This window comes from Flavobacterium branchiophilum FL-15 (genome assembly GCF_000253275.1).
In the GTDB taxonomy this organism is placed as follows: Bacteria; Bacteroidota; Bacteroidia; order Flavobacteriales; family Flavobacteriaceae; genus Flavobacterium; species Flavobacterium branchiophilum.
Genome location: NC_016001.1, coordinates 3,278,528 through 3,336,198 on the forward strand (window position 1 = coordinate 3,278,528; position 57,671 = coordinate 3,336,198).

Below are 57,671 nucleotides of genomic sequence, written 5' to 3' on the forward strand. Positions count from 1 at the left end.
GATGAAATAGGTAATAAGTATGCTGATAAAGGGGTGCAAAATATAGAAAGAGCAGGTGCGGAAAAACTCACAGGCAAAAAAATATTACAAATACCCAAACAAGAAACCTCTATTCCAAAAGATATTTTGGATTATGCAGATGAAGCAAAGGTTACAATACAAGAAATAAAAGACGTAACAATGGAAATGTTAAAAACGTGGTAAAATTAAATCAATATAATATGCAAAAATTAAAATTTATTTATCAAGACTGGAATAGAGCTTATTACAAGTTACAATCTGAAGAGGTAACTCTTCGATATTACAACAATTTTTACAAAAACAAAATGCCCAAAAAACTACTGCAAGAACACACCAAAACAGTAGAAGATTGGGCAAAATTTGCCTACACTGCCAATAAAGAATTTATGAAAAGAATGTGGGCAGGAGAGTTTTCTATTAGTGAAAAATCAGGATTGTTTAACGATAAAGTAGATGAAATAGCAAGATTATTTAATGTTACGGCACTTTTTGAAGACACCAATCAACCCTATGCTTATTTAGAATTCACAGGAATGTTTGCTACTTTATTTTTTATAGATGAAAAAAACAGGGTCTATATGCAATATTCTTTTCAAAATGACACTTCAAAAGTAGGAAACGAATACAAGGACAACTTTAAGAAAGGAGATTTGTTTTTAATAGAGCTAGAAATTTTCATCTTTCCAGAAGAAAAAATTAATGATGATTGGAAAAACAAAGACTATATTTCTTATGCTTTTAATCCTGATGGTTATTTGTTGGTTACAAAAATTTTTGATGTTCATGGAGAACATTTAATTGAGAAATATGAAGCTAAAGCTCCTGTTAATGTAACCAGCAATTGGGAGCCTTATCCAAAATTTGGAGAATGGGATAGTATTTTTAGAATGAAAAGATGGAAAGAAGGAGAATTAGCCAATTTGATAGATGAAAATGACAATTCAAACACAAAAAATGAGGATAATCCATCAAGTGAAGAACAACAAAAACGTCCACCAGGCACTTTTTCAGTTTTCGATTAATTAGTTTCAAAATAATAAAATAAAAAAGTTCATTGACATATTTACATAAAAGCAGGCGGAAAAGTAATAAAAAAATCCGCAATGAAAGCTTTAGGCAAAGTTGGATTAAAAAAATTAAGCAAAGAAGCCCTTAAAAACAGTATTGATGATGTAGCCAAAAAGCTCCTAAAAACCTGCGTTTTCGCTTGTTTCCCAGCAGGAACACTCATACAAACCCAGCACGGCACAAAACCTATTGAAGACATACAAATAGGCGACCTCGTGTGGGCGTATGATGAGGATACCAACACCACAGCCCTGCAACCCGTAGTGGACATTATGCAAAACGAAACCGACCACACCATAAGCCTCTACACCGAAACCGAAGTTATAGAAACCACCGCCCTACACCCTTTTTACACCCAAGACGGCTGGAAAGATGCCTCAGAATTGCAAACTGGCGACCAAATAAAAACCCAAAACCACGAAAATGTAGAGATAAAAAACACAATATTTAATTATGAACCCCAAAAAGTGTATAATTTTACCGTAGCTAATTTTCATACATATTTTGTGGGAGTGCTGGCGTGGTTGGTGCATAACTCGCAAAAATGCTTATCACAAATGATATTGGAATCTCAAAAATGGTTTCAAAACATAATGAGAGGCAAAAGTTTTAATATGGTTATGAATAATGCTTTACGTGGTAAATTTGGAGCAAGATATTTAGACGAAGTTTATGTGGCATTGAAAAACGGAAAAAACGGATATATTGATGGTTTGATAAAAGGTAAAGCAATCATTGAACGAAAAGCCACTGATTTAGCCAAAGTAACCGAGCAAACCGCAAAAAACTATATTAATGATGCCGCTAAATACAAAGATGCAGTAATGAAAAATGGCGACAAGCTTAAAGAAAAAGTTTACTTACAAGTAGAAAATATGAAAGGAGTTTCTCAAAATGTATTAGACCATGCCGCCGATAAAGGAGTAGAAATAATAGACGATATTTCAAAATTATTTTAATAAAATCAAACTATGTACACAATAAAATTTTTACAATATAACGACTTGAGAAAACAAGTATTGAATGAAAAAATTACTTTAGAAAATGTAATTGATATTTCACTAGAAGGGAAACCTTCTAAAGAAGACAAACTTCATTTAACCGATGTAGAAACATGGGCAAAATATGCATTTGAAAATGAAAAAGAATATTATACAACAATATATAAAAATGACAAACCTATTGCTTGTATTGATAATTATTTTTTAGGAGTAACCATTGATTTTTTAACTTATAACCAAGGAGAATTATTTATTTATTTATCTATGAGTTATCAAAAATATGATGTCATAAATCAAAATAAAGATGGGAGTTTTAATCGTTATTCAGATGATAAAATGTTCTTACGCCAAATTAATTTGTTTTCATCAGACGAAGATAAAGATGTAAATAATAGAATATTGTTTAAAGATAACGGCATAATGAATGTAGAAACTATCACAGAAATAAGAAGACCAGAACCCTTTATGGATTATGAAGAAAAAGAAACTTCAGTAAATATTACAAATAACTGGATTGATTGTCCAAAAGATTATAAAGATTACGAATATTTATTAGATTATAAAAACATCCTAAAACCCGAATATTTAAATTTATAAAAAACACCACCAATGGCAGTTGTAAAACCAGACAATTTCAATGCAGATTATATCTTGCACAACCAAAGCATTTTCAAAATGGGAGCAGAAAATTCCGACTTGAAAATGAAAGGTACAACGCATTTGTCGATGCGTCAAGAAGTTGTAAAAAACAAAATATATAACACAATAATCACACAATCGCAAAAACTAGAAACAGATAATGCCGATTTAAAACCCGCAATAGAGGAACTTAATTATATAGCCAACATCTCAAAAAAAATAAAACTAATCCGAAACAGTTCAGGAAAGATAACTAGTGTAAACAAAAAATCATTAAATGAAGATTGGAAATTTTGGAAAAAAAACAAAATCCAAAAACTTATTCCAGAAGAACACAAACAAAGAAAGTTTATTAAAAAATATGAAGCAGGGCTACACTATTTTGAACAAGGACTTCAAAACAGCCTATCGCACACCCTTTTATTGCCCCAAATTTACAACGCTTTATACCGATATAATAGTTACCAAAAGCCAATAACAGCAACTATAAAACAAGCATCAAAACTTATTGACGACTTAAATATTGAGTACTGTTTTTATCCCTTCTTCATCAAAGAAGAAGCCAACTTGCTCATTATGTGTTTTGAAACTAAAATCAGTAACCAAAACCAAATTCTAGATAAAATACTACCGCTATACAAACAAAATAAAAATTTTACTATCGAAAACTACGATTTTAAAATCATAACTAAATATTTCCTAGAGCCCACAAACTATAAAATTCTCTATGCCGAATTACAATTAATCGAAAAAATGCACGACAATTTATGTTATGAAGTAAATATAAATCTGTCCGAAAAAAATGTAGCTGTAGAACCCTTAAAAAAACGAGCTGCCAAAATACTTAAAGATAAGCCCCTTTCTAATGAAGTAGCGGGTAATCTAAATTTAAACATTCAAAAAGAAGTGCCAAAAAAACCACTATTTGAAGCTAAACTAGAACAAGAAAAAAAAGCAAAAGAAAATACTAACGAATCTATAGCAATAGCTATTATGCTTACAATAGTATTCTCAATAATAATTTTGTTTCTAATCTATGGCTAAAAAAATAAAAATTTATATATTTACACTTTAAAACTTTAAACTCAATCATTATGGCATCAGTATCAGAACTAGGGCACAACAAAAACGTTGCCAACTTAGCAGCGGGAATTTTAATTTTAGAAGAAATGGGATCACTTTATAATCCCTCAAACTCAGCTATTTTATTGTCTAATTTAAACCCTATTAAAACAGAGCTTAATGGAACAATAGCCGTTTTAAACGAAAAAAAACCAATCTATAAAAATGCGGTGGCACTTCGTGAAATGAGTATTGTATCCTTGAGCAAAAAAACCACTAAATCACTCAATTATTTCAAATCCCTAAGCGTTTCTTCAACCGATAAAGAAAACGTTACCAACCAAGTAAAAAAAATTAGAGGCGATAAAAACCCAAAAAAAATAAACCCAGAAACCACCGAAACCCATGCCATTTCCACCGCTCAAATGAGCTATGATAGTCGAATTGCAAACCTAGACACCTATATCAATCAACTGGCATCGCACCCAGAATATGTGCCAAACGAAACCGAAATTCAAATAGCCTCACTACAAGCTTATCATCAAGAATTAGTAACCGCAAGCAGTTTGGTCAACGCAGCTGGCAATGCACTAATTACCGCTCGTACAAGCCGAAACAATGTTTTGTATTACAACCAAAACAACGTTTTCAAACTCATGCAAGAAGTAAAAGCTTATCTAAAATCATTAGGCGAAGCAGGATTGCCCTACTATAAAGCATTCGTAAAATTAAAATTCAGAAACATAAATTAATAATAAGTAGTAAAAAGCAAACGTCAATTAGCGTTTGCTTTTTAGACTACCAAAAACAATTTTTGCAGGCGTACAAATAACAATTTAATACAGCATTTAATGTCGTTTAGTATTCGTAATATAGCAATAATGGCACTTTTTCTTTATCAAAGGTTTAAACTTTGATAAATATGATAGATTCGAATGAATGCTTAACTAAATGACATTGATATATCTTTTAACTTTGCATAATAAATGAAACACATTTTCAAATAATTAGATAACAATTACCTATCGGTAAACAACTTTTACGAATAGGAAATTAACTTTTACAAATAGGAAATTAACTTTTCCCTATCGGAAATTAACTTTTACGAATAGTAAAATAACTTTTTCCTATCGGAAATTAACTTTTACGAATAGGAAAACAACTTTTCCCAATCGGAAATTAACTTTTACGAATAGGAAATTAACTTTTCCCTATCGGAAAATAACTTTTACGAATATGTAATATACTCTTTAACATAATAAAATAATTTTCACAAATAAGAACATGACAAACCTCCCATACAAACCCCTATTCCTTATGCTGCTCCTTTCTGTTTCGGCTTTTTCACAAATAAAAAACGGAACGGGTATCTTAAAAGAAAAAGCCGTAAACACTTATAACGAGCAAAAGCCAAAAGAAAAACAAAAGAAAACTCCCAAAACCGTTTTTTCTGATAGAGAAAACAACGACACTTATCAAGAACCATATAGCTCAAAAACGATGCGTAAAATTGGCATTGGAAAAGCGATGTATGTTATCGATGAAAACGAAAATTTCTACGAAGTGGTGGTTGCCGACGAAAAATTATTGGGCAAACCCAAAGGCATTTTGTCGTATATAAAAAGTAAAAAATACCATTTTGCAAACACCAAAGAAGTGAAATACTTAGGCTGGATAAAAAAAGAGAACGTTCTTGAGTTCAATCAACCATTTGAAAATCAGGTGAATCTAAAATTTGTAAAATATCTTGTAGCATCAAATAAATTGGAAAAATTATTTGATAGTGATAAAACTGTTGCCAAAAATGAAGTCATTTTAAAATCAAATCCAAATCTTGAAACTGCTTCTAAAAGTAAAATAAAACTAAATGATTTTGTGTATGTTTATAAAATAAATACGACCCACAAATCGGCTTTTGTTTCTAATTTTGATAATCTAGTTGCAAAAGACACCCTCAATCAAAAACGAGGTTGGATTCCTTTGGATTATATTTTGCCGCTAGAAGACAATATTGTTTTGAAACTAGAAGCCAATGATTCTTTGAAAATCAGTTCAAAAAACGAAACATTTGTTGGAAATGATTTGTACAAAAACACCTTGTTTATCAACGAAAATCAAACCAGTACAACGATTGATTTTCAAAAAGAAAACAAAATTACACTTCCTATAACGGTTTGGAATCACGACAAAAATAAAATCACCAATCTCAAAGGCGATGATATTTTGATGAGTACCATTGCACGAATTGAAGAGCAAAGCAAAACCATCAATCTGTTTTATATTTTTGATAATGATGCGTCAAACAAACAAGAACTCAAAAAACTGTTAGCTTCTATTCAAAATCTTAAAATTTCTATTGAAAAAGAACCATTTGCAAACTATATTTTTACCTATTCTTTTTTAGCAAAAGACAGAACGAGTTATTATTTGTTAAAATCAAAATCGTTTTCAAAATGGTTTGATTTGATTGAAAAAAGCATCAAAAGTCCACACGAAATAAAACCCGAAAACCGATTGGAATCCCCCAATCTTATCCATCAATTTCTAACTGAAAAAGGCAGTTTTGAAAACAATTTTTTGATAGTGGTAGGTTCCAATAATTCCATAAATTCGGTTTTGCCAAACGATGTAAACCAATTGGCAACCAACTCTTCAAAATTGTTATTTGTAGTTTTAGAAAACAAAAATACAGATGAAAATCAGAATTTTATCTTACAAAACAAAGCCTATTTGAATGCAGCAAGCAGTCAAAACAAGAAGGTCATTCAAAATTATTATGTAGATCAAAAATTGTTGATAGACAATGACGAATTAGCTTTTTCTGACGAATTTGACAATTCCTATATATTTGATGCACCAACAAAAAGCAACTTCAACGGCGGCATTGTTTTTCCAAAATTGGATAACCAAATCAATCCAAAATCGGTTAATATTGCTATTGATTCTATATTGGTCAAAACCATAAAAACCAATAATTTGCACCTAAAATCATTACGAGAATATAGAATTGAATTTAGCTTTTTGAGAAGTGTGCCTACCTATAAATTGAATCAATTGATCAAAAATGCGAGCATAAATGATAGCATTTCCAAAGAGATTCCAAAAAATTATAAAAACGAAATTTATCTTTATAAAACAACAGATAGTATAAAACCTATTTTTGAAACCAAACTTTGTTTATTGATGAATAAAGAGGAAATAAAAGCATTAATAGAAAATTATCGGGAATTGGTTGTCAAAGATTATGCCCTTGAAACAACCAATAAAGAAATGATGGAAAGCTTTAAAGACAGGGTAAAAGTTTTTGTAAAAAACAGAAAAGCTACTACAAATGTAAAATATGCAAACACTTTGGCTGATTTGTTTTTTAATAAAACGGGGGTTTTTGTAAACAGCTTGAAGTTGCACGAAACAAAGATAAAAGAAGTAAAAAAAATGAAGGAAAACCCCGATAATTTTAAATCTTTATTTGTTGAATTGAATTCAAAATTAGAAATATTAGAAAAAATGCAACTAGAAGACGCTTTCGAATTGTTTAATGAAGATGCTGATGTAAAATATTACTATGTTCCAAAACACCTTTTATTATAATTTGCAAAACATGAAAAAAGAAATACAACCCAAGCCATTGCACGAAACTATACTCGAACTGTTTTATTTTGAAAGCAAAGAAAAGCCGTGCAAACTATCTAAAAACGAAGTGTTTTGGAAATTCAAAGACCCAAGCGTGTCTGAATTTCAAATAGAAGAAGTACTAAACTGGCTCGTGCATCATAAAAAATTGAATGAAAATTTAGGCTATTATACTTTAGATAAATATGAAGCCCTAGAACTAGAAGAACGCCTAAAAAATGAACGAGAAACGATAAGAAAAGAAGCCGATTCTATATTTTATACCAATAGTTATAGTTTGAAAAAAACTAAAATTGCCGAGATATTTGTGCATTATATAGCCCCTACATTGCTTATTTCATACACCTTTTTTATCTTATTTTTAATAAACAAGCTCAACACGAGTTTTGAATTATCGGTAGAAAAAACTGTAAACAACATGGAACTAACAGTTGCCAAACCAAAATCGGGTTTTATTGGAAAGAAAAAAGCATTATCAGACAAAGAAGTAAAATATTTGTTTAAAAACCAGCAGCAAAATATTGTTTATCTCAATAAAACCATAGATACCTTACAAAAACAGATTGTAAAAATTAATGAAAATCATTCAAAATCTACAAATGCTATCCATAATCAAATAAAAACCATCCACAATCAGGTGTATTTCATACTGCTTCAGCTGTCTATTTTATTGATTGGTTTACTTTTGTTATTTTTTATAAAAAATTTGGCAGTTGAAAAATAAATTATTAAATTTGATATAGAATTGATTGTGAATCTACTTCTTCAGAGAGGCTAATTAAAACCGTAAATTAGCAAATAAAACAAATAAAACAAATAAAACAAATAAATATGTCAGTAATCAATCCATTAGGAGCTTTAGAAGCACAAAAGAGCAGTGTTGCTCGAAGCGATATAGGTTATAAACTTCTTACAGGCGGGGAAAATATTTCAAGGTATAATTCTGGAATATGTCATGATGTGGTAGCATACACATTATATATGTTAGGTTCTCATATAAGTCCTAATGAGTTGGTACAAAATAAAGGGCAAGAGTGGCTGGATAAATTTAATTATCTAGGAGGAAAAAAATGGGATGGAACCCCTTTTTTAGACAGAGGGAAGGCAATAGGTTTTTATAGGTTAATTGACAGAAAATTTTTTCATTCAGCTATAAGCACAGGAAACGGAACCGAAATTAGATCTGTTAATGGGCATTCATTAGGGACAACATGGCTAGTACCATCTAATTTAAGTTGTTTAGGGGCAAGAGATGATGACGGAACATATAGATATGATGGTACGAAAATCGAAGTTTACATATCTTCATTGTAGTACATTGCTTGGTGGATTCAAGTTATAAGCAGAACCATCCACAATCAGGTGTATTTCATACTGCTTCAGCTGTCTATTTTATTGATTGGTTTACTTTTGTTATTTTTTATAAAAAATTTATGTTAATTTTTTTTTATATTTCAATTAATTAATTACATTTGTTGTGTAATTGATTTGTGAATCTTCATTTTCTTTTGAAACCAATCAAAAAAAAGTACATTAGTACAAGAAGAGGTATTCTAAATTCAATTAGGGTACCTCTTTTTTGCATATAACTAGTTAAAATCAAATAAGAGGTATTCTATGATCTAACATTTTATAAACAATTTTAATTAAATTATTATGGCATTCAAAGCATTATTAGAAATCGAAGGAAACGAGTACCAAGTGTTATTTTCAAAAGTGGATATGGCCCGTCATGTGGACGGAAAAGGTTGCGTTTCGTCTGAAGTAAAAGGCGGTAGAGTTAATGTAAGAGTAAAATCGACAGACAACACTACTATTATTGAACAAGCGGTAAACAGCCAGCACAAACCTGTTTCGGGAAAAATCAAATATTTCAAAGCCGATTCGGAGCAAGTAATGAAAGAACTTTCTTTTGAAAACGCTTTTATTGTATTTTTCAGCGAAGTGTTAGACGCTTTGGCAGAAACGCCAATGACAACCGAAATTACTTTCTCGGCAGAAAAAATCACTTTAGGCAACGCAACTTTAGACAACAACTGGGCTAAAGTATAATGTTTTTCATAAACAAAAAGCAGTTACTAGTGCTGCTTTTTGTTTTTTTTATTTGATACCAAATATACCTACAAAATAGTCCAAACTACTTGTTCTTTTTTGCTAAAATGAGTCAAAAAAATAGTTCCGTAGCCCAGCTATGCAACGATTTTTTTTGAAAATTTTTTCTAAAAAATAACTACGCATCTTTGGACTATTTTATAAATATATTTGGTATAACCAGATTTTTAAAATTTCAAAATTCATTAATTAAAATTTGTTACACTTAATGAAACTTAATTTCTTAATGGTTTAATTTTTTTACAGAAACATTTTTTTAAACGTTTATTTTTAACAACCATGATACAGGAAAAAATAATCTTCGGAATTGATAGAAAAGAGATAAGCCATTTTACTTCTATCGAATTGCATCAAACCATCAACCACCACCATCGTTTCAAAATTGCGGTTCCCCATTCGGTTGTTGAATCGCCACGAGCTTTTACCATGCAAAATGCCCAAAATTGGCTCGGAAAAGTAGTGCATATTCAGTTAGAAAAACACAACGATTTCCTGGGAATTATCACCAATATTCAATACACACAAGAGTTAGGTCATGTGGGAAACCAAATAGTACTAACAGGCTATTCCAAAACTATCTTGCTCGAATCGGGACAAAAACTGCACTCTTGGGAAGATACCACTTTGCAGGATATGATTAGAGAGGTCATCAAACAAGGTGCCGACGAACAACTCCAAAACGACATTCAACCCGAATTTACACACAAAATTGACTACCAAACCCAATATGCCGAAACCGATTTTCAGTACATCCAACGACTAGCCAAAACCTACAACGAATGGCTGTTTTATGATGGCGAAAAACTGTTTTTTGGCAAACCCAAAAAAGAAGGAAAGCGTGTTAAACTTACCTATAACAAAGATTTATACAACCTCAATATATCGGTTCAAGCCACTGCCAGCCAGTTTAGTGGATTTACTTATAATGAAACCTACAACAAACTTTACAAAGCCCAAACCCAAGATAAAGTTGAAGGACTGCCCATGCTAGGCAACCAAGCCTTTGATGCCAGCGAAAGACTCTACTCTACTCCATCTTTTGAATATGGGCGCATTCCTACAGGAGATGAAGCTTTTCTTGAAACCCTACTCAAAAAACGCCAAGAAGCCGCTATGGCAGATGCCAATTACATTACGGCAACCAGTAGTAACAACCATTTACGAATAGGTACAATTGTAGAAATAGAATCTACTCAAGCTCTATCACCAGCCGAGGCATTAGCCAAAGGACTCAACCAAAACCAAGTGCATTACAAAACCGAAGGTATTGGCACTTACATTATTACCGAAATTACCCACAAAGCCACTGATATTGGCGAATATGAAAACAGTTTTAAAGCCCTACCCGCTTTTATCAAAAAACTGCCCGAGCCACAAATAGCTTTTCCAAAAGCCGAAACCCAACAAGCCAAAGTTATTGACAATGCCGACCCAAAAAACCAAGGCAGAATCCGTGTGAAAATGCTATGGCAACAAACCAAAAACCTCCGCACGCCTTGGCTTCGGGTCATGACACCAGATGCCGGAACCAGTGGCGAGGTTTCTAAAAACCGAGGTATGGTTTTCATTCCCGAAGTAGGCGACCACGTCATGCTCGGCTTTCGTTACAACGACCCAAACCGTCCGTTTGTAATGGGGAGTTTGTTTAATGGCACAACGGGAGCTGGCGGACAAAGTCAAAATCATTTGAAAAGTATTTTTACCCGTGGCGGTAGCACCATAACTTTTAATGAACTCGATAATAGTATTTTAGTTAAAGACCCAAGCGGGAACACTTGGTTTATGGATGGGAAGGGGAATATTAGTGTGACTGCACCGAATGATATAACCATAACCGCAGGGGCAAACATAAGTATTACCGCAGGGCAAAACATAAATACCTCAGCAGGAATTAATATTTCTGAAAGTGCTGGTGTAAACAAAACAGAAAGCGTTGGAGTGCTTAAAACACTCACTGTAGGAACTATTATATAACCAATGTAATGGGGAAAATGGTGGAGTATATTATGGGGAATAAAGAAAGTAGAATTGAGAAGGATAGACAAAGGATTGTAAATGGAGCATCTACAATTCATAGTGAAAAAAGTAATAATTTTCATTCTCAAGAAGAAATTCAACATAACTCTGCTGAAAAATCTAAACAGTTTTAAATTATGAGTAAAGAATCTTATATTGGAGGTGATTACATAGAGTGGACAGGTGGAAAAAATGAAGAGTATGCAAAAGTCATTCGTATATCATCTAATGAAAAAAATAATTTTACTGCTGTAAAAGAACAAACTTATGGAGAGTCGAAAGATCCGTCAGAAGAAGATGATAAATTATGTACATGTAAAGTATCAAAAAAGGCAACAAATTTTAAAACATTAATAGAACTAGTTAAACAGGCAGAAGAAATGCTAATTCAAAATGAGTACAGTGATATGGGAGATAGAATTAGTATAATTAGAGGGGTATACTATGGAACAGAATGGAGTTTGGATTACAGTACAGAAAAGAGTAGTATAAGAAATAAATTTTTTAATATATACACAGGTAGTAGCGTAAAAGCAGATGCTAGAAAAGTATTGAAATGTTCAGAGAATTGTAAAGCAAAGTTATTTGAATCGCTCTTTGCAACCCCTGAAGTTTTTGAAAACTCATATAAAGCAGTAGATTTTGGGCATTTAATAATAGGTTTAGATTCTCGAAGAAGTAGTGTTGCAAAAAATATAACTCAACCAGGACAAGGAGGAACAGGGTTAGAATTAAATACTTGGATTGGAGATTTAGGAGGTGGTACAGCTAATTTATCTAGACAAAGAATTAAAAATTCTACAATTAGAGCTAAGACCATTTTTCCAGTTGGTGGTCATAGTTACGGTGCAATGGTTAATTTGGAAGGAGATGTAGCAGCTTATGTTGTAGGAATGAATGATAATAAACCTAATGATATAGTTGATGCTACTGATAATTTTAAAACTATACATGAGGCTTTAAAGGATTACTTTGATAAAAAGTGGAATAAACGAACTTTTTACTTTTTAGCTATGTTGGGAGCAAAAGTTTCAGGTAATAATATCATTTATACAAAAAGTGAATTAGAGAGCGAATGTGCTGAAAAGTTTGAAGATTTTGCAGAACCTTATATAACCTTACGAAATCCTACAGATTTAATTGAAGCAAGTAATTATTTTAAGCCTGTTTCTGAGGAGGTTGCGGCAATTTTTATTGATGCTTTACTTCATGTGGTTTCTAAGCCAGAGGATATGATTGCGGCAAGAATAGATCCAAATCCTAAACCGAAAGTAGAAACATTAAGATATAAAGCAGCAAAAAAAGCAAAAGAATTATATGAAAATGTAAAAAAAATAGATGTAAATCCCTTTGATTAAAATGAGTAAATTTTGGAAAATAAATTTGATTATAAATTTGACGTTAATTATGATATATGTAATCAATATTGTTATAATATATCATGGTAATTATGTAACTCCTTTTTTTGTTTCCTTACCAATACTTTTACCATATTTTACTTTTACCATATTAATTATCCAGATAAGCTCATTATTGATTAGATTTTTAATAAAAAAGAATAATAAATATGGTTGGATTTGTATATTTTGGAGTGTTATTATTTTATTTCTACAATTAATTATTTTAATTCTAGGAACAGGATCGTTAGGCTGATACTTAATGATAGGAATCTTTTTCAACGGGCAACATACAACTGGTGCAGGGAATATTAGTGTTACGGCGCCGAAGGATATAACCATAACCGCAGGAGCTAATATTAGCATTACCGCAGGGCAAAACATAACAAGTTCAGCGGCTTTAAATATTTCTGAAAGCGCAGGCGTGAACAAAGCTACAACAGTTGGTGCTTTAAACACGATGTTTGTTGGTGGTGATAGTATGATGAATGTCATGGGGAAATTGACAGAGATGATTGAGGGTGATGTAGAAACACATACTAAACAGGAAATGCTTGTTAATAGCCAGAAAGGAGTAACATACAAAAGTATAGAAGAAACAAAACAAGAACATCTAGAAGAAATGGGATATGGAAAATAAATTTTTAAAACTTATAATAACATTAATTATTATGACCAATTTAGCAAGTTGTCAAAACAAAGAAATTAATCAGCAAGGCTTTTGTATTCAAGATTCCTTGATATACTATAATGGTCAAAAATTTGAGGTAGCAGGTCCTGTAGATAATTTTGTGAAAATTGCAGGCAAGCCTGATAGAATAGTAACAGACTCTTTGGGTGGATATACCATTAAAGATTGGATGTGGAATAAAAAGTTGATAAGTGTAAATAAACATTCTAATAATAATTATTATACTTTAACGACATTGTATTATGATAAGGAGAAAAACGAATTTAATGATGATACTGTTTCAGCCCCTTAAATAATCGAACTGAATTATAAATTAAAAACTATAATTTTGCACGATGGAAAAGCGAACATTTACCACAGAAGAGAAGCTAAAAATTATAAAAGAAGCTTCTGAACAAGGCGTAAAGCCTACATTAGAGAAATACAGTGTATTTCCGGCGAGTTATTATTCATGGAAAAAGAAGTTTGAGACTATGGGAACCGAAGGTTTTGCCCACGGCATGACACCTGATCAACTCAAGCGAATTCGAGAACTCGAAAAGGAAAACAAGACTTTGAAAGAAATCATTATCGAGAAGGAATTGGAGGGCAAACTAAAAGATGAACTCCTAAAAAAGAAATTTGCCTTGGAGAAAAAAAGAAACTCGTAAATAGCTATGTTTTTCAAGGCTTAAAACTAAGTGTTTCATTACAAATAGCTAAAATCAGTAAGCGTCAATATTATTATAAGCCAAAAAGCACCAAGCAAGGCTTAAAGCCTAGTCTGTCAAGTATTTACATTGATTCAGATGGTATAAAAAAGAGTATATTAAACCCAGATATTATTGCTTTAATGCAATTAATTCATCAGGATGTTGATACGGATTATGGACATCGAAAAATGACCACAGCCTTGAAATTAAAAGGATATCAAATCAATCACAAAAAAGTGTACCGATTAATGAAAGAAGCACAATTATTAAAAGAAAAACACGAGAAGCCCAGTAAAATGTATGTGAAATATCGGAAAGTTTTTCCAAAACAACCTTTTGAAGTTTTAGAAATGGACATCAAATTTGAATGGGTAGAGGAGTTTAAAATGCATGCCTATATTTTGACTACTATTGACACTTTTACACGAATACTTTTGCACCGATATACGGCTTATTCAATAAAAAAGAAGATGTAAAAAGTGCATGGGAAGACATTATAATTAATCATTTACAACCAAATAATTGTTTGGAAAAGAAAATTCACATTGAAGTAAGGAATGATAATGACAGCCGTTTTTGTGCAAAAATGATTCAGAAGTTTTTTGAAGAAAACCATATAAATCAAGTATTTACACATCCATATACGCCACAAGAAAATGGTCATATTGAGAGTTTTCATGCTATATTAGCAAAAAAACTAAAACCATATCGTTTTTGGTCGCTCCAAGAATTGGAACAGGTTTTAGTGCTTTTCTATGAAAAATATAACAACGCAAGATTGCACTCATCAGTTTGCGATTTGCCTCCAAATATTTTTTTAGAATCTTGGAATAAAGGGTATATCGACCAATTTGAAGACGAAAAAAAAAGGAAAATCAAATTCAAACTCAACATCCCATACCATCAAATATCGGGCAATACGAGCTGGAAGTGCAGTTCCTTGCAAAATTTAGTGATTCCGCCTTTTTTGGCGGATGAACTAAATTTTAATAAAAACGAAATGGTCAGCGCTGAGACATTTCTTCAAACATCGGTGTAAAACTCGCCGGTCGTTTGTTCCTTGCATGGCAAAGATATAAACAGTTTTTGTATATTTGCAACAACATAAATTAAAAAGTCCGATTAATAGGGGGCTAGACCACGATTTAGATTAAAAAATGAAGAGGATGAAAAAAATATTACTTTTAAATTAAGCGACTTGACTAATTTTAAAATTATCAAAGACAAAAAAAATAATGTTAAGGGAATAGTTTTTTTAGTTAAAGACCACAAAAATTATTATCATCATGCCAATGGGCTATATATAAATAAAGTTCATTTTGATTGGATAGAAATATCAAAATACATATCGCCATCATATAAAAAGAGATTGTTTTAGGAGGAGATTTTAAACCTTTTTTACATAAAAAACATTACCTTAAAAATATCCTCTAAAATTTGGTAGTTCAAAATAAATTACTATATTTGACACATAATTGATTGCGAATCCTCCTCTTCTTCACAGAAGCTAATCAAAAAAAGTATGCAAATACAAAAAAGAGGTATTCTAAATTCAATTTAGAGTACCTCTTTTTTGTTTTTCTAGTGAGCAAATGTGAAGGAGGTATTCAAAAAACGAATTATTTATAAACAATTTTAAATTAAATTATCATGGCATTCAAAGCACTATTAGAAATCGAAGGAAACGAGTATCAAGTATTATTCTCAAAAGTAGATATGACCCGCCACGTGGACGGAAAAGGCGCTGTTTCCTCTGAAGTAAAAGGCGGTAGAGTTAATGTAAAAGTAAAGTCAACAGACAATACTACTATTATTGAACAAGCAGTAAACAGCCAACACAAACCTGTTTCAGGAAAAATTAAATACTTCAAAGCAGATTCTGAACAAGTAATGAAAGAATTGGCTTTTGAAAACGCATTTATCGTGTTTTTCAGCGAAGTATTAGATGCCTTGGCAGAAACGCCAATGACTACCGAAATTACTTTCTCAGCAGAAAAAATTACTTTAGGTAACGCTACTTTAGACAACAACTGGGCTAAAGTATAGTTTCTTTATAAACAAAAAGCAGTTACTAGTGCTGCTTTTTGTTTTTTATTTGATTTTAAAACCATTCAATTATGCTAAAATCTGCTATATTAAAATCGTATTCGGGTAAAAATAAGAATGCAAGTTTGTTGGGGATTAAAGCACCATCTTATAATTCTTTTTCTGAAGAATGGGAAGGAGCAAACGTGCTTTCTGAAATGATAAATAGAAGGAGTACAGAAACAATTATATTTCCAAAAGATGAAAAGTATGGAGAAAAGTATCCAAGATTCGTTAAGATTCTAAAACAATTATATAATTATGTTTACAATAATGATAATGTATTCAAATGGTTGTCTCATTATTCGGGATATACTCCTACCGAAGTTTTGGAACAATTAAAATATGGACAAGGCGTTTTGATAATTGCTAAAGATAATACAGCGAAGTATGGTGAAACTCCACATAGTGCAACTGATATAAAAGTTAATCTAAAATGGGTAAGAGGTTTAGAAATGACTAAATTAAATGAAACAATACAAGGGACATCATTTTTGATAGTTGCAACGATACTTCATGAGTTTGTTCATTATGGAAGGTCAAAAAATAAATTGGATAGAGTCTATGAATATGGATGGGGTTTTGAAAGAGAAGCTTTTGGAGAGATTGTAGATAAAGATAATGCTAATTCCTTATATCAAAAAAATGGTTGGAGTTTTAAAAAATAATATAAGTCTTTTTATTCTTTTATGCCTATTTCTATCCTGTGACGAAAAGGTAATAGATAATAGTGAATTTATTGAAAATAACTTTTTGAAAATAGTAGATACAGTAGCATATAGGTATGGAGCTTTTGTTTTGCCACCACCATCGCCAAACGATACAATTATTAAAGTTCCTTCTTATACAAATTTAGCTCTTGAATTAAATAATGATATAAAATATAATGGAAAAATAAATCAAGATGTACTTTTCTATTTTAATTTAAACAAAAAAATAAAAACAGAATTTAAAGATTTATTAAAAAATGGGAGTTATTCGGAATTTTCGTTAAGTAAAAATTTCCCGAAGAAAATAGGGAAATATTCTATTTTTTTTGAAAAGAGTAAGGTCAATAAAAAAATTAAATACGCAGGAAGAATTGATATTAATAATTTCAAGATATATATAAACAAAGCTTTTCTAGTACTTACCGAGTCAGTTGGCAAATGTGAAAGAACGTATCTTTTACTTTTTGAAAAGAAAAATAATAATTGGGTTATTTTAAAGAAAGAGATTTTATATGTTTCCTAATTATTCAAACAGAATTTACAGCTACTTGGATAAGAAATTATCAATTAGTAAAATAATTATTTGATAAAATGGTATAGCCTGAAATAGTTTGCAACTTACAATATAGAATTTGAAAATATGAAAAACACTCCAATAAAAATATTCCAATATTATGATAAATGTTTTCTGATTGTATTACTAATATGCTTCAGTTGTACAAATGCAGTCAAAAAAGGAAATAATTTAGAAAATAATTTAGAAAATAAATCTATTGACTCATCCACTATTGTTCAAAAAAAAGCGGAAAATATTATTCTTTATAAACTAAAAATGAACTTTTGTATTGGCAATTTTAATGGAGATGGAATTAGAGATACTATTTTTGTACATAACTTTTCAAAATTATTGAAAGCAGATTTAGAAAATACTCCAGATCCCACAAAAAATGAATGGGACGATGTTGTAAAATGGTATTTAAGACAAGATTCAGATTTATATCTTTTTATTAATAAAACCAAAAAACAGACACTACACTTGGGAAGAGCTCAAGGGCTTTATTGTTTATTAAACATCGGAGATGCTAATTTTGATGGTAAAGACGAAATTGCTTTTGTAGTCGATTATTTGGATTTTAGTAATTTGAATAGTTGTAAAATTTATTCCTTTTGTCAAGGAAAATGGGTAGCATTGAAGCAATTTAATGTCAATGAAAGTGCTTTCGATTTTCTATCAGCTCAAGAACCACTATCAGGCATTAATAACTATCTTGAAAAGAAAGGCAATCAATGGTATTACCGAGATAATTTGCAAAACGACACCAAAATGCAACTTTTAAAACTTAAAAAATGTCAATGATTGTGCTTTAATAATAATTTAGTTGTCAAAAACATAAAAAAATTAAACAAATAAGTTGTATAAGATAAGTGAATGTCAGTAATTATTATTGCAAATACCGTATTGTACATGATTAAAAAAAACAATTACAAACTCAAGCAACTATTAAAAATAAACTAATTATGAAACCCACAATAACTTTCGGAATTGATACAAAAGAGATAAGCCATTTTACTTCTATAGAATTGCATCAAACCATCAATAACCACCATCAATTTAGCATTAGTGTGCCTCATTCGGTTATCGAAAAACCACGTGCCTACACTATTGAAAATGCTCAGGCTTGGCTTGGAAAAGTAGTGCATATTGCCCTTGATGACAAAAATAATTTTCTAGGCATTATTACCAACATTCAATTTGCACAAGAAGATGACCATGTGGGCAATCAAATTATTATTACAGGTTTTTCAAAAACCATTTTATTAGAATCGGGCGAAAAACTATTCTCATGGAATGAATCTATTCTTAAAGACATTGTAAAAGAAGTCATTCAAAATGGTGCAGGTTCGCAATTGCAAAACGAAGTAGAACCCGAATATACTTCCAAGATGAACTACCAGTGTCAATACCTTGAAACCGATTTTCAGTTCATGCAACGTCTTGCCAAACAATACAACGAATGGTTCTATTATGATGGCGAAAAATTACATTTTGGAAAACCAAAAGAATTGGGTGATTCCATAACACTAGTGTATAACAAAGACCTTTCAAAACTCAACATAGCCATACAAGCTGTACCTAATAAATTTAGCGGTTTTACTTACAACGAAGAAACCGACAAAAAACACCTTGCCCAATCCAAAGATTCCGTTGCTGGTTTACCAAAACTAGGCAATGAAGCCTTTGCTTCGTCTAAAGCCGTTTTTTCAACGCCAGCCTTTAGCTACGGAATGATTACCACAGGCGACGATATGGTGCTAGAAACCTATTTAAAAAAGAAACAAGAAGCTGCGGCTTCCAACACCAACTATATAACGGCTCATTCAAAAAACCCAAAATTAAGAATAGGAAGCCTTGTAACCATACAAGCAAGCATTCACGAAAGCGTAAAATTTGTTACCCAAGATGTTGGACAATACATCATTACCGAAATCACGCACCATGCCACACACTTGGGCGAATATGAAAACAATTTTAGAGCCATACCTGCCAAAGTACTTCGACTGCCCGAACCCGATGTAGCGTTCCCGATGGCTCAAATACAACAAGCCAAAGTGATGAACAACACCGACCCTAAAAACAAAGGCAGAATTAAAGTACAAATGCTATGGCAAAGAGGACAACAACAAACCGATTGGATTAGAGTAATGACACCAGATGCGGGAAGTAGCGACAAGGTTGGTAGTAATCGAGGTATGGTTTTCATTCCAGAAGTAGGCGACCATGTAATGCTCGGCTTCCGTTACAACGACCCAAACAGACCATTCGTTTTAGGAAGTGTTTTCCATGGCAAAAGCGGTGGCGGCGGTGGAAAAGCCAACAATAAAAAAAGTTTGACCACTCGTGGAGGAAGTACAGTTACACTTGATGAAGAAAAAAACACGGTAACCGTAAGTGATCCTAGCGGAAATGTAGTTACTTTAAATGGCGACGGAACAATAACCATAAGTGCACCAAATAGAATTGACATCAATTCTAAAGAAATTAATCTGAATGCGGAAGAAAAAGTAAATATCAATGGTATAAACGAAGTGAATGTCGAAAGTAAAAAAACAACTATTGTTGGCACAAATGAGGTTACCATAAAAAGCGATACCAAAATTACAGATGAAGCTCCAATGATAACAATTAAAGGAGAAAATACGATTACAGCAGAAGGTAAAATGGTGGACATCAATGGAACTGCTATGACTAATGTTAAAGGTGGAGTGGTAAACTTAAATTAATTTTAGAAAATGAATAACGAGCACAATCCAATAGCGGTAAGAATTGGGAACATCCAACAAATTTATAACAAATCAAGAATAAATAACCCTAAAGCTAGGTTGTTTAACATGGTTTGTTATGCCGATGATTATCCTTTAGTGAATGGTTTTTTAAAACTAGAATGTTCACAATATGGAAAATCAAATGATTCGTTTGTGGTGTTCTTTATTGATTTTGTAGATAAAAATAGTTTCTATTATAAGCTAATTGAGCAATGGTTGCTTACTTTTGAAGATGACTTAAAAAAGCATCCCGACTGGAATTGGCAAGATTTCAAAACATTTCAAGAAGAATTTAAACAACTTAAAAGCAATAACACACAAGAACTTAAAAATTTCTATGTGAAAATGCTAATGAGTTTTAAACTTTTTGAAACCAGAAAGGATAATTTGTTGATTGTTGGAATTATTATTAAAAATAGTTCTAGCCTAAAATTATTAAATGAAAGCCTAAGAGAATTATTCACTGTATTGCCCAATGATATTGGCATACTATTGCTCGAAACACAAAACAAGGCTATTCATAAAGAAATGATGGAAAGTATTGGAAAACTAGGGCAAACCATCGAAATTCCCAATCAAAACATCAATAAAGCTTATAAAGAAATTGCTACACAAGGCAACCCACACGATCCACAAGTACGCTACAGAAAATGTTTGTTTGAAATTGGCGAAGCGGCTAAAGATAAAAAACAAGAAAAAGTAAAAAAACTAGGAAACGAATTAATCGACATTAGTAAAAGTACTGGTGAATTGAGTTTTTGGGCGTCATCTCATCTCATTTATGCCAGCTTTTTATTCCAATTTAAAGACGAAAAAGAACGCATCCATCAATTATTGGATAAAGGAATAAAAATGATGCTTCCAGTATATAAAGAAAAGCAAGATTGTGCAGGCATACTCATGCAATTGTACACTTTTAAAGCATCACATTATAGCATGACCAACCAACTACAGCTTGCCATTGACTATTTTCTAAAACAAGTAGCCATTGCTAAAGAAGTAAATCAAGACATGCAAGTAATCAATGGGTACAACTATGCTTTGATGGCTGCAAAAAATGAAGACAAACACCAATACAAAGACATTCTCGAAGAAGCCTTTCAATTTGGCTATGCCTTGCCCGATGAAACTTTAAAAATTATCAATTTTACTTTCATAGCCAACAGTTATTTAGAAAGTTATCCAAAAATTGATGACAAAGAAATTAAAGTTATTGCTAACCGAATGGAAACTATTTTTGGCTCCAATTGGAAAGACAATCCAAAACAAATTGCAAAAAAAATGCAAGAACAACTTCAACTAGCTAATGCCAACTAAAATATGTTACTAACCGATAATCATTTTACTGTAGTCATAGGGATTGATATCCACTTTGTAACTATAGCACCTGCAAACCCATTAGGAATACATCCCTATATTGGAATTGTTATAGATCCTGCTGATTATATCCCTTTTCTAGGAACAGATGTACATATCAATGGCATGAAAAGAGGAAACTCTGATACTGGTGGTATGCTAGTTACATTACAGCATATTATGTTATTTTCTCCATGGATTATGGCACCAATTATTGGGCATGAAAGCATGAATTTCTTTGCCTCAGAAAAAGTATATTCCGATGGCACTCGATTAAGTCCCAAAGGATATATGTTAATGACTTGTAATGATATTGGAATTCCGTTATCATTATCTGTTACTAAACCCAAAAAGAAAATAAAAATTATCCCTTCGCTTTTTGCACCTACTTCATTTTCGCTTCCTATCCCAACAGGAAAACCTGTTATGGTGGGCGGACCATATTCTCCAGATTGGGGCGGAATGCTAACAGGGCTTTTGATGAGTATGGGATTTAGCACATTATTACGAAAACTAAGAGGGTTAGTAAAACATCTAAATGTAAATGGTAAATTTCCAAAAGGTCTTAAAGATATCCTATGTAAGTTTGGCTTCGAACCCGTAAACCTCGTAAACGGTGCTGTAATCTATGAAGGCTCCGATTTTGAATTTACTTCCCCAATTACGCTTAATTGGGAACGCCGTTGGTATTCCGACTCTGAATATATCGGTTGGTTGGGGCATGGCGTGCATTGTGCTTATGATCGTGCCGTAGAATTATTTCTCGAAGACGATGCTCTTGGTTTACGAATGGACGACGGACGATTAGTTGCATTTCCAACCCTTCAAATGGATGAAGAATTCTACCTCCGTCAAGAAAAAACAACCCTCAAAAGGACATCAAAAGGATATGAAGCCTACGACCATACCGCACAATTGTTTTATGTGTTTGAACAATTTGACGGCAATAAATACCAATTATCGCAAATAAAAAACCACTATAACCTTGCCATTACATTTACTTTTGCCAACAACCGCATCGTTAAAATCATTGATACCGCTGGCAGAGAAATTTTGGTTACCAATAACCGACAAGGGCAAATTGAACAACTACAACTTGTGGCATCAAAAGGTTTAGAAACATTGGTAAGCTATCAATATGACGACAACCAAAACCTCATTGCTATTGCCGATGCACTAGGAAACCCAACCGTTATGCAGTTTGAAAACCACCTGATGGTGAAAAAAACAGACCGCAACGGGCAAGCTTTCTATTGGGAATACGACAAACAAAACCGTTGCACCCACACTTGGGGCGATGATGGCTGGCAAGAAGGTTGGATTGAATATTTCCCTAACGAAGGCTACAACTTGGTAAAAGATGCCAATGGTGCCGTAACCACTTATTATTACACTCCAGACCAACTCATTACACAAATTAAAGACCCAATGGGCAACAGCGAATTTTTTGATTACACCGACTACATGGAGTTGTATAGAAAAATTGACCAAGAAGGCAGAATTACTGGGTTTACCTACGACAATTTTGGCAACAAAGTATCCGTAACATACCCCGACAATACCCAAGAAATTTTTGCCTACAACGAACACAACAAACTCGTGATTGCTGTTGACCCCGAAGGGCAAAAAACCGTGTATTTGTATGACAAACAACAACCCAACCAGCTCAAAACCATTATAGACCCCGACAAGTCCACCACGTTTTTTACATATACCGATAATGGACAGATAGCAACCGTTGCCAAAAACAACAACCAACTCCAATTGGTGTATGACCAGCAGCACAACCTGATGGAATGGCACGAAAACAACCAAAAAACAAGGAATTGGCGCTACAACCACCGTGGCAGAGTAATAGCCGAAGAATTTGTAAACCAAACGGGCAATTATTTTGAATATGACCTGCTAGACCGTTTAGAAAAAATAAGCCAAAATGATGGCAATAAAATACAATTGGCATACAACAACTATGATGAAGTAATTGCCCTAAAAGACGAAAAAAACAACATCAAGTTTGAATATACGCCCATGGGAAGCCTTGCCGTGCGGGAACAAAACGGCGTAAAAGTGCGGTTTGCCTACGACAAGATGGAGCAGCTAAAAATGATACGCAACGAACACGGCGAAGCCTATAGCTTTAGCCGCAACAGAGCAGGACACATCATTAAAGAAACCGCTTTTGACGGCATAGAAAAACGCTACAAACGCAACCTTGCGGGCGAAGTATATAAAATAGAACGACCAGGCAACAAATGGACCGAATATGAACAAGATGCCCTAGGCAGAATAACCCGTGCCAACCACCACGACGGCACTTGGGAACTCTACTCTTACAACAAAAACGGGCTACTAGTAGAAGCCACCAACCAAAACGTAAGCATCTACCTAGAGCGAGATGCCAACGGACGTGTGGTAAAAGAAACCCAAAAGCAACACCTAGACAGCCCCGAAAATGCTATTGCCATAACCAATACCTACAACCAGCTGGGGCAACGCACCAGCATAGCAACCTCTTTGGGCGGAAAAATAACCACCCAATACGACCACCGTGGCAACCTGCAACAGCTAGAAGCACAAAGTGCCGAACTATTAGAAAAACAACAAAGCTGGCAAACCACCATAAAACGCGACGATGCCGGGCGCGAAATAGAACGCTTTGTAACAGGAGGACTACGCACAGAAACCCGCTACACCAGCAGCGGAAAAATAGATTCGCAACAAATTTTTAGCAACAGCAACCGCCGCACAGGATACCGCATTTATAACTGGAGCATTAACAACCAGCTAAGTAGCGTATATACCAACCTAACCCAAGACCCCACCGTATTTAACTACGACGAGTTTGGCAGCCTAGCCCTCGAAATAGTAAAATTTGATGTCTTTTACAAAACCCCCGATGCTGTGGGCAACCTCTACAAAAGCCGAGACCAAGACGATAGGAAATATGGCAAAGGAGGCAAACTGATAAAAGACGACAAGTGTTTTTACCACTATGACGCCGAAGGCAATTTAATATTAAAAAGCACCCGAGACATCACCAAACCGCTCGAACTACCCAAAGCTACCAATTTTATAGACCGCCTTTTTGGCCACACCGAAGAACAAAAAGACGAAATAGCCAACCACCAAAACTGGCAACAAGGCGACACGGCCTATACTTGGCTTGCTAATGGAATGTTAGAAAGCGTACAAAACCCCAATGGCGAACTCATACGCTTTGAATATGACGCCCTCGGACGCAGAACTGCCAAGCTAATAATTCCCCCTTTGGGGGCTAGGGGGCTTATATATAGATATTTCTGGGACGGAAACGTTTTGCTTCACGAATGGCATTATAATTTAAAAGACAGGCCAAAACTTGTAATACAAAACGGAGATTTAGTTTATACGCACCCAGAGCCAACTCCCCCTTTGGGGGCTGGGGGGCTTGTTACTTGGGTTTACGAAGAAGGCTCTTTTGCGCCGTGTGCAAAAATTGTAGGCGAAGAAAGATACAGTATCATCAATGATTACATTGGCAGACCCATACAAGCCTACAATGAAGATGGTAAATTAATTTGGGAAACAGATTATGATATTTACGGAAAACTTCGTAACTTGCACGGCGAAAGGAGTTTCATTCCTTTCCGCCAGTTAGGACAATATGAAGACGAGGAAACTGGGTTTTATTATAACCGTTTCCGTTACTACTCACCCGAAACTGGCACTTACATTTCTCAAGACCCAATTGGGATATTAGGCGGAATGGCAATGTATGGATTTGTAAAAGACATCAATAGCAGAGTAGATATTTTTGGATGGTATTCCGATTTATTAGGAAGCGGAATGGGACATCATCTTATGCCAAGATCAGTTGCAAATAATTTAGGAATAACAGAATTAGCCCAAACAAACTCAATAGCTTGGTATCCTGACAATGGAGTTGGAACAGCTGCATTACATGGCGAGATGCACACAAACCTTATCAAAGAAGGAGTGCCATATCATGGTTCAAAATTTGCTGGAACAGCAGATGATTTCTTTGATAAAGGAGCAAAAGCGTATGATGGAATTAATACAAAAGGATATTTAAAAATTCCTGGAACAAACAAACCTTTATTTGAGAATTTAACTCCTAAAGAAGCTTTAGCTAAACTCAAAGAGTTATTTGAAACCAATAAAATACCTTGTAAATAATTTAGTAATATTTAAAATTGAATTTATATGACAAACAAAACTTTAAGTGTATATGATTACGGAATATTTCTATTATCTGAAGAAGTTTTTCTAGATTTTTTAAAAAATAATAAAGTAAAATCTAAAAACATATTGAATGTATTCCAAAAAAAGCATGATTTATATTTAGAATCTATTTTACAAGGGGCTTGGTTACCAATACTTCCTATTGATTCTGTAAAATATAAAATTAAAATAACTAATATTAATGAAAAATTTGATGATAATTGGGAAAATAAATTAGAACAAGAACAATTCAATTTAAAAATCATTAATAATGTATGGATTGGTTCAATTAGTGAACTTCTTGAATTTAATAAAAGTATGTTTGAGAAGGATTTTATTTCTCAAGAAACATTAGATGGTATTAAATTATTTACAGGTTATAAATACAATTTAATTTCAGGATTATTTCAGGTTAAAATCGAAGGTTTCAAAAGAAAACAATTATTAGATTATCCAAATGCAAATTTTGGTTTTCAGTTTACATTTAAAAAAGTTGATAGTTTTGATGGTTTTAAAGACCCCAGAGAGGATGATAAATATAATTTTAATGTAGCTCAAATGTAAAAAATAGTTGCAAACGAAACTTTTTCTATTATAAACGATTATATTGGCAGACCAATACAATGTTATAATGAAAGCGGTAATATTGTTTGGGAAACAGATTACGACATTTACGGAAAACTTCGTAACTTGCAGGGCGAACGTTCTTTTATACCATTTAGACAATTAGGGCAATATGAAGATGTAGAAACGGGGTTGTATTACAATAGGTTTAGGTATTATTCTCCTGATAGTGGTTTGTATATTTCTCAAGACCCGATTGGCTTGGCTGGGAATAACCCTAATTTTTATGGATATGTGTTTGATAGTAATAGTCAAATTGACCCGTTTGGATTAACAGTATGGGGTGATTTGGGGATGAATTTTAATGAATGGTTTAATCAAGCTTCTCCTCAAGATATTACTGATAATTTAAAGAGTGTTAAAGACGCATTAAGATCTCCTGGCGGTAAACATGAATTATTTCCTGTATCACAAGCTGCAAAGGCTAAAGAACTTGGTTTTACAGCGGAAGAAATAAAAAAAATGAGTGTTAATACTGACAGGATAACTTTTGAAAATGTTACTGACGCTTTAGGTAATCCAGTTCCTGACGGAACGCATCATAATAGTCGAGCAGGAAGAAATTTTCATAATAAATTAATAGATGCACTAAAAGATGCAAAATCAAAATTAGATGCAAAAAAAATAATTGCTAGACATCACAAAGCACACATGAAATTAAAATGTAAATAAATAATTATGGATTATACAGATAAAATATTTTTATGGTTAGGGATTTTCAATGGTTCAAAGAATGAATTTAATTTATATTTTGATCAATCAAAAGGATATCTATTAGACGAATATGGGAATGATAGATTGCCAGAGGAAATAGAGTTAAGTCAGTTTTCTAAAGATTTGGGCGAAGATTTTACATACGATGAAGATTTTATAGGCTACCTATTGTTTCCTAATTCTATTGAAATTTTAGAAATATTAGAAGAAGTTCCGATTAATCATTCGGAAAAAGAATCAGTTATTAAAAAATGTATCGAATTAGGTTTAAATGACGCTAATGCAGTATATTGGTATTCTGATGAAATAACTCCAAACCCCAATATAAGTTATAATGGTTTAAAATATATTGGTGAATATTTAGCAGAATAGGAAAATTATTTATTAAACAACGCCCAAGACTAAAAGTTACAGATGATGATTTAGTTTACGACAAAAAAGAACCAATAGAAAACCTCATAACATGGGTTTACGAAGAAGGCTCATTTGCGCCGTGTGCAAAAATTGTAGGCGAAGAACGATACAGCATTATAAACGACTACATTGGACGACCTATACAAGCCTACAATGAAGATGGCAAATTAATTTGGGAAACTGATTATGACATTTACGGACAATTGCGTAACTTGCTCGGCGAACGTTCTTTTATACCATTTAGGCAGTTAGGGCAATATGAAGATGAGGAAACAGGGTTGTATTACAATAGGTTTAGGTATTATTCTCCTGATAGTGGTTTGTATATTTCTCAAGACCCGATTGGGTTGGCAGGAAATAACCCGAATTTTTATGCTTATACTTTTGATTCAAACTCAAGAATAGATATATTTGGATTAGACGAACTATATGCTTTATTAGCCAATAAAGACGGTTGGTATCCAGTAATGGAATGGGGCAAAAAAGACCCGATTGGAGAAGTTTTTCTAAAAGAAGGTGAAGTTTGGAAAATAGGTACTTCAAAGGATGCAAAGACAAGATATAAAACCAAATATCTAGATGATTTAAATTTAGAAATGAAAGTTTTATATAAAGATATATCAAAAAAATCAACACTCTTTTGGGAGAATATGAAACTTAGAGGCTATTTATCATGGAAAGGATTTTTACCAGCTGGAAATAAATGTAAACATTAATTTAAAAAAATACATTTTTATTATGACATTCAATATTGTTACAGATACTGCGGGTTCAAGAGTTGCAGAATTATCTAAAGAATTATTAAGAAAAATTCAAGAAGAGATAATTAATAATTTTTCCAAGTATAATTTTAGAATAGGAATTGGTATAAGATGCTTGCCAGATTCATACAATAGAAATTCTTTTGTTAGATATTCAAATAAAGATAGTTATCTTACTATAGATTTTTGTGTATCATTAGAAGAGTATGAAAAATTATATAAAATAGAACAAAAATTTGAATTAGGAAAAACCTTTTTAGAATGGTTAGAAAAAGGTTTAGAAAATAAAAGTTTCTTAAAAAGCAATCCAAGTTTTGACAAAGAAGAATTTGTAAATTATATAATTAAATTAGGTAAAGAAATTGGATGGTTTGTTGATGAAGTCGATTATAGTCAAGATTTAGAATATTAAATTCAAAACATAAATTAAACCATCAAAAAAATTGAAATTATTAATATCCTTTTTAAGTTATTTATGTTGCTATGTTTCATCGGCAAACCCCACCGTATTTAACTACGACGAGTTTGGCAACCTAGCCTGCGAGTATGTAAAATTTGATGCCTTTTACAAAACCCCCGATGCCGTGGGAAACCTTTACAAAAGCCGAGACCAAGACGACAGAAAATATGGCAAAGGAGGAAAACTGATAAAAGACGACAAGTATTTTTACCACTATGACGAGGAAGGCAATTTAATACTAAAAAGCACCCGAGACATCACCAAACCGCTCGAACTACCCAAAGCTACCAATTTTATAGACCGCCTTTTTGGCCACACCGAAGAAGAAAAAGACCAAATAGCCAACCACCAACAGTGGCAACAAGGCGACACCGCCTATACTTGGTTAGCTAATGGAATGCTTGCCAGCGTAACCAAAGAAGACGGCACAACAGTAAAATTTGAATACGATGCCCTCGGACGCAGAACCGCCAAGTTAGTAATTCCCCCTTCGGGGGTTAGGGGGCTATTCCGCTACTTTTGGGACGGCAATGTGTTATTACACGAATGGCATTATGATTTAAAAAAACGCCCAAGGCTAAAAGTAACAGATGACGATTTAGTTTACGACAAAAAAGAACCCATAGAAAACCTTATAACTTGGGTGTATGAAGAAGGTAGTTTTGCACCGTGTGCTAAAATTGTAGGCGAAGAAAGATACAGCATAATTAATGATTACATTGGACGACCTATACAAGCCTACAATGACCAAGGAAACCTTATTTGGGAAACCGATTACGATATTTACGGACAATTGCGTAACTTGCGTGGCGAACGTTCTTTTATACCATTTAGACAATTAGGGCAGTATGAAGATGTAGAAACTGGGTTGTATTACAACAGGTTTAGGTATTATTCTCCTGAAAGTGGGGTTTACATAAGCCAAGACCCGATTGGGTTGGCTGGGAATAATCCTAATTTTTATGCTTATGTTTGGGATTCTAATTCTCAATTTGATTTATTAGGTCTAGATGGTGGTTTAACTTCATTCATTGGGGATGCTTTACACCCAGGAACTGTTACTGCTGATAATCCTGGTGGAGTTTATACAGTAAAAGCGACGGGAAATTATCAAGGTGATAAAGCTGCCTTATATGGTGAAGCTAATTTGAAAGAGAGTTTTTCACCCGATTATGTCGCACACCATATAAGTTATGACGCAAATACTAATACAATGCAAATGCAACTTGTTAAACAAGATGTTCACTCAAAAGTAAGTCATATCGGAGGTGTTAAAGATTATAGAGAAGCACATAATGGTAAAGGGTATGAAAGTTCTAAGAAAAAAACTAAAGTTAAATGTAAGTAGTATGAAATGATAAATAAATTATTTAAGAGCAAAAATTTAAACTTCCAAATCTTGAACGAAGGTATAACAAAAGAACAAATTGAAAATGTAATTTCACAAGATTTCAAAGGGAAGATTGATTTCGTTCAGTTTTATCTTGCACTCGATGGTGTATATTTTCCAGAAGGTGCAGAAGTAAGCACAGAACAGTTTCAAAAGGATGACGACGAAGAATATTATGAACTGGAAATAGAATACATTTATAGTATTGAACATATAAATAAAATGTGGGAAGCAATTAAGGAACGCTCAGAAGTAGCAAAGAAATTTATGGAAACACATTTTTCATTTGCAAGAGATGCAGCTGGGAATGAGTTTTTTATTGAAATTCCAACGGGTATGATAAAATATATTTCTTGGGAATATGATATTGAGGAGGGACTTATTGGTGTTGCTAATAATTTTAAAGAATTCTGTTTGGCTATTGAACCTTTAATTTAATTACTTGGGGTTATGAAGAAGGCTCTTTTGCGCCGTGTGCAAAAATACAAAACGGAGAGACTTTTTCTATTATAAACGATTACATCGGCAGACCTATTCAATGTTATGATGAAAGCGGTAATATTGTTTGGGAAACCGATTACGACATTTACGGACAGTTAAGAAATTTAAAAGGAGATAGAAGTTTTATACCTTTTAGGCAGCTGGGGCAGTATGAGGACATTGAAACATCATTATATTATAATAGGTTTAGATATTATAATCCTGAGACAGGTGTTTATATAAGTCAAGACCCGATTGGCTTGGCAGGTAATAATCCGAATTTTTATGGGTATGTGTTTGATTCAAATTCAGAAGTGGATTTGTTTGGATTAGAAAAATGTATGCTATCTAATGCAGATAAGGCTAAGTTGAAAAAATTATATAGTGATGATGGAATAATAAATCCACATGATCATCATATTGTAAGAGAGAAAGCACCTCCTAAATGGTCAAAAGAATATAAAGATTATGTAACTAAATCGCAAGACATTATTAAGAAAGAGGGAATTGGAGTTAATGATGATATACGTAACTTTACTAGAGCTCAAAATGGAGGAGGTGCACATACACAAAAAGCTGCTAAATATGTATATGAGCAATTATCAAAAAGTGAAAACATAACGGAAACTTTGAAAGATTTAGCAACGCAAATGAATAAAGGAATATTTTATTAATCTTAATAATTAAATGATAATGATTGATTTTAACAAATTTAAAATAGAACTAAAAGAGGCGACAAAAGTATCTTTTCTAAAAATTTCTAATACACAAAATTTATATGCATTTGGTTTATTATCGGATGAGAATTGTCAAACAATACTCCCTGTAGCAAACACTTTAGACTATTTACAAAAATCAAGAGAAGATTATGATGATTTAGATAGTATGCTTTGCAAATTTGAACCAGATGAATGGGATTTTGATTTATTAAATAATGAAACATTGTTTAAACCATTAAATAAAATATTATCAGAAGAAGATGAAAATAATGAAAAAAGTTTGAAAGAGTTTGAACTATTTCAAAACAAATTTTATGATACTTGTATACAGGTTTTAATCGAATTGAAAGAAGAAAATTTTTTCTTGAATAACTTTAATAAAGATGTTTTTTTAATTTTTTCTGTTTCAGAATATGAATTTGAAATTAATAAGTTAAAAGAAATGATAAAAGAATTGAATACAGAAAATTATACAAATGAATATTTAGATTGGATTTCTACTTGGGAAAATGAATAATAAATTGCCAGCATACAAAACCCCAATGGCGAACTCATACGTTTTGAATACGACGCCCTCGGACGCAGAACTGCCAAGCTAATAATTCCCCCTTTGGGGGCTAGGGGGCTTATAAATAGATGTTTTTGGGACGGCAACGTACTTTTACACGAGTGGCACTATAATTTAAAAGACAGACCAAAACTCGTTATACAAAACGGAGATTTAGTTTATACGCACCCAGAGCCAACTCCCCCTTTGGGGGCTGGGGGGCTTGTTACTTGGGTGTACGAAGAAGGCTCTTTTGCTCCATGTGCAAAAATAGTTACAAACGAAACTTTTTCTATTATTAATGATTACATTGGCAGACCTATTCAATGTTATGATGAAAGCGGTAATATTGTTTGGGAAACCGACTATGACATTTACGGACAATTGCGTAACTTGCGTGGCGAACGTTCTTTTATACCATTTAGACAACTTGGGCAATATGAAGATGTGGAAACGGGGTTGTATTATAACCGTTTTAGATACTACAACCCTGAAAGTGGTTTATATTTGAGTCAAGACCCGATTGGGTTGGCAGGAAATAACCCGAATATGTATGCTTATACGCATGATAGTAATTCAGAAGTGGATTTGTTTGGATTGTCAAAAACACCAACATATAAACTTCAGAAAATTTGGAAAGATTATGTTGGAAAGCCTCATACTAATCCAGATATCCACCATGGTTTTCCAGAAGAATTTGCAGATAAATTTAAAGACATGGCAGATATTGATGTAAATAATCCTGAAAATTATTATAATTTAACAAAAAAACAACACACAACAAAGCCAGGTATTCACACGAATAGTTCTCGTCTTGGGAAAAATTGGAATAAAACATGGGAGGGTATAATTGATCACGTAGAAAAGATGAATCTTACAAAAGCAGAGAATAGAGAAATGTTTCAAAAAATATTAAAAAGTATGGCTAAAAAAGAAAGAATAAGCAAGAATAATGCAAAAGCAATTAAATGTCATTAATTTTAATTTTAATAAATCATGTTTGAAATAAATATAGAAAAAGAAATAGAAAAATTCATAAGAAGAAATACTTTAATAAATAATTTAAATAAAATTCCTATTCGTGATAATTTTTATAATGAATATATTTCAAAATATAAATCTCATAAATTAAATGCAGATATAGATATTTTCGATTATGAAAAGACCTTGGTTAAAAATTCATATATTAAAAAAAATTACCCAAATCTGAGTGAGAATTTATGGATAATTGCCGATTCAGGACAAGGTGATGAATGGTTTTTAAGTAAAAGAAATGAAAAAATACTGTTCTACGATCATAATAAAGGTGAGTATGTTGAAGATGGTTTTATTGAAATGGATTTAACTTTTAAAGATTTCTTACAATTAGGATTGATTCTTAATAAGTTAGAAGAGTATTTAGGTCAAGGAATTGATGAAGAAATTTTTAAAAAACCTTTTATTGAAAATTTAAATAAAATAAATAAGAATTTATTTAATATTTACCCATATAAATATTTTTAAAATAAAACTCTAACAAGCTATCTCTATTTAGCGAACAAAAGTAAAGTAGAAAAATACAGCATTATCAACGACTACATAGGCAGACCCATACAAGCCTACAACGACCAAGGCAATTTAGTTTGGGAAACCGATTACGATATTTATGGACAATTAAGAAATTTAAAAGGAGATAGAAATTTTGTACCTTACCGCCAGCTTGGGCAGTATGAAGATGTAGAAACTGGGCTTTATTACAACCGTTTTAGATATTACTCGCCTGAAAGTGGGGTTTACATAAGCCAAGACCCGATTGGGTTAGATGGAGAAAATCCAAACTTTTATGGATATGTGTTTGATTCAAATTCAGAAGTGGATGTTTTTGGGCTTGCGGGAACTCCTTGGCTACCACAACCTGATGTTATATCTAAAGGGCCTCATTTTTATGCTGGAGATGGCATAACAGAGTTAAAATTAAAACTCGATGGTAATGGAAAGGTTGACTTTGAGGAAGTTTTTACAAAGGATTCTGGTACATCAAAACTGAATAAAGCAATAAATGATGCTCTACAAAATTTTGTTGTTGCAAAAGAAGCTTATATCAAATGTGAAGATTTTTTAATGCAAATAGAATCATTTAGACTTTGCGGATGGGCTGCTTATGAAAAAGGAGATGTAAAACTTGCTAATCAATATTATATTGAAGGCTATCAATTATATCCTAATTTATCTCAAGAAATTGCAGTAAATTCAACCTTCCCATACATAGTAAAAAAATTAATGTATAATAATGATAGAGAAAAAATAATTTCAAATATTCAAATGAATAAAGATATGACAACATTATTTGGCGAAGACTGGAAAGAAATAGCAGATAGTTATGGAAAATTAAATTCAGTAGCATGAGACCAAGACACAGACACGTAACGGAAGCCGAACTAGCATATAGAAAAATGATTAACGAATGGTTTGAATTGATTCCTGAACCCTACCGTATGCCGTTTTCTATAATTGCATTGGCATTGATATTTTTTTTTATGATTAGATACATTTTTGGCAGACAAGTAGGCTACACAAAAAAACATAACATTTTAGGTGCAAAAATTTCTTCTGCCACATTACAAACCCTTGTTTTTATGCTGTTTATGGCTATAAGTACACTACTATCTTTATATTATTATCAAAAAACAAAATTATGAAATCGCCATTAACACAAGTTTGCTTGCAAACACCAATGAAAATAGCGATACATATGCACCAAAAAATAAATAATATTTACATATGAAAGAAAATAATACTGAATTTTTAGAAAATATTAAAAATTGGATAGTTCAAATTGTTCATGAACACCCTTTTTATATATATTTAGTTGTAATGTGCTTTTTAGGTCTCACGTTATTAGGTTTATACTTAAATTGGAAGTGGACGTATTTCCATAGAGATAATATAAATACTTTTTGGATGAATTTTTTGCATGAAAATTTTAGCGAGAAATCAATTAGGATAACTCATGCTTTTTTAACAATCATTATAATGATTTTAGTTTCTTTCATTTATTTTCAAAAATTTTTTAAGTAATAAAAAAATATGAAAGAATAATTTTTAGAATTTACAGACAAATTAAAAATTTATTGGAGCCTATTTTTTGATGGGCATCCACTTAGACTTTATTTATTAGCAATGAGTTTGTTAATATTTTATTTGTTTGGATTGTATTTTGATTGGAAATGGACAGCGTGGTACAACCCAAATTCAGATAGTTTTTGGCGCATATTCTTGTATGAAAATTACGACCGAAAATCCATTAGAATTGTATATGCTATTAGTGTAATTATTCTTATGTTATCACTATCAGCAGCGTTTTATTTAAAATACATAAAATAACTGAATAAATTATGTCAGATTCAAACAACTCTTTCTTTGATAATGTAAGTACATAAATTACAAAATCAGCAACTGATCAAAAGGAAAAAATATCTAATTCTGTTACTAAGGCAGAAAACATTTCCAATAACAATAATTTAAGTGCTTCAACAAAAATAGTTGCTGGTGCTTTTGCTGCCAAGGAGGTTTATGATTCAATTACTAAAGCAATACCAAACATAGTAGATGCAGCTATAGAAGCACCTATATTGGGAATAATTGGTAGTTTAGGACTAAAAGGAATGGCATGTTTACCTATTGCCAAACAACTCGATCCAGTATTAGGTATAGACATACACATGGTTACCTTGCCTCCATCTGGTCCTGCACCAATACCTATGCCTCATCCTTTCATTGGTATGTTATTAAATCCTCGTGATTTTATTTCAATAGCGGCTGCGGTAGTCGTTGCTGAATTCAAAGACCCAATTGTGCCTGTAGATTCAGAAAATCCAACTGAAAAAGAACAACATGATATGAATATTGAGGCTATAAAAGACATTACATATAGCATCATAAAAAGCAAATATGGACTAAATGCAACCGTTTTTATTGATGGTAAATTTCCTAGAGCAGTGGCAGGAACTCCTACCAAAAACATTCCTCATTTTCCTATGGGTGTAGGTTTTCATAAGGTATATTCAAGAATGGTAAAAAAAGACAACGGTCACTCTTTACTAGGTAGTTTAGTAGCTCTTGCTGATGGTGCTCCTATTAGTGGTGGTCAAGCCCATCTGTTTAATTGTTGTTGGGATATTGGAATATTTTCACCACATTCTAAAAGCAAAAGAAGAAAAATTGGGGTAGAACTTTATCTACCTACAGGAATAATCATTCCTTTACCAATGTCTAAAACCATTTTAACAAACCCAATCCCTGCTCCGTTCAACCCTATTGCTAAATTGCAAGAATTTGTTAAAAGCAGTTTTGGTAGGTTTTTTAAAAAGAAATTAAAAAACAAAAAATTGGCGGATAAATTACATAGTAAAGTTGGAGGTGCTGGACTAGGTAGTAGAATGCTCCACAAAGCCATCTGCACCGTTACAGGTCACCCAGTAGATGTAGCCACTGGAAACTTTTTTACCGACGAAGAAGATTTTTTCCTCCCAGGCCCTGTGCCACTGTCTTGGGAACGAACCTATTATAGCAAGTCCGATTATGAAGGGCCATTAGGCAACGGTTGGCATCACGCCTACGATATGGCAATGCACATTGATTATGACACCAACACCGTTTCCATACGCCTTGCCGATGGAAGACCTATGGCGTTTGAACTGCCAACACCCGAAATCCCTTCGTTTAACCTTGCCGAACCGAAATCTGGATATATTGGTAAGAAAAAAGCACTATCAGACAAAGAGGTAAAATATTTATTTAAAAACCAACAGCAAAACATTGTCTATCTGAATAAAACCATAGATACTTTGCAAAAACAAGTTACAAAAATAAATGAAATACATTCCAAATCAACAAATGTTATCCATCAGCAAATAAAAACCATTTACACCCGTTCAGGACATACTTTTTCATTTGTCTATTTTATTAGTTGGATTTATTTTGTTGTTTTTCCTTAAAAATATTCTATAAAAAATTTGGTAGTTCAAAATAAATTACTATATTTGACACATAATTGATTGCGAATCCTCCTCTTCTTCACAGAAGCTAATCAAAAAAAGTATGCAAATACAAAAAAGAGGTATTCTAAATTCAATTTAGTGTACCTCTTTTTTGTTTTTCTAGTGAGCAAATGTGAAGGAGGTATTCAAAAAACGAATTATTTATAAACAATTTTAAATTAAATTATCATGGCATTCAAAGCATTATTAGAAATCGAAGGAAACGAGTATCAAGTATTATTCTCAAAAGTAGATATGACCCGCCACGTGGACGGAAAAGGCGCTGTTTCATCAGAAGTAAAAGGTGGTAGAGTTAATGTAAAAGTAAAGTCAACAGACAACACTACGATTATTGAACAAGCAGTAAACAGCCAACACAAACCTGTTTCAGGAAAAATTAAATATTTCAAAGCAGATTCTGAGCAAGTAATGAAAGAATTGGCTTTTGAAAATGCTTTCATTGTATTTTTCAGCGAAGTGTTAGACGCTTTGGCAGAAACGCCAATGACAACCGAAATTACTTTCTCGGCAGAAAAAATCACTTTAGGCAACGCAACTTTAGACAACAACTGGGCTAAAGTATAGTTTTTATTTACAAACAAAAAGCAGTTACTAGTGCTGCTTTTTGTATTTTTTAAATAAAAAACAAAATTATTAATGTATGGTATTTGAAGATGTAACTTTAAAACATGGAGAAACACTTTCACAAATCGCAAGTGATTATGGATATAATTCTTGGGATTGGAAGATAATTTGGGATCATCATATAAATTCTGATTTGAAAAACAAAAGGCAAAAACCAGAAAACCTATTAGTTGGTGACAAGATAATTATCCCTTTACCTTGGAAAATAATTAGTAAAAACATGTCGGTTTATCCAAATAATAGCAATCGGTTTGGAATTACAGTAAATAGAGATGGTGCCAAAGGTAACAAATTAAGATGGGTGCAAACGGTTTTTCAAGACAATCAGCCGATAGGATTTACCGATTCATTTTGTGCTGACGCATGTCCTGGTGATGATGATGACCCTTTTTATTATACAACAAATGAAATAAAAAATAATTCAAACTATAGAAAATCATTTTATGATGCACCATGGAGAGGTCCGCATCCATTAAGAACTACTGCTTGGAGGGCAGTCCTATCTATTTGTAGTGTTTCTGATTTGCAAGTATCAGTATTTGAATCAATAGTTTGGGGAGTTGATTTTGGGAAAAACGGTATAAATACAAAATACCCACCTAGAAAAGCAACACAGCAGGAGATTTCAGGTCATTTAAGACTACTAAAAATCGGTAAGGGAAAAACAAAAACATTTAAAGATGGTGGATGGACTTTTAGAGAAGCTCTAATTTATTAATATTTAATAGACTCTGACTAAAATTGAAAAATGAAATATTTGATAGCTTTTTTTATACTAATAACTTTCAGTTATTGCAATTCAAAAACTGAACAAATTGTTGTAATTAACCAAAATAATAAAGAATTTGAAACTGTAAAAATGGATACTATTAAAAAGAACAAAGCAAAAGCTGTTATAAAAGCGAAAGCACTTAATACAGGTGTTGGAGATAAATATTTATATCAAAAAATTGAGGTTTTAGAAGTTATAAAAAACAACACTAACTTTATTTTTAAGGATACACTTATTGTGGCACATTATAGCTGGAAATTAGGTGTTCCTTTAGGAAAAGAATGCATTATCTACTTAACTCCATGGCCTTATGGAAGTGAGTCTTTAAATGAAGAAAAACAATGGATGTTACTTGATGGCGATGGAGAGTATGCCTGTGAGATTCAAAAATAAAGAAACTATCAATTAACAAAATAATTATGAAAACAAATTTTTCAATTATATCACTTTTTTTTATTATTGTTTTTACATCTTGTAATCAATTTAAAAACAAGGATAAATATGAAGATGATTTTTATAATAGATATTCAGGTTTAGATTATATACGATTGCCATTAATAAAACCTTTAGAAGCAATTAAATTGAAAGGTGAAAAACATTGGTCTTTAAATACGTCAAATAATCTCAATCCAATTGGAGTAACAGCTCCTATAGATTCTATAAATGTGGTGGATAAATATATTTTTGGGCATTGTATAAAATATCAAGATGAAGATTTAAAGGGATTCAAAACTCCAGAGCAATGGTTTACTATAGATACCGAAAAAAATACAATGACTTTTTTCAAAAAAGATTCGCAGATGTATAAATTTTTAAAAACAAAATCTATAAAAGATAAATTAATATTAGTAGATGTTTTAACAAAAGGATTTAAGGATGATTATTATTTGCCTTGGCTAACAAATATCAAGCTAAAAAAAGAAAATTAAATTTAACCAATTCTAAATGAAACAATTTAATATAATAAATACAGAAAATAATAAATATCCTTCAAATTAAGTTCTCTTATCAGATATAATAACACAAAAAATACCAACTATGAGTAAAACCACAATAACCTTCGGCATTGATACAAAAGAGATAAGCCATTTTACTTCTATAGAATTGCATCAAACCATCAATAACCACCATCAATTTAGCATTAGTGTGCCTCATTCGGTTATTGAAAAACCACGTGCCTATACAATCGAAAGCGCACAAGCTTGGCTTGGAAAAGTAGTGCATATTGCCCTTGATGACAAAAATAATTTTCTAGGCATTATTACCAACATTCAATTTGCTCAAGAAGACGACCATGTGGGCAATCAAATTATCATTACAGGTTTTTCTAAAACCATTTTATTAGAATCGGGCGAAAAATTATTCTCATGGAACGAATCTGTTCTTAAAGACATTGTAAAAGAAGTCATTCAAAATGGTGCAGGTTCGCAATTGCAAAACGAAGTAGAACCCGAATATACTTCCAAGATGAACTACCAGTGTCAATACCTTGAAACCGATTTTCAGTTCATGCAACGCCTTGCCAAACAATACAACGAATGGTTTTATTATGATGGCGAGAAACTTCATTTTGGAAAACCAAAAGAGTTGGGTGATTCCATAACACTAGTGTATAACAAAGACCTTTCAAAACTCAACATTGCCATACAAGCTGTACCTAATAAATTTAGCGGTTTTACTTATAACGAAGAAACCGACAAAAAACACCTTGCCCAATCCAAAGATTCCGTTGCTGGTTTACCAAAACTAGGTAATGAAGCATTTGCATCGTCTAAAGCCGTTTTTGCCACACCAGCCTTTAGCTACGGAATGATAAGTACGGGCGACGATATGGTGCTAGAAACCTATTTAAAAAAGAAACAAGAAGCTGCGGCTTCCAACACCAACTATGTAACGGCTCATTCAAAAAATCCAAAATTAAGAATAGGAAGCCTTGTAACCATACAAGCAAGCATTCACGAAAGCGTAAAATTTGTTACCCAAGATGTTGGACAATACATCATTACCGAAATCACGCACCATGCCACACACTTGGGCGAATATGAAAACAATTTTAGAGCCATACCTGCCAAAGTGCTTCGACTGCCCGAACCCGATGTAGCATTCCCGATGGCTCAAATACAGCAAGCCAAAGTAATGAACAACACCGACCCTAAAAACAAAGGCAGAATAAAAGTACAAATGCTATGGCAAAGAGGACAACAACAAACCGATTGGATTCGTGTAATGACACCAGATGCGGGTGGACCAAGCAATAGAGGATTTGTGTTTATTCCAGAAGTGGGCGATTATGTGATGTTGGGCTTTAGATATAACGATCCCAACCGTCCGTTTGTAATTGGTAGTGTATTTAACGGCACAACGGGTGCTGGTGGAGGCAGTGGAAACAATAGCAAAACCATCAAAACCAAAAGTGGAAGTACCATTGCTTTTCAAGAAGATAAAAAAAGTATCACAATAACTGATGGTGCAGGAAATTCTGTTGCACTTGACGGTGCCGGAAACATTTCGGTATCTTCATCGGCTTCTATATCTTTATCAACAGGAGAGAGTAGTATAACTTTAAAAGCAGATGGAACCATAGATATTTCAGGAAAAGATGTTTCAGTAAATGGATCTGCAACCATCAATAATACTAGTCCGAGTGTTACAATTACAGGAAAAAAAGAAGTAAACATTAATTCTGATGACAAAATTAATGTAGATTCTAAAAACGAAGTTTCGGTTACCGGTACTGCTAAGGCAACTATTTCATCGTCTGCAACTACGGCAGTTGAAGGTACAATTATAAAATTAAATTAATATGCAAACCAATCCTGTTCAAGAAAGTATCGACAAATTAGTAAACAATTGGCAAAGAGCCTACTCCAAAAAGGGAATCAAAGTGGTTTGTATTTCTTATAAAGAAAAGGAAACTTCTATGATAGATGCTTTTATGGATTATATTTTAGCATTGGATAGTGAAATTGAAAATTTTGTTTGGGTATTTGAGTCCGAATTTTTAGACCATAAATCCTATGCTAATGCTATTTTGAAAGAAATGGAGGAATTAATAGCCACTTGGAATACAATGGATAAGCCTGCTCAATACGATACAGGAACTATTGACTGGATACCAAATTATTCATTAGTAAACGATAAAAATCCAATGTCGGTTTTGGTAAAAAATTTGAATGATTTTGCAAAATATCTATTTCCAGAAAAAAATAGTGCTGTTTGTTATGTTTTTAAAGCCTATTCCATGTCAAAAAAAGAAGCATTAAAATGGATGGACTATGCTCTTGAAGTTGATTTTGAAAAGCATGTAACTTGGACAGTAGCTCAATCGGATACCTACCCATTTTTTGAAAAAGCCATTGACTTGCACGCTTCAAAAATAGCGGTTTTAGAACCCAAAATGGATGTAAATGGATTGGTTGAACAATTAGCGGCACAAGCAGACACAACTAAACCTGAAAATAAATATAGACTGGAACTCATCAAATTGATGCATGCGGTTGAAGACAGAAATGACAAAAAAGTAAGCTTGCAAACCAAACTCTGTTTAGATATTATTTTAGAAGAATTAAAAAACGACCCTAACTGGATTTCACAAGTAGTTACCGTTTATGTTATTTTATATAACGACCAAATCGGAAATAAAAACTATAAAGAAGCCTTGTATTTTGCAACAAAAGCCGTAGAAGCTGCCGAAGCTGCAAAAAAAACAATCGAACCTTCCATGAGCTATAGATTAGCAGCACAAACCCATATTGGTAGAGGAAGCATCTATGTATTATTGGATAATTGGCAAAAAGCCCATGAAGATTATGCTCAAGCCAAATTGGATTATCAAAATTGTAACGATTTTTTAATGATGGCAGAAGCCTGCCGATTATGTGGTTGGAGTAGAAACAAGTTTGATAAATTTGAAAATGCACTACCTTTTTATGAAGAAGGATTTTATTTGCATGAAAAAATCGATGCTTCTTTAATTACAAGTTCTTCTTATCCTTTATTACTCAAAGAAGTTATTTACAATGATAAATTTATAAAATTAATAACCAAAGATAAATTAGATAAAGTACTAATTCCTTTATTCGGAAAAGACTATAGCTTTACACTTGACAACTATGGAAAACGTTAATGTAACAGAACTATTTGCCAATTTACCCTACAAAAGAATCGCCTCTTTTGCAGTGATTTTTCTGTTGATTTTTTTGAGTATGATACCTCCAAAGTATAATTTATTCGGGAAATCATTAGAAAGCAAAGAAGAAAGAATATACAACAAAAAATTAAGCAGATTAACCCATTATAAACTATCAGGTAGAACCATTACTGCACTCATCAATTTGATTTTTGTATTGATTAGTTTAGGAATTGGATTATATATTTACAATAAATCAAAATAGACTTTTATTAAGTAACCGAGATTATGAACTTTGAATATCACTATATCTATTTACTATTTACCTTCTTTTTAGGAATTTATTTTTCAGCAATACTATTAAATAAAGATTGGGTTTTATTTCCTGGAGACGGAAAATACAATTTTGATTATTTTATTAAAATATTTGGTAGAACAATAGTAAGAATTTTTATTGGAACTTTAACACTTATTGGAATAGGCATAACCTTTTCCTTATTTTATATACAAGAAAAAAAAATTAACATTAATAATTTAAAATTGAATAACATGAATTTAGAAGATTATTTTGAAAAAATAAGACAAGATCCAAATTTAGCCTATCCAATCCTTTTAGGAATAGCAATTTTTGTATTTATTGGAATTATTTTTGATTGGGACTGGATTTTCGATCCAAGAGGAAATAGTAAATTAAGATACCATCTTGAATTATGGGGTAGAAAAAATGTAAGGATTTATTCTGGAATTACCTTTCTAATTATCATTATCTGTCTTTCTTATATTGTAGTTTTTAATAAAAAATAAAAATAGTATATGGGAAGTCAATCATCAGGTGCAGATAAAAATTATTTTGAAAATGTAAGCAAAGCAGTAAATGCTTCAGTAAACAATCAAATAAATTCAACAGAAAAAAATGTATCAAACATTAACAATGCAATAAAAAATAATAATTTAAGTACTACTACAAAAGTTGCTACGGTTGGTTTAAATGCTATTCAAGCTGTTAATACAGTAAAAACTGCTGTATCTAGCATTATCAATGATGCTACAAAAGCAATTGATAATACAACCGAAAAATTGTTGATGCCTTTATTAGCTGGTTTAGGAATGAAAGGTATGGCGTGCCTTACTATTTCCAAACAGCTTGACCCTGTTTTAGGAATAGACATCCACATGGTTACTATTCCACCATCGCCTGCACCGGTGCCAATGCCACATCCCTATATAGGAATACTATTTAAACCAAGCGATTTTCTTTCTGCCTTTGTTGCTTCTATTATGCCCTTGCCTCCTGAAGCTCCAGAGGTTAAAGACGAAAACAATATCAGTGAAGAAGAACAACAAGACATCATTGTTTCTGAAGTAAAAACCATTGCTTATAATTTGATTGTATCAAATTTAACTGCAACTGTAAAAATTGGCGGTTTTATACCTCGTGTAGTAGCTGGAACGCCTACAAAAAACATTCCTCATTTTCCTATGGGTGCAGGATTTCATCCTGTATATTCTAGAATGGTAAGTAAAAATAATGGACATGCACTTTTAGGAAGCCTTTTAGCTCTTGCCGATGGCGACCCTATAAGTGGTGGAGGTGCTCACCTACACAACAGTTGTCAAGATATTGGTATTTTTTCACCACATACACTCAGACCTTCTAAAAACAAAGACGATGGAATTAAAATGGGTTTACAATTATTTTTACCAACTTCTATTATTATTCCAATTCCAACAACAAAAGGACAGATTCTTACCAACCCAATCCCTGCACCTTTTAACCCTGTTACATTGGTAAACAAAATACTTAGAGCTACCTTGGGTAAATTTTTGAGTAAAAAAATGCACAAAGCAGTTAACAAAAAAGTAAAAAATGAAAAGCTAAACGGCATGCTCCACAAAGCCATCTGCACCGTAACAGGTCACCCAGTAGATGTAGCAACTGGAAACTTTTTTACAGACGAAGAAGACTTTTTCCTCCCAGGCCCTGTGCCATTGTCTTGGGAACGAACCTATTATAGCAAGTCCGATTATGAAGGACCACTAGGCAACGGCTGGCATCATGCCTACGATATGGCTATGCACATAGACCACGACACCAACACCGTTTCCGTTCGCCTTGCCGATGGAAGACCTATGGCGTTTGAACTGCCAACACCCGAAATCCCTTCGTTTAACCTTGCCGAGCAACTCGAGCTATTTATTGACGATAGCAACAAACTCTACCTTTGGGACATCAAGGAAGATTTGTATTACTATTTTACCGATACTACTTACAATGAGGTGCATCTTTTGCAAACCGTTGCCAACAAAAACGGTTTTGCCATTCAGTTGGCCTATAACCCAAAAGGCTTTTTAGAAAAAATTACCGACTCGGCACACCGTGTTTTAACAGTAGAAAACGACAATGAGGGCAGAATACTAACCATCAACGCACCAGAACCTCGCTATAACCTAAACTTTGTTATTGCTCAATACGAATACGATGCCACAGGAAACCTAATCAAACAAACCAATGCCAACGGCGACAGCATGACCTTTGAATACCAAGGCAAACTGATGATTACCGAAGTGTGGCGCAACGGGCTCACATGGCATTTCCGCTACGACGGCACCGAACCAGGCGCTAGATGTATTCACACATGGGGCGATGGCAACATTTATAACCACAAACTGGCTTTTGAACCTGGCAAAACCACCGTAACCAACAGCCGTGGACACGATACCATATATTTCCACAAAGGCGGATTGGTAACTCAACGCATCGATGCCAACGGTGCCGAACATTTTTGGAACTATAACAAACACAACCAACTGCTCTCGGAAACCGACCCACTGGGCAACGCCTACCTTTTTGCCTACGACAAACGGGGCAACCAAACCCAAGCGACCAACCCCACAGGCGGCACCACCACCACCGAATATAACTTTTGGCATAAAAACAAACCCAACGAGGTGCTAGATGCCCTGGGCGGAAAATGGAAATGGAGCTATGACAAACAAGGCAACACCACACAAGTAACTAACCCAAAAGGTGCCGTTACCAAAATTGAGTATGAAAACAATTTGCCAAGCACCATTATTGACCCATTAGGAAACAAAACCCTGCTGGAGTATGACGAATATTACAACCTAACCCAAATTACAGAACCCACAGGTGCTGTTACCCTTTACCAATACGACAAACTAGGACGCAACACCACAACCCAAAACCACAAAAAAGCCTCCCAAGAAATAATTTATGACCTATTGGGCAGAGCCACCGAAGTAAAAGATTTTGACGGCAACCAAATTAAACTAACCTACGACGGCATAGACAACCTGCTGGAATATAAAGACAACCACACCCATGTAGCCTACAAATACAAAGGCATGTGGAAAATGACAGCACGTTTTCAAAACAACAAATACACCTATTTTGACTACAACACCGAGGAAGAATTGGTGATGATAAAAAACAACGATGCACCCTACCAATTGCAACGTGACAAAGTGGGCAACGTGATAAAAGAAACCCCGTTTGACCAAGTAGAACGACACTACAAATATGACCTAGCGGGCAACGTGATAGAAAAAATTATAGACAACTATGACCTAGGCGGCAGCAAAGCCAAAACACAATATGCCTACAACAAACTGGGCAATATAGAAACCATTACCTACCACGACGGCGTGCAACACCAGTTTGCCTACAACCCAGCCGGATTATTAACCCAAGCCATAAACCCCACTTGCGAGGTAAAGCTGGAGTATGACACCATGGGCAATATTGTGGCAGAAACCCAAAACGGACACAAAATAACCAATACCTATAATAATTTAGGGCAACGCACCCACCTGCAAAGCAGCCTTGGGGCAAACCTAAACCTAGAACACAACCACTTGGGGCAATTAGTAAAAATGACAACCCTGCCCTTCCAAAGGAAGGGAAATGACACCGCAGAGCTCCCCTCCTTCGGAGGGGCTGGGGGAGGCTTCTTTGAAGCCACCTTTGCCTATGACCAAATGGGCTTAGAAATACAACGCCTCTTGCCAGGGCAAGTGCAACAAACCACCACCCGAGATGCCTTGGGCAGACCCACCGAGCAACTCACAGGGCACGCCAGCAAACGCCAACGCAGCCGAAAATACAACTGGACCACCAGCAACCGCCTAACCCAAATTATAGACAGCGCCACAGGTACCACCAACTTTGACTACAACAAAGAAGGCTACCTCACGCAAGCCAAATATGCCGACGGCAGCACCACCAACCGCTACCCCGACGCAAAAGGCAACCTCTATGAAGACGCCAACCTCAAAGACCGAGAATATACACACGGCGGCAAACTAATAAAAAAAGGCAGTTGGCACTACAAATACAACCACCAAGGTTTTCTAACTACAAAATACAAAAAAGTAGGCAGAATATTTGTTATAAAAGAAGACGAATGGAACTATGAGTGGAACTCCGCAGGACTATTAGAAAAAGTATATAGACCAGATGGTGCCGTAGTTTCTTTTGGCTACGATGCATTAGGCAGAAGAATTTGGAAAAACTACCGCCAAACCACCACCCACTGGCATTGGGACGGCAACGTACCACTACACGAATGGAAAGGATTTGTTAGTAAAGATGCCCTCTCCGAAAACCTCATAACTTGGATTTTTGAAGAAGACAGTTTTAGCCCAATAGCAAAATTGCGTGGAAATAAAAAATACAGTATCTTAGCCGACCATTTGGGCACACCCATTGAAGCTTATGCAGATGATGGAAACCTAGTTTGGGAACGCTCTTTGAACGCCAAAGGCAAAGTTTTGAAAGAAACAGGCATACAAAACTTTTGCCCCTTTTTATACCAAGGACAATCATTTGACAACGAGATAGAACTTGCTTATAACCGTTTTAGGTATTATGATGTAGAAGATGGAAGATATATAAGCCAAGACCCGATTGGGTTGGCTGGTGGAACTGCATTTTATGGGTATGTGGAGGATGTTAATACATTTGTTGATGTTTTTGGATTAACTTCTAATCAATATAGTATAGGTGATGTTGATTCACATGGAAATTTGTCTCCAGGAAGAAATAGAAAAAAGGGTCATAACAATACAAAATCGGATGGTTTTGTTCAAAGTCACCACCCTATTCAAGATGCTTGGGCACAAAAAAGAGTAAGTGGATATAATAGAAATACTGCACCAGCAACTTTGTTAAAATCTCAATCTGGAAGTCCACATGCGAAAATAAGTGCAGCACAGAGAACTAGAAGAGCAAAACAAGGTGGATGGGATACTAATCTAAAGGAGGAGTTTAATACTAGTTATAGAGAAATGATTGATAGTGGTGTTTCTCCAAAGCAAGCCAAAAAAGCAATTAAGGATTCATATAAATATTTTGATGGTTTAAGAAGTCAAAATGCAAACAACCCTTACTTTAACATTTAATTAATTATAAATATATTTATGAATAAGAATATAATAGAAATAGAAAATAAATTTGAGATAGTTTTACCAAATCTTTATAAATTTTTTTTAGAAAATATAATAAAAGAAGAGGAAGTTTATGAAATAAATAACTCAGGAATATATTTATATGGGGCTTCAGTTGTTTTAGAAAGAAATGAGACTTATCAAATCCAAGATTTTGAACCAAGTTTTTTAATGATAGGACAAGATGGTGATTTAGGTTATTTTATCAATATAAAATCTGAAAATGAAAGTATATATAATGCTGATTTAGGTGCTTTAGGTTCAATTGAAATGACTAAAATAACAGAAAACATAACAAAATTATTAGAAATAAAATAAATTAGATTAATTTCTTAAAAACCCCGCTCCGCAAAGGTGTGCTATGAAAAGCTCCGCAAATGTCTCCTGACTTTGCGGGATTTTTTCTCCAATAGCAAAATTGCGTGGCGAGAAAAAATACAGTATTTTAGCCGACCATTTGGGTACACCAATAGAAATGTACCAAGATGATGGTTCTTTATTTTGGAGTAGAGAAATTAATGCCAATGGTAAATTAATAAAAGGCGATAATAATAGTTGCCCTTTCTTGTTTCAAGGGCAATATTATGATGCTGAAATAGAACTTGCATATAATAGGTTTAGATATTATGATGTAGAAGATGGTAGGTATATAAGCCAAGACCCGATTGGGTTGTTGGGGGGAATGATTTTTTATGGGTATGTGCATGACACAAATAATTGGTTTGATATATTTGGACTTTCTTCTTATATTAAGTTTAAAAGATGGAAAAGAGGCGATGCAATAAACAAACCATTACCAGATGGTAGTAATCCAAGTTGGGATACTGTAAGAAGTAGATATTGGAAAAATCGTCACCACGAAGCAATGAAAAATGGGAATAAAGAAGGATTTTCAGCTGATCAATTAGAAGCAATGAAAAAAGGTAATGCAGCTCAAGATTACAACCCAAATACTGGTAATATGGAATCTAGAGAATTACACCATGTAGATCCTCAACGAAATGATGGAAGTAATTCACCAATAAATTTAAGAGAAGTTACACCTGAACAACATGCAGCTATGGATCCTTATAGACATTTAGGTTATTAATTAAAAACATAAATTATGAGATTTGATTTAATAAAACAATTTGTAGAAGAAAAAATATCTGTAGAAGAATTTTTTAATACTTTCTACAATGATGATGAACTACAAAAACAATTAGAAAAAGAAACAGATATTGTACCATATACAAATTGTGGATCATTGTTTTTATATATTGCAACTGCAAATATACAATTAGCTCCATTCATATTAAATATAAGAGATGCTTTGAAAAAATATTTAATTAAAAATAATATTTCATTTATTGAATCAAATAATTTTGAAAAATATTATAGTTTAGTTTCCAATTCAATGCCAAAATGGCTAAATGTATCATTAGATTATTTTATTGACAAAATAGATAATAATAAATCCAACCCAAAAGAACTAAAAGAACAAATAAAAAAAATAATAGAGAGAGATTTTATATCATTGAAAAATAAGCCAAAATGGTTGCAAGCACCAAATTGGCCAATAGAAAATGGAAAACCATTAATTTTCATTGGAGAACAAGATATGAGTGAAATATCACATGATACAACCAAAGTATATGTTTTTTTTAACAGAACAGGAAATTCATTTACTTGTGTAAAACAATCAATGTAAATACAACCACCAAGGTTTTCTAACTACAAAATACAAAAAAGTAGGCAGAATATTTGTAATAAAAGAAGACGAATGGAACTATGAGTGGAACTCCGCAGGATTATTAGAAAAAGTATATAGACCCGATGGTGCGATTGTGAAATTTGGTTACGATGCTTTAGGCAGAAGAATTTTTAAACATTATAAAAAAACTTTTACTAATTCTGTTTGGGATGGCAATGTACCTTTGCATGAATACAAAAGTTTTCAAACGCAAGATGCTCTAACTCCCCCTTCGGGGGTTGGGGGGGGCTTATAACTTGGGTTTTTGAAGAAGATTCATTTTCTCCTATTGCAAAAGTAAAAGGAAATAAATATTATAGCATTGTTAACGACCACTTAGGTACGCCTTATGAAAGCTACGATGACAAAGGCGATTTAGTTTGGAGCAGAGAACTTAACAGCAATGGCAAAGTTTTAAAAGAAACAGGCATACAAAACTTTTGCCCATTTTTATACCAAGGACAATCATTTGATAACGAGATAGAACTTGCTTATAACCGTTTTAGGTATTATGATGTAGAAGATGGAAGATATATAAGCCAAGACCCGATTGGGTTGTTGGGCGGAATAACTTTCTATACATATCCTCACGATACTAACGAATGGGTAGATCCTTTTGGATTAAAAACATATAGAAAAAAGAGGTTCACATGAATTTTATGGGGATTAAGCAAATAATTTTTCCATTCTGAACAGAAAGAACTTCACATCTATAACACCTCTTTGGTTAGCTCTAAATAGTTTTATTTTGGAATTAAAAGATTCTGCATTTGCATTTGTGAGTCTTTGAGTAAAGAAATTTAATATTGTTTCTAAATGATATTTTAGACTATTTGCTGCGGTATTAAAAGTGGTTAATTTTAATAATTTTGTTTTCTCAATCCAGTTTAAAAATTTTTCTCTTGCTAACTCTTTTGATTGTTCTTCATAAATATTTCTAAATTCCATTGTATGTTTATAAGCATCGTGTAAAAGCGGATAATTTTTAAATAAAATTTCGGCTCTTTGTTTTTGATTTTCTGTCCATTCACTTTGTTTTTTAGCGATAATGTATCTGCTTCGAGCAAGTAATTGCTTGGGAGAATCATCATTTTCAAAAACAAATGGAATATACTTTATACCTTGTTCTTTGGCTAATTTTATGGCTTGATTTTCTTTTTCAATTTCCTCCCAACGATATTTTATTCGAAGATGTTGCAAACATTCCATAACCATTTTTACAACGTGAAAACGATCCGTAATCAAATAACTCTCTGGAAAACACATCTTTGATGCTAGTTGCATGTTGTTTGCCATGTCTTGAGTAATTGTCTTAACTAATTTGCGTTTTTCTAACGGTATTTTTTGTAAAACATCAATAATATCCTGACTCTTAGTGCCTTTTATACTAGCAACTAATGTTCGTTTTTTACCTTTTCCTGATTTATTAGTAACAAATGTGTAAAGCTCTCCTTTTGACAAACTTACTTCATCAATACTTAAATTTTCACCTATGTTTTCTTGGTATATCAAATAATCTTCAGCATGAGAGTATTGATTCCAAATTTTAAAACCACTTGTCTTTTTATAATGTCTTCTCACTAAATCCGCCTTAACACCATAATAACTAGCAATATTACTTATCGTATCTTCTCGGGTCGAAACCTGTAGATTTTAAAAAAGCTGCCAATTCAATAGTTAGTTTTGAACCTTCAGTGATGAACGAATAATCGCTTTTAATTTCAACAGATTTATCTGTTTTACTCCGCCATCGCCTACGACGAATACCTAAATAAACGGCTTTTCCTCGAATAGGAAAATCTTGAATTATGGTTCGATTATAAAATCCTTTTGATTCATATTGTTCACTTTCATAGCCATTTGGAAGTATATTCTTCTCATCTAAATAAATATAAAAACAATCCTTTTTGGTTGCTATATCCCCTAATTCTTTAAAATCCAAAACATCAAAATGATCTAATAAACCATCAGGTAGAAAGTGTGAAAAAAATGAAAAATCCATTGCTTTTTTATTGCAAATTTACAAATTCTCCCCAATTATTTTATATGAGCCAAAAAAGAACGGTCAATTTGGTAAAAAGCCAGGCAGGAAAGGTAAAAATGCTAAGAAGAAAGAATTAGACAGACTACGACAAAAAGGTGTAAAAAAAGCATGGAAAGCTGAAAGAAAACTTGTAAAAGAAACAGGTCAAGGTACAAGAAGATGGACTGAAGCAGAAATGGACGAATTGTTAACAACAGGTAAAGTTAGTGGTTATCAAGGGCATCATATTAACAGTGTAAAAGCACATCCTGAGTTGGCAGATAATCCAAACAACATTAAGTTTGTAACGCCAGAAGAACATTTAGCAGAACACGGAGGTGATTTTCATAATACAACAACAGGAGATTTAATAATTAGATAAAAAATATATTATGGATTATTTCGATTTAGTACTTGAGAAGATTTTTAGCTTTGAAAATCTAGGAATAAAAAAAATGAACAATGGTGCAGTTCTGATTGGAGCAGCACCACATGTTGCACAAAAAGCATTCAACCATGGAATTTTTAAACCCTTAGAAAGTAAAGATATTGATTTTTTGGAAATGGAAAATAAAACTTCTTTACCAAAAGATTATATTGATTTTTTAACCCAAAAAAGTAATGGTTTAAACTATTTTGTTGGTTGTTTATCCTTTGATGGATTGAGAAAACAGCTAGGTAGAGATGAAGAGGCAGCGGCGCAACCATTTAGTTTATCAGACACAAATGTTTGGGAAAAACCGAAAAATGCAAAGCCAGAATATTTTTTCATAGGGGGGTATGGTTATGATGGGTCAAAATTGTATATTGATAAAATTACTAATAAAGTGCATTATTGTGCCCGTAGAGATGCAACTTCATTAAAAGAATGGAATAATTTTGAAGAAATGATGATTTCTGAAACAGAAAGAATTTTTAAACTTTTTGATGATAAAGGTGTTCGTTTAGTAACAAGTAAAGAAACATTACCGATTTAATTCTGCTTAATTTTATTTTTTTTGATGGAAATGCCAAATCCACTAACAGAAATGCCAAATCCAACAATGGAAATGTCAAATTCACTAATAGAAACACCAAATCCAACAATAGAAACAGCAAATCCATTAATGGAAACGGCAAATCTAACGATAGAAATGGCAAATACATTAATGGAAATGGCAAATCCATTAACGGAACTGACAAATCCACTAATATAAATAGCAAACACTTAAATCAAACAATCAAAAAATTGAATTTTTTAATAACTCTTTTTAGTTTCTTTATAAGTTTTGTCGCCACTGCAACAAACACCACCACCTTTGCCTACGATCAAATGGGCTTAGAAATACAACGCCTCCTACCAGGGCAAGTGCAACAAACCACCACCCGAGATGCCCTTGGCAGACCCACCGAGCAACTCACAGGACACGCTAGCAAACGCCAACGCAGCCGAAAATATAACTGGACCACCAGCAACCGCCTCACCCAAATTATAGACAGCGCCACAGGCACCACCCACTTTGACTACAACAAAGAAGGCTACCTCACGCAAGCCAAATATGCCGATGGCAGCACCACCAACCGCTACCCCGATGCAAAAGGCAACCTCTATGAAGACGCCAACCTCAAAGACCGAGAATATACACATGGCGGCAAACTAATAAAAAAAGGCAGTTGGCACTACAAATACAACCACCAAGGTTTTTTAGTAGAAAAATACAAAAAAACAGGAAGCCTTTTTAGCTTTAAAGAAGACCAATGGTATTATGATTGGAACTCTGCGGGTTTATTAGAAGCCGTAAAACGCCCAGATGGTTTTGTAATAAAATTTGGTTATGATGCCTTGGGGCGTAGAATTTGGAAAAATTATAAACAAACCACCACCCACTGGCATTGGGACGGCAACGTACCACTACATGAATGGAAAGGATTTGTTAGTAAAGATGCCCTCTCTGAAAACCTCATTACGTGGGTTTTTGAAGAAGATTCATTTTCTCCTATTGCAAAAGTAAAAGGAAATAAATATTATAGTATTTTAGCAGACCATTTGGGTACACCAATAGAAATGTATCAAGATGATGGTTCTTTGTTTTGGGAAAGAGAATTAAACGCCAACGGAAAAACTATAAAAGAAACCCAACAAGGCAGTTGCCCTTTCTTGTTTCAAGGGCAGTATTATGATGCAGAAATTGAGTTAGCATATAATAGGTTTAGATATTATGATGTAGAAGATGGCAGGTATATCTCTCAGGACCCAATTGGGTTACTCTCTGGAGAGTTTGGGTTTTATAATCATGTGGAAGACCCATTAACTTGGTTGGATATATTTGGGTTGAAATCGAGTTACTCTGTTTATGTACTTAAAAAAGATGGTAAAATTGTATATTATGGAATAACAAAACAAAAACCTAAATCTCGTAAAAACCAACATAAAAATGGTTCTAAAAAAGTGCCTAAAAAAGATTTTGATGAAATGGTTGTAATAGATTCTGGACTAACAAGGAGACAAGCAAGAAACATCGAAGGTTCTGCACTGCATCATGCTGATGGAGATGGATTAGATAATTTGACAAGGAATGATGGTCAATACTATCATTCATATAATAAAAACCCAGGAAAAGGAAGGCAGTTAGTAGGGCAGGATGTAATTAATGATAAAATAGCTAATGGAACCATTGTTAATTAATAATTTAAATTTATAAAAATGAATATAATAGAATTAAGGAAAGAAATTGAACAAAAACTTGCGGATAGTAAGGATATTTTTGCTTATTTAAGAACTAAAGATATTTTGGTTTTAAAAGGTTTTTTAGAAAAAGTAGATACAGAAATTCAAAAATTATTTTATGAAATGTTTCCTCCATCTGAAGAATTAAAGCAAGAAATGGAAACATCATTAAAAGATTTGTTTAGTGATGATGAAAAAACAAGAGTAAAAGCATCAAAATATCTTGAAAAACAACCAAGACTAACAATAAATTCAAATACACAATCATGGATAAAAGATCCAAGAGCAATAGATATTTTGTTAAGAGCATTGAATGATAATAACTTAGAAGTTCAAAAAAATATTTTAGATATGTTAGGTACAATCTCACATAGATATAATTATTCAGCTAACAATGTTTATAATACAATACTAAAAAAATACAATTCCTCTAACATTGATTTAAAATTTTACATTGCAAGAAGCATATGTCAATTCCCATATCAAGAAAAGTGGCAATATGTTTATGATACTTTTAAAAACACAACAAAAACAAAAGAAAAAGAAGTTTTAGCCCGTGTTATCGGATGGGATTATGAAAATATTCCAGCAGATTATAAAGAAAAATTTCTCTCACAAATAGCAGAATTTTTAAAAAATGAAAAAAATGAAAATACAATAGATTCTTTAGAAAAACTACAAAAAAAGTTATTGGGGTAAAAAAGTAAAGCCTTTGACGATACAGGCAACCTAGTTTGGGAACGCTCTTTGAACGCCAACGGCAAAGTTTTAAAAGAAACAGGCATAGCCAACTTTTGCCCATTTTTATACCAAGGACAAACATTTGACAATGAGATAGAACTTGCATATAATAGATTTAGATATTATGATGTAGAAGATGGAAGATATATTTCTCAAGACCCGATTGGATTGTTGAGTGGAGAGTTTGGGTTTTATAATTATGTGGAGGATACTAATTATGGAATTGATATTTTTGGTTTAGCAAATTCATATAGAAAGAAAAACGGACAATTTGCTAAAAAACCTGGTAGAAAAAGCAAGAAAAAAAATAAAGGTAAAGCAGATCCAAAATTATTAGCCTCAGCAAAAAGAGGAAGACAAGCTCATAGAAATTATCAAAACACATTAGGAGGAGGTTATGAGTTCGAACAAACTTTAGATAATGGTATGAGAGTTGATGCTATTGACAGAGAAAATAATATTGTTAGAGAATTGAAACCTGATACTAAAAGCGGAATTGCAAAAGGGAAAAAACAATTAGCTGAATATGTAAAACAATTAGAATCTGAAACAAACGAAACTTGGACAGGAGTTTTAGATACTTACGTTCCATAAAATATATTATATGAAAGAAATAAAAAAAATATTTACAGAAGAACTATCGAAGTTCGGTTTTAAATTGAAAAAAGATTGGTACTTTAAAAATGAAGAATTAATTATAGTAGTTAATCTTCAAAAATCAAATTATAGTGATATTTATTTTTTTAATGTAGGTATTTGGATTAATCAAATAAGTACAGAATTTGAGTTTCCAAAAGAAAACAAATGTCACATTCGATTTAGAGCAGAGAGATTATTCTCAGAAATTCCCAACGATTTACACCCTTTGGTTATTTTAAATTTTGAAGAAAAACTTAACGATAGGTTAGGAAAAACAAGAAAATTTCTTAGTGATTACCTTTGTCCATCTTTAAATAACTTTAAAAGTGTAGAAAATATTTGTGAAATGTACCGAAATGGCCAATTTTCTTATGGTTACATCAGAAAAGAGGTTAAAGAAATGTGTAATAATAAAGATTAGTTCTACAACATAATTACTTGGATATTTGAAGAAGATTCATTTTCTCCAATAGCCAAATTGCGTGGTGAAAAAAAATACAGTATCTTAGCCGACCATCTTGGTACACCTATTGAGATGTACCAAGATGACGGTTCATTGTTTTGGGAAAGACAACTAAACGCTAACGGAAAAACTATAAAAGAAACCCAACAAGGCAGTTGCCCTTTCTTGTTTCAAGGACAATATTTTGATGCTGAAATTGAGTTAGCATATAATAGATTTAGGTACTATGATGTTGAAGATGGAAGATATATAAGCCAAGACCCGATTGGGTTACTTTCAGATGAGTTTAATTTTTATGCTTATGTAGATGATTCCAATTTATTTATTGATATTTTTGGACTAGCTAAAAGTTACAAAAAAGGGAAACACGGAAACAGAAAGGGATTGCAAAGAGCAGAGGGTTACACATTAAGAGATAGAACAACAGGAAGAATTAGAAAGTTTGGAGAAACTACAAGAGGAGATAGAAAGTTTGGTAGTGGTAAACAAAGAAGATATTCTAAAAAATACTTAGACGACAATAATTTAGATTATGTAAAAGAGAAACAAGGCTCTAAAAAAGCTATGCATAAATGGCAAAATGAAAAAATTGTAGAACATAAAAATAATAATGGGGGTAACAGACCCGATTTAAATAAAAGCGATTACTAAATGAAATATTTTATAGGAGGTGAAATCGAATCAGAAATTTATGATAGATTTCGTGAGCAAAGAAATAAAATTATAGATGTTTTGAAACCACTTGAGGGCATTAAAACACAATCTATCAATGAAGTCAGTTTTACTGTGTATATTTTAAAAAAAATAAAAATTTCACCAGTAACTAAATATATAACTAAATCAAAAAGATTGGAATTAGAAATACCAATTGAATACAATTTCTTTTTAGGTAATACTGATATTGATAATTTTGAGTTAATAAAAAAAGAAATAATTGCAGTCATTACCAAATATGAGAATAAAAAAATACTAGATAATTCATTAGAAATAATTTTTTCCAAAATAGAAGAATTATTGCAATAGCTCGCATAAGAATATTGAATCAAACGTGTTTCTTTTGGAAAAATAAAACTAACTTTAAACGACATTATAGAGAGAAAATAATAAATTAATTAAAGAAACGTTAAATCCAATGATGGAAATAGCAAATCCACTAACAGAAATGCCAAATCTATTAGTGGAAAGAGCTAATACTTAAA

The 57,671-nt window shown here is 32.9% G+C and carries 65 protein-coding genes (1 of these 65 cut by a window edge); 63 read left to right on the top strand and 2 right to left on the bottom strand.

Annotation, left to right across the window (positions count from 1 at the left end):
* From FBFL15_RS14255 to FBFL15_RS17270, 54 genes are all read left to right on the top strand, one after another.
* On the top strand, positions 1-204 hold the final stretch of the coding sequence (locus FBFL15_RS14255) for an HINT domain-containing protein (RefSeq protein ID WP_262493588.1). 450 nt of this gene lie to the left of the window's left edge; 204 of the gene's 654 nt are visible here — the last part of the coding sequence; its start codon lies beyond the left edge, outside the window; its stop codon occupies positions 202-204.
* Between the two features lie 17 nt (positions 205-221).
* On the top strand, positions 222-1,043 hold the full coding sequence (locus FBFL15_RS14260; protein ID WP_014085249.1) for a hypothetical protein: 822 nt from the start codon (positions 222-224) through the stop codon (positions 1,041-1,043).
* An 81-nt stretch (positions 1,044-1,124) separates the two neighbouring features.
* Positions 1,125-2,048, top strand: coding sequence for a polymorphic toxin-type HINT domain-containing protein (locus FBFL15_RS15870; protein ID WP_050881315.1), 924 nt, complete (start codon positions 1,125-1,127; stop codon positions 2,046-2,048).
* A gap of 12 nt (positions 2,049-2,060) precedes the next feature.
* The gene (locus tag FBFL15_RS14270; protein WP_014085250.1) at positions 2,061-2,687 is read left to right on the top strand and encodes a hypothetical protein; all 627 of its coding nucleotides are present in this window, start codon (positions 2,061-2,063) and stop codon (positions 2,685-2,687) included.
* 12 nt (positions 2,688-2,699) lie between these two features.
* Positions 2,700-3,773: a hypothetical protein gene (locus tag FBFL15_RS14275; protein WP_014085251.1), complete on the top strand. Its 1,074-nt coding sequence runs from the start codon at positions 2,700-2,702 to the stop codon at positions 3,771-3,773.
* Positions 3,774-3,823: 50 nt separating this feature from the next.
* Entirely contained in the window at positions 3,824-4,543 is a 720-nt protein-coding gene (locus FBFL15_RS14280) for a hypothetical protein (protein WP_014085252.1), read from the top strand.
* Between the two features lie 532 nt (positions 4,544-5,075).
* Positions 5,076-7,382, top strand: coding sequence for a type VI secretion system protein TssR domain-containing protein (tssR, locus tag FBFL15_RS14285; RefSeq protein WP_014085253.1), 2,307 nt, complete (start codon positions 5,076-5,078; stop codon positions 7,380-7,382).
* A 10-nt stretch (positions 7,383-7,392) separates the two neighbouring features.
* Positions 7,393-8,148 carry a DUF5457 domain-containing protein gene (locus FBFL15_RS14290; RefSeq protein WP_148267930.1) on the top strand — a complete coding sequence of 252 codons (756 nt, stop codon included), beginning with the start codon at positions 7,393-7,395 and terminating at the stop codon, positions 8,146-8,148.
* 107 nt (positions 8,149-8,255) lie between these two features.
* Positions 8,256-8,738: a hypothetical protein gene (locus FBFL15_RS14295; protein ID WP_014085254.1), complete on the top strand. Its 483-nt coding sequence runs from the start codon at positions 8,256-8,258 to the stop codon at positions 8,736-8,738.
* 342 nt (positions 8,739-9,080) lie between these two features.
* The gene (gene tssD, locus FBFL15_RS14300) at positions 9,081-9,476 is read left to right on the top strand and encodes a type VI secretion system tube protein TssD (protein WP_014085255.1); all 396 of its coding nucleotides are present in this window, start codon (positions 9,081-9,083) and stop codon (positions 9,474-9,476) included.
* A 339-nt stretch (positions 9,477-9,815) separates the two neighbouring features.
* Positions 9,816-11,510 carry a type VI secretion system Vgr family protein gene (locus FBFL15_RS14305; protein WP_083839269.1) on the top strand — a complete coding sequence of 565 codons (1,695 nt, stop codon included), beginning with the start codon at positions 9,816-9,818 and terminating at the stop codon, positions 11,508-11,510.
* Positions 11,511-11,689: 179 nt separating this feature from the next.
* The gene (locus FBFL15_RS14310) at positions 11,690-12,910 is read left to right on the top strand and encodes a hypothetical protein (RefSeq protein ID WP_014085256.1); all 1,221 of its coding nucleotides are present in this window, start codon (positions 11,690-11,692) and stop codon (positions 12,908-12,910) included.
* Positions 12,911-13,211: 301 nt separating this feature from the next.
* Entirely contained in the window at positions 13,212-13,589 is a 378-nt protein-coding gene (locus tag FBFL15_RS14320; protein WP_044032336.1) for a hypothetical protein, read from the top strand.
* Positions 13,579-13,932, top strand: coding sequence for a DUF7738 domain-containing protein (locus tag FBFL15_RS14325; protein WP_148267931.1), 354 nt, complete (start codon positions 13,579-13,581; stop codon positions 13,930-13,932). The genes FBFL15_RS14320 and FBFL15_RS14325 overlap by 11 nt, the downstream gene beginning before the upstream one ends.
* 43 nt (positions 13,933-13,975) lie before the next feature.
* Positions 13,976-14,290, top strand: coding sequence for a transposase (locus FBFL15_RS14330; RefSeq protein ID WP_014085259.1), 315 nt, complete (start codon positions 13,976-13,978; stop codon positions 14,288-14,290).
* A 182-nt stretch (positions 14,291-14,472) separates the two neighbouring features.
* A complete protein-coding gene (locus tag FBFL15_RS14335) occupies positions 14,473-14,808 on the top strand; it encodes an IS3 family transposase (protein ID WP_044032337.1) in 336 nt (111 codons plus the stop codon).
* Positions 14,809-14,858: 50 nt separating this feature from the next.
* Positions 14,859-15,371 (top strand): integrase core domain-containing protein, encoded by a 513-nt coding sequence (locus FBFL15_RS15875; RefSeq protein ID WP_158309107.1) that lies wholly within the window; start codon positions 14,859-14,861, stop codon positions 15,369-15,371.
* Positions 15,372-15,982: 611 nt separating this feature from the next.
* Entirely contained in the window at positions 15,983-16,378 is a 396-nt protein-coding gene (tssD, locus tag FBFL15_RS14350) for a type VI secretion system tube protein TssD (protein ID WP_014085261.1), read from the top strand.
* Between the two features lie 71 nt (positions 16,379-16,449).
* Entirely contained in the window at positions 16,450-17,085 is a 636-nt protein-coding gene (locus FBFL15_RS14355) for a hypothetical protein (RefSeq protein ID WP_044032338.1), read from the top strand.
* The gene (locus FBFL15_RS14360; protein WP_014085262.1) at positions 17,063-17,650 is read left to right on the top strand and encodes a hypothetical protein; all 588 of its coding nucleotides are present in this window, start codon (positions 17,063-17,065) and stop codon (positions 17,648-17,650) included. Before FBFL15_RS14355 ends, FBFL15_RS14360 begins: the two co-directional genes overlap by 23 nt.
* 309 nt (positions 17,651-17,959) lie before the next feature.
* A complete protein-coding gene (locus FBFL15_RS14365) occupies positions 17,960-18,484 on the top strand; it encodes a hypothetical protein (RefSeq protein ID WP_148267932.1) in 525 nt (174 codons plus the stop codon).
* Positions 18,485-18,645: 161 nt separating this feature from the next.
* The gene (locus FBFL15_RS14370) at positions 18,646-20,409 is read left to right on the top strand and encodes a type VI secretion system Vgr family protein (protein WP_014085264.1); all 1,764 of its coding nucleotides are present in this window, start codon (positions 18,646-18,648) and stop codon (positions 20,407-20,409) included.
* Between the two features lie 9 nt (positions 20,410-20,418).
* Entirely contained in the window at positions 20,419-21,768 is a 1,350-nt protein-coding gene (locus FBFL15_RS14375; protein ID WP_014085265.1) for a hypothetical protein, read from the top strand.
* 3 nt (positions 21,769-21,771) lie between these two features.
* Complete coding sequence (locus tag FBFL15_RS14380; protein WP_014085266.1) at positions 21,772-25,983, top strand: DUF6531 domain-containing protein; 4,212 nt, start codon at positions 21,772-21,774, stop codon at positions 25,981-25,983.
* Between the two features lie 27 nt (positions 25,984-26,010).
* Positions 26,011-26,592 (top strand): hypothetical protein, encoded by a 582-nt coding sequence (locus FBFL15_RS14385; RefSeq protein WP_014085267.1) that lies wholly within the window; start codon positions 26,011-26,013, stop codon positions 26,590-26,592.
* 105 nt (positions 26,593-26,697) lie between these two features.
* Positions 26,698-27,324, top strand: a complete 627-nt coding sequence (locus FBFL15_RS17065) for an RHS repeat domain-containing protein (protein WP_276524794.1) — start codon at positions 26,698-26,700, stop codon at positions 27,322-27,324.
* 6 nt (positions 27,325-27,330) lie between these two features.
* Positions 27,331-27,738: an immunity 22 family protein gene (locus FBFL15_RS14395; protein WP_014085268.1), complete on the top strand. Its 408-nt coding sequence runs from the start codon at positions 27,331-27,333 to the stop codon at positions 27,736-27,738.
* 86 nt (positions 27,739-27,824) lie between these two features.
* Positions 27,825-28,496, top strand: coding sequence for an RHS repeat-associated core domain-containing protein (locus FBFL15_RS17070; protein WP_476729674.1), 672 nt, complete (start codon positions 27,825-27,827; stop codon positions 28,494-28,496).
* A gap of 22 nt (positions 28,497-28,518) precedes the next feature.
* The gene (locus FBFL15_RS14405) at positions 28,519-28,953 is read left to right on the top strand and encodes a hypothetical protein (RefSeq protein ID WP_014085269.1); all 435 of its coding nucleotides are present in this window, start codon (positions 28,519-28,521) and stop codon (positions 28,951-28,953) included.
* 31 nt (positions 28,954-28,984) lie between these two features.
* Entirely contained in the window at positions 28,985-30,349 is a 1,365-nt protein-coding gene (locus FBFL15_RS16040) for an RHS repeat-associated core domain-containing protein (protein ID WP_068801151.1), read from the top strand.
* Positions 30,350-30,400: 51 nt separating this feature from the next.
* Positions 30,401-30,829 carry an SMI1/KNR4 family protein gene (locus tag FBFL15_RS16640; protein ID WP_197535531.1) on the top strand — a complete coding sequence of 143 codons (429 nt, stop codon included), beginning with the start codon at positions 30,401-30,403 and terminating at the stop codon, positions 30,827-30,829.
* A 146-nt stretch (positions 30,830-30,975) separates the two neighbouring features.
* Positions 30,976-31,545 carry an RHS repeat domain-containing protein gene (locus FBFL15_RS16235; RefSeq protein ID WP_476729675.1) on the top strand — a complete coding sequence of 190 codons (570 nt, stop codon included), beginning with the start codon at positions 30,976-30,978 and terminating at the stop codon, positions 31,543-31,545.
* 19 nt (positions 31,546-31,564) lie between these two features.
* On the top strand, positions 31,565-32,107 hold the full coding sequence (locus FBFL15_RS14425) for a DUF4303 domain-containing protein (protein WP_014085271.1): 543 nt from the start codon (positions 31,565-31,567) through the stop codon (positions 32,105-32,107).
* Between the two features lie 93 nt (positions 32,108-32,200).
* Complete coding sequence (locus FBFL15_RS17080; protein ID WP_276524770.1) at positions 32,201-33,115, top strand: RHS repeat domain-containing protein; 915 nt, start codon at positions 32,201-32,203, stop codon at positions 33,113-33,115.
* Positions 33,116-33,133: 18 nt separating this feature from the next.
* Positions 33,134-33,640, top strand: a complete 507-nt coding sequence (locus tag FBFL15_RS14435; RefSeq protein WP_014085272.1) for a hypothetical protein — start codon at positions 33,134-33,136, stop codon at positions 33,638-33,640.
* Between the two features lie 138 nt (positions 33,641-33,778).
* Positions 33,779-34,522, top strand: coding sequence for an RHS repeat domain-containing protein (locus FBFL15_RS14440; protein ID WP_276524796.1), 744 nt, complete (start codon positions 33,779-33,781; stop codon positions 34,520-34,522).
* The gene (locus tag FBFL15_RS14445) at positions 34,519-34,815 is read left to right on the top strand and encodes a hypothetical protein (RefSeq protein WP_014085273.1); all 297 of its coding nucleotides are present in this window, start codon (positions 34,519-34,521) and stop codon (positions 34,813-34,815) included. The genes FBFL15_RS14440 and FBFL15_RS14445 overlap by 4 nt, the downstream gene beginning before the upstream one ends.
* A 175-nt stretch (positions 34,816-34,990) precedes the next feature.
* Entirely contained in the window at positions 34,991-35,194 is a 204-nt protein-coding gene (locus FBFL15_RS17235; protein ID WP_420834436.1) for an immunity 17 family protein, read from the top strand.
* A gap of 102 nt (positions 35,195-35,296) precedes the next feature.
* On the top strand, positions 35,297-35,500 hold the full coding sequence (locus FBFL15_RS17240; protein WP_014085275.1) for an Imm17 family immunity protein: 204 nt from the start codon (positions 35,297-35,299) through the stop codon (positions 35,498-35,500).
* 248 nt (positions 35,501-35,748) lie between these two features.
* Positions 35,749-37,113: a DUF6531 domain-containing protein gene (locus FBFL15_RS14455; protein ID WP_148267935.1), complete on the top strand. Its 1,365-nt coding sequence runs from the start codon at positions 35,749-35,751 to the stop codon at positions 37,111-37,113.
* 231 nt (positions 37,114-37,344) lie between these two features.
* Positions 37,345-37,740: a type VI secretion system tube protein TssD gene (gene tssD, locus FBFL15_RS14460; RefSeq protein ID WP_014085261.1), complete on the top strand. Its 396-nt coding sequence runs from the start codon at positions 37,345-37,347 to the stop codon at positions 37,738-37,740.
* Positions 37,741-37,816: 76 nt separating this feature from the next.
* Positions 37,817-38,518 (top strand): LysM peptidoglycan-binding domain-containing protein, encoded by a 702-nt coding sequence (locus FBFL15_RS14465; protein WP_014085276.1) that lies wholly within the window; start codon positions 37,817-37,819, stop codon positions 38,516-38,518.
* Positions 38,519-38,548: 30 nt separating this feature from the next.
* The gene (locus FBFL15_RS14470; protein WP_014085277.1) at positions 38,549-38,965 is read left to right on the top strand and encodes a hypothetical protein; all 417 of its coding nucleotides are present in this window, start codon (positions 38,549-38,551) and stop codon (positions 38,963-38,965) included.
* A 26-nt stretch (positions 38,966-38,991) separates the two neighbouring features.
* Entirely contained in the window at positions 38,992-39,501 is a 510-nt protein-coding gene (locus FBFL15_RS14475) for a hypothetical protein (protein WP_014085278.1), read from the top strand.
* 109 nt (positions 39,502-39,610) lie between these two features.
* Complete coding sequence (locus FBFL15_RS14480; protein WP_014085279.1) at positions 39,611-41,374, top strand: type VI secretion system Vgr family protein; 1,764 nt, start codon at positions 39,611-39,613, stop codon at positions 41,372-41,374.
* Between the two features lies 1 nt (position 41,375).
* Complete coding sequence (locus FBFL15_RS14485) at positions 41,376-42,698, top strand: hypothetical protein (protein ID WP_014085280.1); 1,323 nt, start codon at positions 41,376-41,378, stop codon at positions 42,696-42,698.
* Positions 42,685-42,966, top strand: a complete 282-nt coding sequence (locus FBFL15_RS14490) for a hypothetical protein (protein ID WP_014085281.1) — start codon at positions 42,685-42,687, stop codon at positions 42,964-42,966. Before FBFL15_RS14485 ends, FBFL15_RS14490 begins: the two co-directional genes overlap by 14 nt.
* A 23-nt stretch (positions 42,967-42,989) precedes the next feature.
* Complete coding sequence (locus FBFL15_RS14495) at positions 42,990-43,505, top strand: immunity 17 family protein (RefSeq protein WP_014085282.1); 516 nt, start codon at positions 42,990-42,992, stop codon at positions 43,503-43,505.
* Between the two features lie 9 nt (positions 43,506-43,514).
* Positions 43,515-48,122 carry a DUF6531 domain-containing protein gene (locus FBFL15_RS14500; RefSeq protein ID WP_014085283.1) on the top strand — a complete coding sequence of 1,536 codons (4,608 nt, stop codon included), beginning with the start codon at positions 43,515-43,517 and terminating at the stop codon, positions 48,120-48,122.
* Positions 48,123-48,140: 18 nt separating this feature from the next.
* Positions 48,141-48,485 carry an SMI1/KNR4 family protein gene (locus tag FBFL15_RS14505; protein ID WP_014085284.1) on the top strand — a complete coding sequence of 115 codons (345 nt, stop codon included), beginning with the start codon at positions 48,141-48,143 and terminating at the stop codon, positions 48,483-48,485.
* Positions 48,486-48,585: 100 nt separating this feature from the next.
* Entirely contained in the window at positions 48,586-49,257 is a 672-nt protein-coding gene (locus FBFL15_RS15890; protein ID WP_050881317.1) for an RHS repeat domain-containing protein, read from the top strand.
* Between the two features lie 15 nt (positions 49,258-49,272).
* Complete coding sequence (locus tag FBFL15_RS14515) at positions 49,273-49,857, top strand: hypothetical protein (protein WP_014085285.1); 585 nt, start codon at positions 49,273-49,275, stop codon at positions 49,855-49,857.
* 49 nt (positions 49,858-49,906) lie between these two features.
* Positions 49,907-50,155, top strand: a complete 249-nt coding sequence (locus FBFL15_RS17265; protein ID WP_148267961.1) for an RHS repeat domain-containing protein — start codon at positions 49,907-49,909, stop codon at positions 50,153-50,155.
* Positions 50,156-50,187: 32 nt separating this feature from the next.
* Positions 50,188-50,553, top strand: coding sequence for an RHS repeat domain-containing protein (locus FBFL15_RS17270; RefSeq protein WP_476729676.1), 366 nt, complete (start codon positions 50,188-50,190; stop codon positions 50,551-50,553).
* Between the two features lie 12 nt (positions 50,554-50,565).
* Here the strand turns inward: FBFL15_RS17270 and FBFL15_RS14520 are convergent, their stop codons facing one another.
* Together FBFL15_RS14520 and FBFL15_RS14525 are read right to left on the bottom strand one after the other, a co-directional pair.
* Positions 50,566-51,480, bottom strand: a complete 915-nt coding sequence (locus FBFL15_RS14520; protein WP_014083740.1) for an ISAon1 family transposase — start codon at positions 51,478-51,480, stop codon at positions 50,566-50,568.
* A gap of 34 nt (positions 51,481-51,514) precedes the next feature.
* On the bottom strand, positions 51,515-51,901 hold the full coding sequence (locus FBFL15_RS14525; protein ID WP_014083276.1) for an ISAon1 family transposase N-terminal region protein: 387 nt from the start codon (positions 51,899-51,901) through the stop codon (positions 51,515-51,517).
* Between the two features lie 10 nt (positions 51,902-51,911).
* On the opposite strand from FBFL15_RS14525, the gene FBFL15_RS14530 reads away from it, so the two are divergent.
* The 9 genes from FBFL15_RS14530 to FBFL15_RS14565 are packed head-to-tail and all read left to right on the top strand — an operon-like array spanning position 51,912 to position 57,495.
* A complete protein-coding gene (locus tag FBFL15_RS14530; protein WP_044032344.1) occupies positions 51,912-52,304 on the top strand; it encodes a hypothetical protein in 393 nt (130 codons plus the stop codon).
* A 10-nt stretch (positions 52,305-52,314) separates the two neighbouring features.
* Complete coding sequence (locus tag FBFL15_RS14535; protein WP_014085286.1) at positions 52,315-52,899, top strand: SMI1/KNR4 family protein; 585 nt, start codon at positions 52,315-52,317, stop codon at positions 52,897-52,899.
* A gap of 21 nt (positions 52,900-52,920) precedes the next feature.
* Positions 52,921-53,118 carry a hypothetical protein gene (locus FBFL15_RS16425; protein WP_158309108.1) on the top strand — a complete coding sequence of 66 codons (198 nt, stop codon included), beginning with the start codon at positions 52,921-52,923 and terminating at the stop codon, positions 53,116-53,118.
* 32 nt (positions 53,119-53,150) lie between these two features.
* On the top strand, positions 53,151-54,587 hold the full coding sequence (locus FBFL15_RS14545; RefSeq protein WP_148267936.1) for an RHS repeat domain-containing protein: 1,437 nt from the start codon (positions 53,151-53,153) through the stop codon (positions 54,585-54,587).
* Positions 54,588-54,605: 18 nt separating this feature from the next.
* Complete coding sequence (locus FBFL15_RS15895) at positions 54,606-55,328, top strand: HEAT repeat domain-containing protein (RefSeq protein WP_014085288.1); 723 nt, start codon at positions 54,606-54,608, stop codon at positions 55,326-55,328.
* A gap of 48 nt (positions 55,329-55,376) precedes the next feature.
* Positions 55,377-55,964 carry an RHS repeat-associated core domain-containing protein gene (locus tag FBFL15_RS15900; protein ID WP_050881319.1) on the top strand — a complete coding sequence of 196 codons (588 nt, stop codon included), beginning with the start codon at positions 55,377-55,379 and terminating at the stop codon, positions 55,962-55,964.
* 10 nt (positions 55,965-55,974) lie between these two features.
* Positions 55,975-56,430: a DUF4304 domain-containing protein gene (locus FBFL15_RS15905; RefSeq protein WP_014085289.1), complete on the top strand. Its 456-nt coding sequence runs from the start codon at positions 55,975-55,977 to the stop codon at positions 56,428-56,430.
* Between the two features lie 57 nt (positions 56,431-56,487).
* Positions 56,488-57,123 (top strand): RHS repeat domain-containing protein, encoded by a 636-nt coding sequence (locus FBFL15_RS14560; RefSeq protein ID WP_050881320.1) that lies wholly within the window; start codon positions 56,488-56,490, stop codon positions 57,121-57,123.
* Positions 57,124-57,495: an Imm44 family immunity protein gene (locus FBFL15_RS14565; RefSeq protein ID WP_014085290.1), complete on the top strand. Its 372-nt coding sequence runs from the start codon at positions 57,124-57,126 to the stop codon at positions 57,493-57,495.
* Positions 57,496-57,671 lie beyond the last annotated feature (176 nt).

What these genes read in the sequence shown, in the direction of transcription:
- FBFL15_RS14260 (WP_014085249.1), top strand. Translation starts at nt 222, where the DNA reads ATGCAAAAATTAAAATTTATTTATCAAGACTGGAATAGAGCTTATTAC.
- FBFL15_RS15870 (WP_050881315.1), top strand. Translation starts at nt 1,125, where the DNA reads ATGAAAGCTTTAGGCAAAGTTGGATTAAAAAAATTAAGCAAAGAAGCC.
- FBFL15_RS14270 (WP_014085250.1), top strand. Translation starts at nt 2,061, where the DNA reads ATGTACACAATAAAATTTTTACAATATAACGACTTGAGAAAACAAGTA.
- FBFL15_RS14275 (WP_014085251.1), top strand. Translation starts at nt 2,700, where the DNA reads ATGGCAGTTGTAAAACCAGACAATTTCAATGCAGATTATATCTTGCAC.
- FBFL15_RS14280 (WP_014085252.1), top strand. Translation starts at nt 3,824, where the DNA reads ATGGCATCAGTATCAGAACTAGGGCACAACAAAAACGTTGCCAACTTA.
- tssR (WP_014085253.1), top strand. Translation starts at nt 5,076, where the DNA reads ATGACAAACCTCCCATACAAACCCCTATTCCTTATGCTGCTCCTTTCT.
- FBFL15_RS14290 (WP_148267930.1), top strand. Translation starts at nt 7,393, where the DNA reads ATGAAAAAAGAAATACAACCCAAGCCATTGCACGAAACTATACTCGAA.
- FBFL15_RS14295 (WP_014085254.1), top strand. Translation starts at nt 8,256, where the DNA reads ATGTCAGTAATCAATCCATTAGGAGCTTTAGAAGCACAAAAGAGCAGT.
- tssD (WP_014085255.1), top strand. Translation starts at nt 9,081, where the DNA reads ATGGCATTCAAAGCATTATTAGAAATCGAAGGAAACGAGTACCAAGTG.
- FBFL15_RS14305 (WP_083839269.1), top strand. Translation starts at nt 9,816, where the DNA reads ATGATACAGGAAAAAATAATCTTCGGAATTGATAGAAAAGAGATAAGC.
- FBFL15_RS14310 (WP_014085256.1), top strand. Translation starts at nt 11,690, where the DNA reads ATGAGTAAAGAATCTTATATTGGAGGTGATTACATAGAGTGGACAGGT.
- FBFL15_RS14320 (WP_044032336.1), top strand. Translation starts at nt 13,212, where the DNA reads ATGATAGGAATCTTTTTCAACGGGCAACATACAACTGGTGCAGGGAAT.
- FBFL15_RS14325 (WP_148267931.1), top strand. Translation starts at nt 13,579, where the DNA reads ATGGAAAATAAATTTTTAAAACTTATAATAACATTAATTATTATGACC.
- FBFL15_RS14330 (WP_014085259.1), top strand. Translation starts at nt 13,976, where the DNA reads ATGGAAAAGCGAACATTTACCACAGAAGAGAAGCTAAAAATTATAAAA.
- FBFL15_RS14335 (WP_044032337.1), top strand. Translation starts at nt 14,473, where the DNA reads ATGCAATTAATTCATCAGGATGTTGATACGGATTATGGACATCGAAAA.
- tssD (WP_014085261.1), top strand. Translation starts at nt 15,983, where the DNA reads ATGGCATTCAAAGCACTATTAGAAATCGAAGGAAACGAGTATCAAGTA.
- FBFL15_RS14355 (WP_044032338.1), top strand. Translation starts at nt 16,450, where the DNA reads ATGCTAAAATCTGCTATATTAAAATCGTATTCGGGTAAAAATAAGAAT.
- FBFL15_RS14360 (WP_014085262.1), top strand. Translation starts at nt 17,063, where the DNA reads ATGGTTGGAGTTTTAAAAAATAATATAAGTCTTTTTATTCTTTTATGC.
- FBFL15_RS14365 (WP_148267932.1), top strand. Translation starts at nt 17,960, where the DNA reads ATGAACTTTTGTATTGGCAATTTTAATGGAGATGGAATTAGAGATACT.
- FBFL15_RS14370 (WP_014085264.1), top strand. Translation starts at nt 18,646, where the DNA reads ATGAAACCCACAATAACTTTCGGAATTGATACAAAAGAGATAAGCCAT.
- FBFL15_RS14375 (WP_014085265.1), top strand. Translation starts at nt 20,419, where the DNA reads ATGAATAACGAGCACAATCCAATAGCGGTAAGAATTGGGAACATCCAA.
- FBFL15_RS14380 (WP_014085266.1), top strand. Translation starts at nt 21,772, where the DNA reads ATGTTACTAACCGATAATCATTTTACTGTAGTCATAGGGATTGATATC.
- FBFL15_RS14385 (WP_014085267.1), top strand. Translation starts at nt 26,011, where the DNA reads ATGACAAACAAAACTTTAAGTGTATATGATTACGGAATATTTCTATTA.
- FBFL15_RS14395 (WP_014085268.1), top strand. Translation starts at nt 27,331, where the DNA reads ATGGATTATACAGATAAAATATTTTTATGGTTAGGGATTTTCAATGGT.
- FBFL15_RS14405 (WP_014085269.1), top strand. Translation starts at nt 28,519, where the DNA reads ATGACATTCAATATTGTTACAGATACTGCGGGTTCAAGAGTTGCAGAA.
- FBFL15_RS14425 (WP_014085271.1), top strand. Translation starts at nt 31,565, where the DNA reads ATGATTGATTTTAACAAATTTAAAATAGAACTAAAAGAGGCGACAAAA.
- FBFL15_RS14435 (WP_014085272.1), top strand. Translation starts at nt 33,134, where the DNA reads ATGTTTGAAATAAATATAGAAAAAGAAATAGAAAAATTCATAAGAAGA.
- FBFL15_RS14445 (WP_014085273.1), top strand. Translation starts at nt 34,519, where the DNA reads ATGAGACCAAGACACAGACACGTAACGGAAGCCGAACTAGCATATAGA.
- FBFL15_RS17235 (WP_420834436.1), top strand. Translation starts at nt 34,991, where the DNA reads ATGTGCTTTTTAGGTCTCACGTTATTAGGTTTATACTTAAATTGGAAG.
- FBFL15_RS17240 (WP_014085275.1), top strand. Translation starts at nt 35,297, where the DNA reads ATGAGTTTGTTAATATTTTATTTGTTTGGATTGTATTTTGATTGGAAA.
- tssD (WP_014085261.1), top strand. Translation starts at nt 37,345, where the DNA reads ATGGCATTCAAAGCATTATTAGAAATCGAAGGAAACGAGTATCAAGTA.
- FBFL15_RS14465 (WP_014085276.1), top strand. Translation starts at nt 37,817, where the DNA reads ATGGTATTTGAAGATGTAACTTTAAAACATGGAGAAACACTTTCACAA.
- FBFL15_RS14470 (WP_014085277.1), top strand. Translation starts at nt 38,549, where the DNA reads ATGAAATATTTGATAGCTTTTTTTATACTAATAACTTTCAGTTATTGC.
- FBFL15_RS14475 (WP_014085278.1), top strand. Translation starts at nt 38,992, where the DNA reads ATGAAAACAAATTTTTCAATTATATCACTTTTTTTTATTATTGTTTTT.
- FBFL15_RS14480 (WP_014085279.1), top strand. Translation starts at nt 39,611, where the DNA reads ATGAGTAAAACCACAATAACCTTCGGCATTGATACAAAAGAGATAAGC.
- FBFL15_RS14485 (WP_014085280.1), top strand. Translation starts at nt 41,376, where the DNA reads ATGCAAACCAATCCTGTTCAAGAAAGTATCGACAAATTAGTAAACAAT.
- FBFL15_RS14490 (WP_014085281.1), top strand. Translation starts at nt 42,685, where the DNA reads ATGGAAAACGTTAATGTAACAGAACTATTTGCCAATTTACCCTACAAA.
- FBFL15_RS14495 (WP_014085282.1), top strand. Translation starts at nt 42,990, where the DNA reads ATGAACTTTGAATATCACTATATCTATTTACTATTTACCTTCTTTTTA.
- FBFL15_RS14500 (WP_014085283.1), top strand. Translation starts at nt 43,515, where the DNA reads ATGGGAAGTCAATCATCAGGTGCAGATAAAAATTATTTTGAAAATGTA.
- FBFL15_RS14505 (WP_014085284.1), top strand. Translation starts at nt 48,141, where the DNA reads ATGAATAAGAATATAATAGAAATAGAAAATAAATTTGAGATAGTTTTA.
- FBFL15_RS14515 (WP_014085285.1), top strand. Translation starts at nt 49,273, where the DNA reads ATGAGATTTGATTTAATAAAACAATTTGTAGAAGAAAAAATATCTGTA.
- FBFL15_RS14525 (WP_014083276.1), bottom strand. Translation starts at nt 51,901, where the DNA reads ATGGATTTTTCATTTTTTTCACACTTTCTACCTGATGGTTTATTAGAT.
- FBFL15_RS14535 (WP_014085286.1), top strand. Translation starts at nt 52,315, where the DNA reads ATGGATTATTTCGATTTAGTACTTGAGAAGATTTTTAGCTTTGAAAAT.
- FBFL15_RS15895 (WP_014085288.1), top strand. Translation starts at nt 54,606, where the DNA reads ATGAATATAATAGAATTAAGGAAAGAAATTGAACAAAAACTTGCGGAT.
- FBFL15_RS15905 (WP_014085289.1), top strand. Translation starts at nt 55,975, where the DNA reads ATGAAAGAAATAAAAAAAATATTTACAGAAGAACTATCGAAGTTCGGT.
- FBFL15_RS14565 (WP_014085290.1), top strand. Translation starts at nt 57,124, where the DNA reads ATGAAATATTTTATAGGAGGTGAAATCGAATCAGAAATTTATGATAGA.